The following is a 50,937-nucleotide window of genomic DNA, read 5'->3' on the forward strand; positions in this document are numbered from 1 at the left end:
GTGTTGACCATGCTCGCCCTGGCCGCCGGCGACCTGTCTGAAGACGCCTTTGCCCAATGGCTGCGCGAACGCCTGCAGCCGCGCCCCACCTGAACCCCGCATGACCGAAGACCACACGCCCGCCGCGCCCGACGCGGCCCCGGGCCACGCCCCGTCGCCCCACAGCGATACGCTGTTGGCCGACGTGGCGGCCCTGCCGGGCTTGCCCGGCGTCTACCGCTACTTTGACGCTCAGGGCCAGCTGCTGTATGTGGGCAAGGCGCGCAACCTGAAAAAGCGCGTCAGCAGCTATTTCCAGAAGAACCACGACGGCACGCGCATTGGCCACATGGTGGGCAAGATCGTTCGGATGGAAACCACGGTGGTGCGCTCCGAGGCCGAAGCGCTGCTGCTGGAAAACAACCTCATCAAGACGCTGGCGCCGAAGTTCAACATCTTGTTTCGCGACGACAAGAGCTACCCCTACCTGAAGATCACCGGCACGCGCGAAACCTTTCGCACCGCCGGGCGGTTGCCGGTGCCCTCGCTCGCCTTTCCCCGCATGGCGTACTACCGCGGCGTGGTGGACAAGCGCCACAGCTACTACGGGCCGTACCCCAGCGCCTGGGCGGTGAAGGAGTCCATCACGCTGCTGCAAAAGGTGTTTCGCCTGCGCACCTGCGAAGACACGGTGTTTGCCAACCGCACGCGGCCTTGTCTGCTGTACCAGATCAAGCGCTGCACCGGCCCGTGCGTCGACCTGATCGACATGGAGGCCTATGGCCGCGACGTGACCGACGCCGAGCGCTTTTTGCGCGGTGAAACCCAGGCCGTGCTGGACGCGCTGGAACAACGCATGATGGCGCACGCCGAGAAGCTGGAGTTTGAGCAGGCCGCCGAGATTCGCAACCAGATGGCGGCCTTGTCGCGCGTATTGCACCAGCAGGCGGTGGACAACGTGTCGGACAAGGACGTGGATGTGCTCGCCGTCAAGGTGTTGGGCGGGCGCGCCTGTGTGAACCTGGCCATGATCCGCGGCGGGCGCCACCTGGGCGACCGGCCGTATTTCCCTGCCCATGTGGAGGACGCGGCCCAGATTCAGCGCCTCATGTCCGACGACGCATCGGAGACTGACGGTGCCAGCGGCAGCGCCACCGACACGCCCGAGCGCGTGGCTGTGCAGGTGCTCGAAGCCTTCATTGCCCAGCACTATCTGGGCACGGCCATGCCGCATATTCTGGTCACCAGCCACCCGGTGGGCAAACCTTTGCTGGACGCGCTGACCGAACAAACCGGCGCCAAGATCAACGCCGTGCACCAGCCGCGAGAACACCGTCGCATCTGGCTCGACATGGCGCAAACCAACGCCGACATTGCGCTGGCGCGCCTGCTGGCCGAAGAGGGCTCGCAGCAGGCCCGCACCCGCGCGCTGGCCGAAGCACTGGGCCTGCCCGATGACGAACTGGGCGCGCTGCGCATCGAGTGTTTCGATATTTCGCACACGGCGGGCGAGTCCACCCAGGCGTCTTGCGTGGTGTTTGAAGACCACAAGATGCAAAACAGCCAGTACCGGCGCTACAAGATCGAAGGCATCACCGGCGGTGACGACTACGCCGCCATGCGCCAGGTGCTGCTGCGCCGCTACGGCAAGATCGCCGAGGCCCTGCGCGAAGAAACTGCCACAGCAGAGGAGCCCGTCAGCGCGCCCGTGCACACCGAAGCCCCTGCCGACGCGGGCGAAAGCGCAGTGCCACCCGACGCGCAAACCGGCCTGCCCACCGGCCCGCGCATGCCCGACCTGGTGCTGATCGACGGCGGCAAAGGTCAGGTGAGCATGGCGCGTGAGGTGTTTCAGCAACTGGGGCTGGACCTGTCGCTCATCGTGGGTGTGGAAAAAGGGGAGGGCCGCAAGGTGGGCCTGGAAGAGCTGGTGTTTGCCGATGGCCGCGAGAAGGTGTACCTGGGTTTTGACTCCGCCGCGCTCATGCTGGTGGCGCAAATACGCGACGAGGCCCACCGCTTTGCCATCACCGGCATGCGCGCCCAGCGCGCCAAGGTGCGCACCGGTGGCAGCAAGCTCGAAGACATTCCTGGCGTCGGCCCCAAAAAACGCGCCCGCCTGCTGCAGCGCTTTGGTGGCGTGCGCGGTGTCGCCTCGGCCAGCGTGGAAGACCTGTGCACCGTGGACGGCATTTCGGCCGAACTGGCCGACTCTATTTACCGGGCGCTGCATTGAGGTGCCTGGTGCTGCAGCGACAGGCCCGTCCCAATATGGTGCAAAGCTCCCCCATAATCACGCCATGTTTTTCAACCTTCCCACCTTGCTGACTTGGGCGCGTATTGTCGCCATACCGCTCATCGTCGGGGTGTTCTACCTGGAAGGTGTGAGCACGGCGCAGCAAAACCTGATCGCCACGGTTTTGTTTGTGGTGTTTGCCGCCACCGACTGGGCCGACGGATACCTGGCCCGCAAGCTCAACCAGACCTCGGCCTTTGGTGCCTTTCTGGACCCTGTGGCCGACAAGTTTCTTGTGTGCGCCAGCCTGCTGGTGCTGGTGCACCTGGAGCGCGCCGATGTGTTCGTGGCACTCATCATCATCGGACGTGAGATCGCCATTTCGTCGCTGCGCGAATGGATGGCCATCATCGGTGCCACCAAGAGCGTGGCCGTGCACATGGTGGGCAAGCTCAAAACGGCGGTTCAGATGACCGCCATCCCGTTTCTGCTGTACGACGGCCACCTGCTTGGCCTGATCAACACCCATGTGTGGGGCACCTGGCTGATCTGGATTTCGGCCGTGCTGACCGTCTGGTCCATGGTGTATTACCTGCAAAAAGCCTTGCCCGAGATTCGCGCCCGGTCGCGCTGATGCGCCGCACCCGGCTCGACTGCGCTTCTTCGTTCCAAACATGACTGTTCCTGTCAAAGACAACGCGTGGCTGCGCGCCATGCCCTGGGTGTTCGTGCTGATCTGGAGCACCGGCTTCATCGTTGCCCGATATGGCATGCCGCACGCGCCTCCCATGAAGTTTCTGGCCGTGCGCTATGCGCTGTCGATTCTGTGTTTCTTGCCCTGGATCTGGTTTTCGGGTGTGAAGTGGCCTGCGAACCGCACGCAGTGGATGCACCTGGCCGTCACCGGTGTACTGATGCACGCGGGCTACCTGGGTGGCGTCTGGGCGGCGGTCAAGGCGGGCATGGGTTCGGGGCTTTCGGCGCTCATCGTCGGCATCCAGCCGGTGCTCACCGCCATCTGGCTGTCGGGCACTGGCTCCAAGGTGTCGCATCGGCAGTGGCTGGGACTGTTGCTGGGCTTTGCCGGTCTGGTGTTGGTGGTGTCGCGCAAGTTTGGTGCGGGAGGCCCAGGTGACCAGGCCAACTGGCTGAACCTCTCGTTCGCCGTCATGGCCCTGTTTGCCATCACCGTGGGCACGCTCTACCAAAAACGTTTCGTGACCGCTTGCGATGTGCGCAGCGCCAACGCGGTGCAGCTGTTGGCCGCGCTGCTGGTTACCTTGCCGCTGGCGCTGCTGGAGCTGGAAGCCATGCGCTGGATGGACGCCTCCGCTGGCCTGAACTGGGAGCTGACCGGCGCCATGACCTGGTCGGTGCTTGGGCTCACATTGGGCGGCAGCTCGTTGCTTTACATGCTGATCCAGCGCGGTGCGGCCGCGTCGGTCACCAGCCTCATGTATCTGGTGCCGCCGTGCACGGCGTTGATTGCCTGGGGCCTGTTTGACGAACCCATCACCGCTGTCACGGTGGCCGGTATTGCCCTCACTGCTTTTGGGGTGAGTTTGGTGGTGCGGCCGGCCAAACCGGCTTGAGCTTCCATGGCTCGTGGCGGAACCTTTCGGCCAGACAATCCACCAGCAGCCGAATCCGACGTGGTATCTGAGCGCGATAGGGCGCGAGCCAATGGATGTCGGCATCGTTCATGGTGTAGGCGGGCAGCACCTGAACCAGTGTGCCGTTGTCCAGTTGTGGTGCGATGTCCCACAAGCTGCGCAGCATGATGCCGTGGCCTGCCAGGCACCAGTCGCGCACCATTTCGCCCGAGTTGCTGGACAGAGAGCCCTTTACCGGTGTGTGTTGAACCCCGGTTTCTCCTGCGCATTGCAACCGCCAGTGGTCAAAGCGCAGACCGGATTCGCCTCCGTTCTCCCGCACCACCAGGCATGCGTGGGCGCTGAGGTCTTGCAGCGTACGCGGCACTCCACGGGCTTGCAGATAAGCGGGCGCTGCCACCAGAACGCGTTGGTTGCTGGCCAGGCGGCGCGACACCCACTCCGCAGCCCGGTGGTCAGGTGCGTTCCATAACCAGATGGCGCCATCGAATCCTTCCACAGCCAGGTCGGGCAGTTGCTCGGTCAACTGAAGTTGAATGCTCACAGCGGGGTATTGCACCTGAAAGTCGGCCAGCACCGGGCCGAGCCAGAGCCGGCCAAAACCCAGCGTGGCGGCGATCCGTATCGGGCCCGCAGGCTCTTTTTGCTGCTCTCGCAGATCCGCTTCCACCGCATCGAACGCACGCAACAACTCGCCTGCGCGTTCGCACAGCATCTCACCTTCGGCTGTGGGGCTGACACGGCGTGTGGTGCGCTGGAACAGGCGCAAACCGAGCTGCGCTTCGAGCGTGGCCAGGCGTTTGGTCACGGCCGATGGCGCCACTCTCAGCGCCCGAGCAGCCATCACCAAGCTGCCGTGCTGGCGCACGGCCAGCACCAATTCCAGATCAGGACGGTCCAATTGTTCTCTTTTTGGAATGAATGAATGCCAGATTATTGCTCTAAAGGGGATTAAGCTTGCGTAAGCCATTGACAAATTGCTTGTCCAGGCTTTCATCACCCCTTGATCTTCAGGACACCACCCATGAACACCACCCACCGCATTGCAGTCATCGCCGGCGACGGTATCGGCACCGAAGTCATGCCCGAAGGCCTTCGGGTGCTGGAGGCCGCAGCCTCCCGGTTCAACATCAACCTCCAGTTCGATCATTTCGACTTCTCCAGTTGCGACTACTACGCCCGCCACGGCAAGATGCTGCCCGACGACTGGAAGGACCAAATTGGGGGGCATGACGCCCTTTATTTTGGTGCTGTGGGCATGCCCGACCAAGTGCCTGACCACATCTCGCTCTGGGGCTCGCTGCTGCTGTTCCGTCGCGAGTTCGACCAATACGTCAACCTGCGGCCAGCACGGCTCATGCCTGGCGTTACGGCCCCGGTGGTCCGCCGGGACGGCACACCGCGCCAGCCTGGTGAGATCGACATGGTTATCGTGCGCGAAAACACCGAGGGCGAATACTCCAGCATTGGTGGGCGCATGTACCCAGGTACCGAGCGCGAGATCGTCATGCAAGAAACGGTCATGTCCCGCATTGGCGTGGACCGGGTGCTGCGCTACGCCTTTGAGGTGGCCCGTTCACGGCCCAAAAAGCACCTGACCAGCGCCACCAAGTCCAACGGTATCGCCATCACCATGCCCTACTGGGACGAGCGCGTGGCCGAAATGGCCAAACAGTACCCCGATGTTCGGGTGGACAAGTTCCATATCGACATCCTGACGGCTCACTTCGTGCAGCGCCCCGACTTCTTTGACGTGGTGGTGGGCAGCAACCTGTTTGGCGACATCCTGAGCGACCTGGGGCCTGCTTGCACCGGCACCATCGGTATTGCGCCCAGTGCCAACCTGAACCCCGACCGCAAATACCCCTCACTCTTTGAACCGGTGCATGGCTCCGCGCCCGATATCGCTGGCAAAGGCATCGCCAACCCGATTGGCCAGATCTGGTGTGGTGCATTGATGCTCGACTTTCTCGGTTACCGCGAAGCGCATGATGCGGTGATGCAAGCCATTGAGGCCGTGCTGCAGCCCGGTGCTGGAGCGCCCCGCACGCCAGACCTGGGTGGCATGGCCAGCACCATCGACGTGGGCCGCGCCATTGCACAAGCCTTGCGGGTCTGATCCGAACGCGTTACGTGTAGCGCACGACTGCAATACCTGCTGCGAGCACAGCAGTTACATATTTCACGCCGTTGGGCCAAGACTGCTTTGAAATACGTCTAGAATCTCGCCTTCTTTGTCGGTGGCGCTCTGCGTTGCTCGTTGTTCGTTGCCAACGTCTCTTGGTCATTGGGTTTGGTGACAGACCTGCGGCACAGCTTCAGAGACCGTGTAGGGTCATTGTGAATGACCCATGTTGCACTGACTTGGTTCGGATGGGAGCGTCTACAAGGATTTTTCTACCTATGACAAGAGGAGCTTTTTGTGAACAAAACAGAACTCGTCGAGCACATTGCCGTGCATGCAGATATTTCTAAGGCTGCCGCGACGCGTGCACTGGATTCAACGATCGCAGCTATTCGAACAACGCTAAAAGAGGGCGGTACGGTGTCTCTGGTGGGCTTTGGTTCTTTTGCCGTCACGAAACGTCCCGCTCGAAAGGGTCGCAATCCGCGCACCGGCGAAGAGATTAAGATCAAAGCTGCTAAAGTGCTGAAGTTTCGTCCGGGCAAGGCATTGAAGGACGCGTTGAACTGAAACGCGTTCCCTGTTTTCGGTGGGGTGCTTAGCTCAGTTGGCAGAGCGGCGCCTTTACACGGCGTAGGTCGGCGGTTCGACCCCGTCAGCACCCACCAAACCATCGAAAAGGCGAACCCGGGTTCGCCTTTTTTTTTGCGGTCAGCGCACCACTGCTGCCGTTAGTTTCTTGTTTCAGGGTTTCAAGGCATGTTCGATACCATCCGCAACCACAAGAAGTACCTCATGGGCTTTTTGCTGATTCTGATCATTCCATCGTTCATCCTGTTCGGTGTTCAGGGGTTCAATGACGCTGATCAGCGAGGTGCGGTGGTCGCCACCGTCGATGGCCAGGAGATCACACAGCTGGAATGGGATCAGGCGCACCAGACGGAGTCGCAGCGGCTGCGTGAAGCCATGCCCACACTGGATGCCAAGTTGCTCGACAGCGAGGACGCACGGTACGCCACACTGGAACGCTTGGTGCGTCAGCGGGTGTTGGCGGTAGCCGCCCAAAAATTCAATCTTTTCACCAGTGACCAGCGCTTGGCCCGCGATCTGCAGAACAACGAAGTCATTGCAAGTTTGCGCCGCCCTGATGGCACGCTGGATGTCGATGCTTACCGTCAGCTGCTGGGGCGCCAGGGCATGACGCCTGAAATGTTTGAAGCCCAGGTGCGGGCCGACCTTTCTCAGCGCCAGGTCGCTCAAGGTATTCAGTCCTCAGGATTTGCCACCGAAGGTCTGGCCAAAGTGTCGCTGGATGCCTTTTTTGAGCAGCGTGAAGTGCGCTTGGCGCGCTTTACCGCCAGCGAATTGGCTGCACAGGTTTCCCTCACCGACGCAGACATGGAAACCTTCTACAACAACAACCCTGCGTTGTTCCAGTCGCAGGAGCAAGCCGATGTGGAGTACCTTGTTCTTGACGCCGCCGCGCTCCAAAAAAGCATTGCCTTGGCCGAGGCCGACGTGCGCGCCTATTACGACCAAAACGCGGTCCGCCTGTCGGGCAACGAAGAGCGGCGTGCGAGCCACATTTTGCTGACCTTGGCACCGGATGCCTCGGCTGCCGACAAAGCGGTGGTGCGCGAGAAAGCGGCAGCGTTGCTGGCGCAAGTCAAAGCCGCACCTCATACGTTTGCCGAAGTGGCCAAGGCCAACTCGCAGGATCCGGGTTCCGCAATTAACGGTGGTGACCTGGATTTCTTCGCTCGTGGAGCCATGGTTAAGGCCTTTGAAGATGCCACCTTTGCGCTGCAAAAAGGTGCCATTTCGGAACTGGTGGAGTCCGAGTTTGGCTTCCACATCATTCAATTGACTGACATCAAGACACCGCCGCAGCGCAGCTTTGGCGAGATGCGGGCTGAAATTGAGGCTGAGTTGAAAAAGCAGCAGGCGCAGAAACAATTTGCCGATTCCGCAGAAGCTTTCAGCAATCTGGTCTACGAGCAGGGGGACAACCTCACTGCTGCTGCCGAGCGTTTCAAACTTGAGATTCAGACAGCCAGAGGCCTCACGCGCAAGCCACAAGCCAGCGCTGGCGTGCTGGCCAACGAGCGCTTGCTCAACGCCATTTTTGCAGCCGACTCGATCGACAAAAAACGCAACACAGAAGCCATCGAAACGGCATCGGGGCAATTGGTGTCGGCGCGCATTGTCCAATACGCACCCGCGAGAACACAACCTTTGGCTGAGGTTCGCGAGCAGGTGCGCCAGCGTTTGGTGGCCCAACGCTCAGCCGATTTGGCCCGTACAACCGGTGCCAAACAACTGGACGCCTGGAAAAGCGGTGCAGACGCTGCAGGCTTGTCCGCCGCGCTGGTGGTGTCGCGCGACAACGCCCAAGGCCTTAGCGGTCCCATGCTGAACGCAGCACTTAGTGCAGACCCCAAGCAACTGCCTGCCTGGGTCGGTGTCGATTTGGGCGAGCAGGGCTACGCTGTTGTCAAGGTTGACAAAGTGCTGCCACGCCAACCCCGTGACGGACAGGCCAAGATGCAAGAAGTACAGCAATACAGCCAGTGGTGGTCGTCGGCCGAAAGTTCGGCTTACTACGACACGCTCAAAGAGCGTTTTAAAGTGCGCATCAAGGTTCCTGCTCCCAAGCCCGTGGTTGCACCAGCACGTTAAGCAATGAATCTGCAAAAGAAGTCAGAAATCTGATTTTCTTCGCGCTATAATTCAAGGCTTACGGTGGCTGTAGCTCAGTTGGTAGAGTCCAGGATTGTGATTCCTGTTGTCGTGGGTTCGAGCCCCATCAGCCACCCCAAAAGATAAAGTTCAAAGCCCGGCTCATGCCGGGCTTTGCCGTTTCAGCGGGCTCCGTTTGTTCATCAAGTCACCATGCGAAACCGAACACGCATGGTGTCCAGCCAGCAAATGCAAGTACCTGCCCTGGGTACTGAATGCGTCCGATACCCAAACCAAGGACGCGCCGACTTCTGCGACAGAGGACCGGACCGTCCAGCGGTGATCGCACGCGTGCAGCAACTCGTTGAACCTAAAAACGACAGTTGACCGCGCGTTAACCGCTGGAGATGCCTGTGCATACTGAGAATGTTGCCCACAATCAAGCGCACCTCGCTCAGCGGTTGGGTTCAGAGTGCGTTCGTCTGGAGCAGATCACGCAGGCCCAACAGTCTCCGTGGCGCTCCTACAACAGCACCATCTCGGCTTTTCCAGTCAGCAGGGGCTTGCAAAGAACCTTGTAGCCGTCGGCGTCAAAGGCGGTGGCCACGCGATCCAGTGCTGGTGCCTGCGTCACATCGGACACGCTGCCCAAGTAGCACCAGTTGCGGATGACATGAATCTGGACCAGCGTTTCATGGCGCTCCACCAGTCCAATGGCGCCCGGGTAGGGCCAGCAGGCCACGCGCAGGCCGTCCAGGCTGGTGAAGAGGCGGGTGCGGTGTGCTTCTGGGCTTTCGTCGCCGCAGCACACACCAGCACACTGTTTGAGCATGGCGCGAAAGCAAGCGCGGCCAGGTGGTAGTTTCTCCAAACCCAGCGCACCGTAGCAGAGTTTGTGCTGATCGGCCAGGCTGCGCAGGCTCTCCTGTGCGGCGTGGCGGCTGGCGAACAAGCCGTACAGCTGCGGTTCGGTCGCAAAGTTCAGGTCTTTTGAATAGACCACTTCGGGTTTTCCGTCCACCATGCGCAGGGAACACAGTTGGCGGTTTCGGCGCAGCTTCTGGTTCAACAGCGGTTGCTGCTGTTTGATTAGGCTCGCTTCGAGGAGCAGGGCGCCCATTTCACCCGCTGTGCGGATGTGGCTGATGCGCAGGGTCTGGCGCAGCAGCCGTGCTTCGTCGACGTTGCGCAGGTGGGACAGCACACGCTGGCGCAGGTTGATGCTCTTGCCGATGTACAGCGGCAAATCCCCTTCTTGGCCGTGGAACACGTACACCCCAGGCGCTGCGGGCAAGTCGTCGATGGCGGCTCGCAGGTGGGTGGGGTATTCGTAGGTTCGGGCTTGCTCGAATTCAGGGCGGCGGCGAGCGGGTAGGTGCATAAAGCGATCAGCCTCAGTCTGCGCTGGCTTCGAACTGGGCTGCGTTTTTCCCCTTGAAGGGGGCATAAAAGGCTTTGATGGCGGCCATGTCGGCTTCCACGTCGCCGGTTGGTTTGAAGAGTGGACCCAAGCCGCTGCGCTTGGTGTTGTAGTCCATGTAGGCCATCACGATGGGCACCTGGGCGCCCAGGGCGATGTAATAAAAACCCGTCTTCCAGTAGCGGGTTTTGCTGCGCGTGCCCTCGGGCGGAACGATGAGTTGCAGTGGTCCGTCTGCCGTGCGGATGGCGTCTGCCGAGGCGGCCACCAGGTTGTTGGACTGCTCCCGGTTGACCGGGATACCGCCCAACCACTGCATGATGCCGCCGAAGGGCGCCTTGAAGAGGCTGTGCTTGCCCATCCAATACGGGTTGAGCCGCAGCGCAAAGGCCACCATGAGTGTGTAGGGCAGATCCCAGTTGCTGGTGTGCGGCGCCGCAATGAACACGCTTTTGGTGGCTTCGGGGGGCAGGGCACCTTCCACTTTCCAGCCGGTTAGTTTGAGAAACGCCAACGAGAAGCCGCGCAGCAGGGTGTTGATAACCGGGGTGGTGAAGATGGTGCGGTGCATGGCTTGTGAGTATCGCTGAAGCGCCCGAGGTGACTGCCAATTCATGACCCGCATGGGTATGCGCGCTACCATCGCCGGCACCCCCGCACACCAGGAGCCACCACCATGCAAGACCGCCTCACGATACAAGGCCTGAATGTGACCATGGAGGGCACAGGGCCCGCCGTGGTGATGCTGCACGGCTGGCCCGACACGCCAGCGCTGTGGGACGACACGGTGGCCAGTCTGCGTGACGGCTACCGCTGTGTGCGCTTTGCCTTGCCTGGGTTCGATCTGAGCCAGCCACCGCGCCCGGTGTCGGTGGACGAGATGTGCGCGCTGGTGGGTGCCGTGGTGGATGCCGTAAGCCCCAACGAGCCGGTGACGCTGCTGCTGCACGACTGGGGCTGTTTCTTTGGCTACGAATACGCGGCGCGCCACACCAGTCGGGTGGCACGGGTGGTGGGGGTTGACATTGGTGACACCAATTCGGGCGCCTATTTGAAATCGCTCAAGTTCAAAGAGAAGCTCATGATTGCGGGCTACCAGCTGTGGCTGGCGCTGGCCTGGAAGCTGGGCGGCCTGTTGCCGGGAGTGGCCAACCGCATGACGCGCTTCATGGCGCGCACCATCGGTTGCCGCACGGCACCTGAGCACATGGGCTGGCAGATGAACTACCCCTATGCGATGCAGTGGTTTGGCTCTTATGGCGGGCTGCGCGGCGTGGCGCGGGTGGGCCAGGTGCTGGGGCCGCAGTTGCCCACGCTGTTTTTCTTTGGCAAGCGCAAACCGTTCATGTTTCACTCCCCGCGCTGGCTGGCGGCCCTGGGCACCACGCCCGGGTGTGGCGTGCAGGGCTTTGACGCCGGCCACTGGCTGATGCGCCAGAAGCCGGCGCTGTTTAACGCCAGTGTGCGCCGTTGGCTGGACCAGGCCACGGCGCCCAAGGCTCCAGAAGCGCCATGAAGCCCGAAGACCTGGAACGGCTGCTGACCGTGGAAATGCCGTTTGGCAAACACAAGGGCACGCCCATTGCTGACCTGCCCGGCAACTACCTGAACTGGTTTGCGCGCGAGGGCTTTCCGAAAAGCGAAGTGGGCCACCTGCTTCGGCTCATGCATGAAATCGATCACAACGGCTTGAGCGACTTGCTCACCCCGCTGAGGCGCCGTTGAGGGTGCCTGCTTTCGCCGGTCAAGCCGGTAAATTCAATGCCTCAACTACCCGCGCTGCGGCATACGCGTCGTTGGCTGCGTAGATCAACTGGCCTGGGCTCAATTGCGGGTTGGCCCAGTTTGACGTGGCGGCTTTTTTTGACTTGATGAAGCGCTGCCTGAACAGCACGGCTACCGCGCCTTTGACGCCCATGTCCTTGCGGTAGCCGCGTTGGCGGAACACTTGGTTGAGTTCCAGCACGGCTGCGGGCGCCACGGCCAGTTTGGCCACGATGCGCCGGGTGTCATCACCCAGCCCAAAACCAGCCTTGGTGTGGCCCGCGTGAGCCAGCAGTTCGGCCACCTGCTCGCGGCAGCCGGGGTCCGTCAGCTGAAACACCCAGGCATGTTGTAGCGTGGACAGTTGCACGATGTGCGGCCCATCAGACACCTGATCTTTCACAAAGGTGGGTTTGGACTCGGTGTCAAAACCCCACACCGGGTGATCGCGCAACGCTGCCACCGCTTCGGCAGCCTGGCGGGCGGTCTCGACCAGCGTGATGCGATCCAGACCCAGGCGGTCAAACTCGGGCAATAGGGCAATCTCGTCTTTGCTGGGGGTTGGGCGGGTTGCGTTCATGGGCTGGGGCGGCGGCAAGCCGCCGCGCGGGATCGATAATGGGACATTGTGCAACGCCACTGCCAGGCAGCCTTGGGCTCCATGACCTACACCCTCAAACTCTTCGTGTCTGACGATACCTCACCCGCGCAGCGCCAGGGAGCCGAGCGGCTGTTTCGCGAAGCGCTGGAAACCACGCTGGGTGATCCAGCCTTGGTCGCTCCGGTGTATGCGGCCTACCAGCGCATTGCAGCCCTGCATGGCGAAGCACCCGATGTGGATGCGCTCACGGTGGACGAGCGCATGCTGTTTGAGCACTGGCAACTGGCCGAGGCCGCTGCGTTGTCGGCGGTCTGGGGCCCTTACCGCAGCCTGGACGAAGGTACTTACGAGATTGTGCTTCCCGGCTGAACCGCAGACCAGCAGGCAGGGTCTTGATTCACCGATAATTGAGGGTTGTGATTTCGTCCTCCCAGGGCGCTCATTCCCTTTGAAGGACCCTCCATGAAAAAAACATTCCCCTTGCGCGCTGAAGGCAAGCACCCCGACCGCGTGCTAGAAGCCGTCAAGCACGAAATCCGCAAATACATCAAGCGCGAACGCCGCCGCGATGTGCCCGAAGGCGCTGACTTCTGGGACTTTGACTGCAAGTTCGGCGCTGACAAAGACACCGCCGCCGCCATCGCCCCAGCAACACTCACCGCCGCATTGGACGCCCTGGCGCAGGCTGGCGGCGGACAATGCTACGTGGAACTGCTGGCCAAGCCCGCCGTGTGGGAACGGCGCCCCGCAGGCCAGGCCGCTGCCGACGAAGCGGCACCATCTGCGGATGGCACCTGATACCCATGCCCCTGCCACCGACCACGCCGCTTCTTGAGCTGGTGACCCAAGCCCCGCTGGAGGGCGAGTTCCAGCGATTCCCCGGCTCGCCCTTCGAGCTGTTTCTTCCCTATCCGCCCGCAGGCGACCAGCCCGAGGCGATTCGCCAGCTGGTCGAAGGCGTGAACGACGGCGAGGTGTTCCAGACCCTGCTGGGCGTGACCGGCTCTGGCAAGACCTTCACCATGGCCAACGTGATCGCCCGCCTGGGGCGCCCGGCCATTGTGTTTGCGCCCAACAAGACGCTGGCCGCGCAGCTGTACAGCGAGTTCCGCGAGTTCTTCCCCAAGAACGCGGTCGAGTACTTCGTCAGCTACTACGACTATTACCAGCCCGAGGCCTACGTGCCGCAGCGCGACCTGTTCATTGAGAAGGACAGCGCGATCAACGAGCACATCGAGCAGATGCGCCTGAGCTGCACCAAGAGCATCCTGGAGCGGCGCGACGTGTTGATAGTGGCCACGGTGTCGGCCATTTACGGCTTTGGCAAGCACGAGAGCTACCACAAGATGGTGATGACGCTGCGCGTGGGCGACAAGGTGGGCCAGCGCGACCTGATCGCGCAGCTGGTGCGCATGCACTACGCCCGCAACGAGGCCGATTTTTCGCGCGGCAAATTCCGTGTGCGCGGCGACACGATTGATGTGTTCCCGGCCGAACACTCCGAGATGGCGATCCGCATCGAGCTGTTTGACGACGAAGTGGAAACACTGCAGCTGTTCGACCCGCTCACCGGCAAAGTGCGGCAGAAGATTCCGCGTTTCACCGTCTACCCCAGCAGCCACTACGTGACACCGCGCGAGCAGGTGCTGAGCGCGGTCGAGGCCATCAAGGAAGAGCTGCGTGAACGGCTGAAAGAGCTGGTGGGCATGGGCAAGCTGGTGGAAGCGCAGCGGCTGGAGCAGCGCACCCGTTTTGACCTGGAAATGCTGGCCGAGGTGGGCCACTGCAAAGGCATTGAAAACTATTCGCGCCATCTATCTGGCAGCGCCCCGGGCGAGCCACCGTCCACGCTCACCGACTACCTGCCCAAAGACGCCCTGATGTTTCTGGACGAGAGCCATGTGCTGATTGGCCAGTTTGGTGGCATGTACAACGGCGACCGCGCCCGCAAGACCACGCTGGTGGAGTACGGCTTTCGCCTGCCCAGCGCGCTGGACAACCGGCCCTTGAAGTTTGACGAGTTCGAGCAGCGCATGCGCCAGGTGGTGTTCGTTTCGGCCACGCCGGCCGAGTACGAGCGGACACACGCCGGCCAGGTGGTAGAGCAGCTGGTTCGGCCCACCGGTCTGGTCGATCCCGAGCTGGAGGTGCGCCCCGCCACCCACCAGGTGGACGATGTGTTGCAGGAGATCCGCATCCGGGTGGAGAAAAACGAGCGTGTGCTCATCACCACGCTGACCAAGCGCATGGCCGAGCAGCTGACCGACTACCTGACCGAAAACGGCGTGAAGGTTCGCTACCTGCACAGCGACGTGGACACGGTGGAGCGTGTGGAAATCTTGCGCGACCTGCGCCTGGGCGCGTTTGACGTGCTGGTGGGCATCAACCTGCTGCGCGAAGGCATTGACATACCCGAGGTGTCGCTGGTGGCCATTCTGGACGCCGACAAGGAGGGTTTCTTGCGCTCCGAGCGCAGCCTGATCCAGACCATTGGCCGTGCAGCGCGCAACCTCAACGGCCGCGCCATTCTGTACGCCGACCGCGTCACCGAGTCGATGCGCAAGGCGATGGACGAAACCAACCGCCGCCGCGCCAAACAGATCGCACACAACCTGGCCATGGGCATCACGCCCAAGGCACTCAACAAGCGCATCAAAGACCTGATTGACGGTGTCTACAGCGAAAAAGCCGGCAAAGAAGCCGATCGCCTGGCGGCAGAGAGTGCCCACCGTGCCAGCATAGAAGAGATGAGCGAGAAAGATGTCGCGCGAGAAATCAAGCGGCTGGAAAAGCTCATGCTGGAGCATGCGCGCAACCTGGAGTTCGAGAAGGCTGCCACCGTGCGCGACCAGCTCAGTCGCTTGAAAACGCAGTTGTTTGGCGCAGCTGGTATGGACAACGTGGCTTAAAACGTCCAAACGTATCTGCTGCGCCGTTTCCAGAAGTTGCTTGCCGAGTGGGTGTGTGCTTGTCCATCCCGTGACTGGGTGTGGCCTTCGGCGGAACGACACATCCCTTTCGGATTCGGCACTTCACAGTCAACCGATGGTAGACAGGCTGTGAGCGGGCTGGACGAAATCGGTTCTTTAAACCCGGTTTGTCTTGGACAAATGAGATCTGTGGCGTTACAATGTCGATCAAATCACTAGGCTTTACTGTATACTCGACGAAAACAGTCGGGAAAGCCTTCGATGTATCGGCCCATAGCAGGGGCAGGGTGGGCGGAGCAGAGATTCACGGGGCGTTCTTCACGTGAATCAACCAACGACGGTCAAGCCAACATTTAAGGAGCTTGAAAATGCGCCTCACGACAAAAGGCCGCTTTGCGGTCACCGCCATGATTGACCTGGCCCTGCGCCAGAACAACGGTCCTGTCACGCTGGCGGCCATCAGCCAGCGCCAGCAGATCTCGCTGTCCTATCTGGAGCAGCTGTTTGGCAAACTGCGCCGGCATGAACTGGTTGAATCGACCCGCGGCCCCGGCGGCGGCTACACATTGGGCCGCAAAGCCACAGAAATCACCGTTGCCGACATTATCGTTTCGGTGGACGAGCCGATTGACGCCACGCAGTGCGGCGGCAAGGAAAACTGCCTCGGCGAAGGCAACCGCTGCATGACGCACGAGCTGTGGGCCGCCTTGAACTCCAAGATGGTCGACTTTCTCGACTCGGTGTCGTTGCAATCTCTGGTGGACGACCAACTGGCCAAGGGGTTGGTGGTGGAAAACGTTCCCATGATCAAGCGAGCCATTTCCAGCCCCTCTGTCGTCAAGCCGATCCGCGTCAATGCACCCAATTCGGTGTTTGCTCTTGGCGCAGCCTTTTCCAAATAAATCCCGGGTTTGAAGAGCCAAACAGAGGCCCTGCTGCCTGCCAATGGCCCGACAACGTCGCAGCCAAGCGCCGCACCTATTCACCATGCCAGCCATTTCACAGAGCCAGCCATGACCACGCCACATTTCCCGATCTACATGGACTACAGCGCGACCAACCCCTGCGACCCACGGGTGGTGGACGCCATGATTCCCTGGTTGCGCGAACACTTCGGCAATCCGGCTTCGCGCAGCCATGCCTGGGGCTGGGAAGCTGAAAAAGCGGTGGAAACCGCACGCAACCAAGTGGCAGACCTGATCGGTGCCGATCCGCGCGAAATCGTCTGGACCAGTGGCGCCACCGAGTCCAACAACCTGGCCCTGAAGGGCGCAGCGCACTTCTACAAGACCAAAGGCAAGCACATCATCACGGTCAAGACAGAGCACAAGGCTGTGCTCGACACCTGTCGCGAACTGGAGCGCCAGGGTTTTGAGGTCACCTACCTTGACGTGCAAGCCGATGGCCTGGTGAATCTGGACGCCTTCAAGGCTGCGATCCGTCCCGACACCATCCTGGCTTCGGTCATGTTTGTGAACAACGAGATTGGCGTCATTCAAGACATTGCCGCGCTGGGCACTGTCTGCCGCGACAAGGGCGTGATCTTTCACACCGATGCAGCACAAGCCACCGGTCGCGTAGACATTGACATCAAAAATCTGCCGGTGGATTTGATGAGCCTGACCAGCCACAAAACATACGGGCCCAAGGGCATCGGTGCTTTGTTTGTGCGCCGCAAGCCGCGCGTGCGCATCGAAGCCCAAATGCACGGTGGTGGCCACGAGCGCGGCATGCGATCGGGCACGCTGCCCACCCACCAATGTGTGGGTATGGGCGAGGCCTACCGCATTGCCAAGGAAGAAATGCACGCTGAAAACCAGCGTATTCGCGCCCTGCACGACCGCATGGTGGCGGGCCTCAAGGACATTGAAGAGGTGTTCATCAACGGCCACGAGACCCAGCGCGTGCCGCACAACCTGAACATGAGCTTCAACTACGTCGAAGGTGAGTCGCTGATCATGGGCATCAAGGGCCTGGCGGTTTCCAGCGGTTCGGCCTGTACCTCGGCCAGCCTGGAGCCCAGCTATGTGCTGCGTGCCCTGGGCCGCAGCGATGAGCTGGCCCACAGCAGCCTGCGCATGACGATTGGTCGCTGGACGACCGAAGAAGAAATTGACTACGCGATCGCCACCATCAAGGAAAACGTGGCAAAGCTTCGCGAGTTGTCCCCCTTGTGGGAAATGTTCAAAGATGGAATTGACCTGTCCACCATCCAGTGGGCGGCACATTGAAGGAGAAATACCATGGCTTATTCTGAAAAAGTGGTTGATCACTACGAAAACCCGCGAAACGTCGGCTCGTTTGACAAGGGCGACGAATCGGTGGGCACCGGCATGGTCGGCGCGCCGGCCTGTGGCGACGTGATGAAGCTGCAGATCAAGGTAAATCCCACGAGCGGTGTCATTGAAGACGCCCGGTTCAAAACCTACGGTTGTGGTTCAGCCATTGCATCTTCGTCGCTGGTGACCGAGTGGGTCAAAGGCAAAACGCTGGACCAGGCTGCTGCGCTGAAAAACAGCGAAATTGCCGAAGAGCTGGCGCTGCCGCCGGTGAAAATCCACTGTTCGATCCTGGCTGAAGACGCCATCAAGGCAGCGGTGGACGACTACCGCAAGAAGCATCTCGCTTGAGGATCGACGCTTGGATGGGGCTGTGCAGCGTGTTCACACACGCAGCCACCGGCCAAATGCCACCGTTCCAGTCACACACAACGCTGAACGCCTACCCAAGGCGCAATTCACATGTCCATTTCGATTTCTGAAGCTGCTGCCCGGCACGTTACCCGCTACATCACCAAGCGCGGTAAAGGCGTGGGTGTGCGCCTGGGCGTTAAAACCACCGGCTGTTCGGGCCTTGCTTACAAGCTGGAATACGCCGACGAAATCGCGCCAGAAGATGTGGTGTTTGAAGACAACGGCGTGAAAGTGTTGGTCGACCCCAAAAGCCTGGCTTACATTGACGGCACCGAGCTTGACTTTGTGCGTGAAGGTCTGAACGAAGGTTTTCGCTTCAACAACCCCAACGAGCGAGACCGTTGCGGTTGCGGTGAGAGTTTCCGGATTTGATCCGTTCTGCGTTGTTCCTCAAGCCGCCCGTGCTGCCTGTGCCGGCGGCTTTTCGCTTTTCTGCCCGCGCAGCGTGCGCGGGCAGGGATCGCCGTAGTGCCACCACTTTCTTGCTTTGCCATGAACCTGTTGTCCAACGATTTTGAGATTTTTGACGTGCCTGCGCAGTTCGCGCTGGACCGTGCCGCCCTGGACGAGCGCTGGAAAAATTTGCAGCGCGAAGCCCATCCAGACCGTTTCACCACCGCCGATGCGCAGGCCCAACGCCAGGCCATGCAGTGGTCGGTGCGTATCAACGAGGCCTACCAGCGCCTCAAAGATCCGCTCAAGCGCGCGGCCTATTTGTGCGAATTGAACGGCGCTCCTATCCAGGCAGAAAACAACACGTCCATGCCTGCTGCATTTCTGATGCAGCAAATGCAGTGGCGTGAAGACCTTGACGAGGCGAGCAGCGCCGAAGATCTGGAGCGCATGGCAGACGACGTGGCGCAGACGCGCCGCGGCATGCTGCTGGGTTTGCAGCGCACGGCCGACGAAGAGCGCAATTTCCTCGAATTGGCACGGCAGGTCAGAGCCCTTATGTTTGTTGAGCGCTTTGCGCGCGACGTCGAGAACCGGCTCGATCAACTGGGACAATAAGTCCTGTTCAAGCGGGTGCTTTGCTTGGCAAGCCGCTTCCGATTTTCAGTACCTACAAGAACACGACCCCATGGCGCTTTTGCAGATTTCCGAACCTGGCCAGTCCCTCGATCCGCACCAGCGCCGCGTGGCGGTGGGTATTGACTTGGGCACCACGCATTCGCTGGTGGCTGCGGTGCGCCACGGCGTGTCCGAGTGCTTGCCAGACACCCAGGGCCAGGTCATTTTGCCCAGCGTGGTGCGCTACCTCGATCCCTCTCAAGGTGGCTCGGGCCGCCAAATTGGTTTTGACGCCCTGGCCAAGCAGGTGGCCGACCCGGCCAACACCATCAGTTCGATCAAGAGGCTCATGGGCCGCACCCGCGCGCAGGTGGTGGACGCAGACAAACTGCCTTACACCGTGGTAGACGATCAGGGCATGGCGGTGGTGCAAACCATCGCCGGACGCAAAACGCCCATGGAAGTCAGTGCTGAAATTTTGGCCACGCTGCGCTTTCGGGCTGAAGACAGCTTTGACGACGAGCTGTACGGCGCCGTGATCACGGTGCCCGCCTACTTTGACGACGCTCAGCGGCAGGCCACAAAAGACGCTGCGCAGTTGGCCGGTATCAACGTGCTGCGCCTGATCAACGAACCCACGGCTGCCGCCATTGCGTACGGGCTCGACAACGCGTCCGAGGGCATTTATGCCATTTACGATCTCGGCGGTGGCACCTTCGACATTTCTATTTTGCGGCTCACCCAGGGTGTGTTCGAAGTCATGGCCACCGGTGGCGACTCGGCCCTGGGCGGCGACGATTACGACCAGGCACTGGCCGCCTGGGTGTTGGCGCAGCACGGCGTGGTGGTTGCGCTGACTCCCTCCGAGCGCGCTGCCCTGTACGCGGAAGCCCGCCGCTGCAAAGAGGCACTCTCATCGGTGCAAGCCGATGGCCGTGTTGTCTTCACCGCAAACATCGCTGGTCAAACGCTGAACCAGTCCGTGACCCCGGCGCAGTTTGAGGCGTGCACGGTACCCCTCACGGCCCGCACCATGACGGCGGTGCGCAAGGTGTTGCGCGACGCAGCCATCACCAAGGACGACGTCAAGGGCGTCGTGATGGTGGGTGGTTCCACACGCATGCCGGTTGTTCGCAGCGCCGTGGGTGCGTTCTTTGGCCAGGCGCCGCTGACCAACCTCAACCCCGACGAGGTGGTGGCGCTGGGCGCCGCCATTCAGGCCAATGCACTGGCAGGCAACAGCCGCGACGGTGACTTGCTGTTGCTGGACGTCATTCCGCTTTCGTTGGGCATCGAGACCATGGGCGGGCTGGTGGAGCGCATTGTGCCGCGCAACAGCCCCATACCGACTGCGCTGGCGCAAGACTTCACCACCTACCAGGACGGCCAGACCGCACTGGCGCTGCACGTGGTGCAGGGCGAGCGCGATCTGGTGGCCGACTGCCGCAGCCTGGCACGCTTTGTGTTGCGCGGCATTCCGCCCATGGCCGCCGGCGCGGCGCGCATCCGCGTCAGTTTCACGGTCGATGCCGACGGCTTGCTGTCGGTGGCCGCGAAAGAACAGGGCAGCGGCGTGGAAGCGCGGGTTGACGTGAAGCCCGCCTATGGCCTGTCCGACGAACAGATCGCCGCCATGCTGCAAGACAGCTTCGCCACCGCCCAGCAAGACATTGCCGTCCGCGCCCTGGTGGAAGCCCGTGTGGACGCTGACCGCATGATCGTGGCCACCCGCAGCGCATTGGCTGTTGATGCCGACCTGCTGGAACCCGCCGAGCGCGAGGCCATTGATGCCCTGATAGACCAGCTGGCCAAGAGCCTGGCCAGCACCGAGGCCACGGTCATTGAGGCCGCCACCGATGCGCTGGCCAAGGGCACCGAAGCCTTTGCTGCCATGCGCATGAACCGGGGTATTCAGCAGGCGCTGGCGGGCAAGAAACTCGAAGAAGTCTGAACCGCGCCCCTAAAGGAAGCCCAGGAAACCCCATGCCGATCATCAAAATTCTGCCCCATCCCGAATACTGCCCCCAAGGCACCCAGGTCAGTGCACCGGCCGGCACCTCCATCTGCGAGGCACTGCTGGACAACCACATCAACATCGAACACGCCTGCGACATGGTGTGCGCCTGCACCACCTGCCACGTGATCGTGCGCGAAGGTTTCACCAGCCTCAACGAGCTCGATGAAAACGAAGAAGACCTGCTCGACCGCGCCTGGGGACTGGAGCCTCAGTCCCGCCTGTCTTGCCAGGCCATTCTGGCGCAGCAAGACGTGACGATCGAGATCCCCAAGTACTCCATCAACCACGCCAAAGAAGGCCATTGAGCCGCTCTACGGGGATTCAAACGAGAAAAGCCCATGCGTCAAATCGTTCTTGACACCGAAACCACCGGCTTGTCCGCTGAAAACGGCGACCGCATCATTGAAATTGGCTGCGTGGAGTTGTTCAACCGCAAGCTCACCGGCAACAACCTGCACTTCTACGTCAACCCCGAACGCGACAGCCACGAAGACGCGCTCAAGGTGCACGGGATCAGCAACGAGTTTTTGCGAGACAAGCCCAAGTTTGGGCAAATCGCCGACGAGCTGCTGGACTACCTGCGCGATGCAGAACTGATCATCCACAACGCCCCGTTCGATATCAGCTTCCTGAACAAGGAACTGGAGCGTCTGGGCCGCCCGCCGCTGAAAACCATCATTGGACAGGTCACTGACAGCCTGGTGATGGCCAAAGAACTGTTCCCCGGCAAACGCAACGGTTTGGATGCACTGTGTGATCGTCTCGGGGTAGATAACTCTGGTCGCACCTTGCACGGCGCTTTGCTTGACGCCGAGTTGCTGGCCGATGTCTACATCAACATGACCCGAGGGCAGGACGCCCTGTTGATGGACCTAGAGACATCGGATGGTGAGTGCGGTGAGATCGTGCTGATTGACCTCAGTCGTATTGAGCTGCCCGTGGTAGGGGCCAGCGAACAAGAAGCGCAGGCCCATGAAGCCGTGTTGCTTGACTTGGACAAGGCATGCAAAGGAAAAACGGTATGGCGACAGATGCAAGCCGCCTGACGGTTTGCGACAAGAGCGCACTTTTTGAAAAAGTTTTCAGTTCTACAAAATTCGCCAAAAATCACGCTATAATTTGAGACTTCTGAGAAATCAAATAACAAATTTGGGCGGTTAGCTCAGTGGTAGAGCACTGCCTTCACACGGCAGGGGTCGCAGGTTCGAACCCTGCACCGCCCACCAACTTGACACATAGAAAAACCCCGTAAATCAAAGACTTACGGGGTTTTTTGTTTTTTGCTCAGATCCACGGCGCCAAGGCCTGTGTAAACCCCGGTGTAATCCGCGCCAAGTGATCCCGGCAGGGGTCAGCCAAACGCCTTGGTCAGTGCTGCGCGCTGCGCGTCAATCTGCAGGTGGCTGTAGCGCTCGGTGGTCTTGATGCTGCTGTGGCCCAGCACCTTGGCCACCGTGTACAGATCCGCACCGCTGGCCAGCATGATCGTGGCGCAGCTGTGCCGCAGGTCGTGAAAGTGCACCTCGGTCATTCCTGCGGCTTCTCTGGCCCTGCGAAACCCGCTTTTCAAGCCCTCAAAGTTGATCGACAGCGGCAGATGCTGCAGCCACGGCCGCAGAGGCGCAATGATGGGCACCACGCGGGTTTTCAGCGTTTTTGTGTTGCCGGCACGGATGGTGATGCTGTCCGGGCCGATATCGGCCGGCAGGATCTTCAGCACTTCGCCACGGCGGCACCCCGTGTACAGCGCAATCCAGATGGCAGCGCGCACAGCCTCGCTGGCGTGTGTGCAGATCTGCTGCACCTGTTCAATGCTCAAGTGAGTGTCGCGGGCGTTGTTCTCGGGCAGGCGCTTCACGTGGGCGCTGTAGTCCTCGGGCGTGTGGCCTTGCTCCCATGCCATGTGCAGAGCCTTTTTCAGCGCGCCCAGGCTGCGGTTGATGGTGGCCGGGGCGTACTTCCCGGTCATGTCTTTGATCACGTGCGCGCCGCACTGGCGGGCCTGGCTGGCCCGGTACCGCTCCACCCAAGGGCCCAGGCGCAGTGCGTGGTATCGGGCCGTCTCTGGGCTGCGCAGTGTGGCGCAGTGGTCCAGATACATGCCCATCACCAACGTCAAAGCCGGGTCGCCCGGTATCGTGGGCGCCCGGCGGTGCGCCACGGCTGCGCGCAGCTCAGCCTCTAATTGCTTGGCATCACCCGCAGTTGCACCTTCCGGGAGGATTCGATGTACGCGCTTGCCGGCGACCATGATGCCGACGTGGCGCCGGCCTTGCTTGTCTGTCCAAGTTGACATGGGTAAACCTCCCGGAGCCATTGACGCGTTTCGGCCAGGTTGAAACGCTTGCCCTTGACGCCCACCGGAGTGTATGGCAGGCCTGCGGCCAGCCAGCGCCCCACCGTGGAGTCGCTCACCTTGAGCGCAACGGCCAGTTCCTGGCGCGTCAGGTCTGATTGATCGAGGCGATCTGTCATGCTTGAACGACCCCTTCAGCCACATTGAAAAAACCCAGACGGCCCTTGTAGGGCGTGAATGGCAAGGGCGCGCTGTTGGCCAGGACGAACCCCCAGCTCCCTGCGTGCTTCCATGGGCTGGGATGGTCTTGCACGCAGTCCACCAAGGTTGAATGGCCCACGATGCCACCGAGCTGCAGGTCTTCAAAGGCCGCCCAGCTGTGGTCTTTTGTGAAGGGCAACAGGTCGTTCACCTGCGCACATGCTTCGACATATTGGCGCCGCGTGATGGTCTTGCTGGCGTGCACCAGAAACCGGCCGCGGAATGGCGTTCGCCAGTCGCGGTTCTCAATGTCTTTGAAGCCGTTGACGATCAACCAAGCCCAGGGCTGGCGGATTGAGAGGGCGGGGATCATGCGGGCACCCCGTTGTGTTCGACGCCGTCCAGCAGGCGGCCGGCGGCTTTCTTGCCGACCTTGATAAATTCGTACCCCTTGCACAATTCGCCATCTGTGGCTTGACGCCACTCACCCCATTGCTTAAAAAGCAGCGGCACACCAACTGCTTGGCACTGATCGCGCAGGCTGCGTGCCCAGTCTGGGTGCATCGGGCGGGCGTTGGGGCCACTCTCTCCGCCCACGATCACCCAGTCCAACTCCGTTGGCTCAAGGTCCCCGCAGCAAGCCGGTGGGTCAGGTGGCTGCATCCACCCATCACCTGGGCGACCTGGGACAAAGCAGCCGCAGCACTGCAGAAAATGCCGCGTCAGGTCCACCGGCCCCAGCAGCGGCTCCATACTGAGAAAGCGCTTGGCTGCAGGAACGGCCAGCAGCTTTGGGATGTCGCGGTCAGCCTCGGTCTGGCTGGTGATCGTGGCGCCAAGCCAGACGTTTGCTGGTGGCTTCCCGTCCCACCAGCCGCCAATCCAATATGCAAGACCTGGCCAACGTGATTGACCATGCTCAGATGCGGCCTCAACCATGGCGTCTTTCATCATTGGCAAGGCATTCCCGACCCGCTTGGTAAGCAGCAGCCAGTCCAGATTCGGCGTCTTCAAGATCAGCGACATCAACTCAATGCGCCACTGCACCGGCACCTCGTTGTCAAACACGTCGGCCAGAGAAGCGCAAAACACACGGTAGCGCACACCAAGGCGCTCGGCCTCGGCATTCCAGCGCAGCGGCTGCGCCCAGGTGCTGGGGGCGGTGTGCTTGCGCGGGTGTCCGGCACCCCACTGCACCACCTTGCGGCGCGTCGAAAAGTCGGCCTCGGCATAGCAGTTGTCGCAGCCTGGCCCCACCTTTGTGCAGCCGATCCAGGGGTTGAACGTGTGGTGAGCCCACTCAATCTTGGTGTTCTTGGTCATCAAATACCTTTCGAAACGCTGAAGCCGTTGGCTCTCAGCAGGGTTGCGGCCGCTTGCAGGCGCTGCTGCAAATCGGCGTCGAACTGGGGGTTCCAGTGGTAGCTGTGGCCCCGGCGGAAGATGCTGCCTCGGGCCACGTCGGCTTTCAGCAGAGCGGACACGCTGCCCGTGTTGGGCAAACAGACCAGCTTGGCCAAGTCAACAGCCGTTGCTGGGCCGTGCTGTCGCAAGAAAGCGCGGATCTGTTCCGTTTTGCCTGTCAGTTGTTCCGGCGTCTCGGTGATCGCGTCCAGCGACCAGCGGGCGCCACGGCACAGCGTGTTGGTGATGTGTTCAAAAGGGTTGGTCATGGCCGCCACCTCAAAAACTCAAAACCAAAACCACCAGCACCCAAAAACCAGCCACACCCCAGGCCACACGGGCCCATACCGACCGGGTGTAGTCGGCCTCTTGCTGCGTGGCGGCCGGCGTGCTGGCCAGCGCCTGGGTGGGTTGCTTGGGCGCTGGGTGAACGAGGCGCAGGTGTGTGGACTGTCGGGGGTGTTGTGCGGTGTTCATGCTGCGGCCCTCAAAGCGTTGATCACGTCAGCCGCAACCACCGGTACCACGGCATTTCCTAGCATGTGCATGGCGTCTTTGTGGCGCTCGGGCAGCTGGTAGCTGGACGGGAAACCCATGGCGCGCTTGGCCTCTGTGGCGCTAAGCATGCGCATGTTTTCGCCGTCGATCACGGACCATCTGTCTCGGGTGGTTATCGTTCCGATCGGTCGGCTGATGCAGCGGCCTGTCAGCCCTGAGCCGCTGCCAAAGTAGGGCGCCACAAAGCGCTGCCCGTAACGCGCCCGACCGTTCTTGATGCGCTCCAGCGTGGCGGCGCTGCGGCCGGGTTTGTGGATGGGTGACCACTTGCCGGCCGACCAATCGATAGCGCTGCCTATGCCGGTGTGCTCGCGCTGCTGCAGGCGCAGCTCCAACGGGTGGCGGCTGCGCGTGGCCACGATAAACAGGCGCTGGCGGTGCTGCGGCACGCCATGGTCTGCCGCGTCGAGGACGTTCAATGAAAGCGCGTAGCCCAGCGCGTTCATAGCCGCGCACCAGGCCGGGAACAGCGTCCACGCAGCGAACTCGCGCACGTTCTCGATGATGCCTGCCTCGGGGCGGTGGCATTCCAGCGCGGACACCACGGCCCAGGCGGTAGAGCGCTGCGCGTCGTGGTGGGAACGCTCTTTGCCACGGGCGCGGCTGTGGCCCTGGCATGCAGGCGATGCCAGCAGCAGATCGTGAGCGGGCACCTGGGTCCAGTCGGCTTGCTGCAGGTCTTGGCAGGCGTGCGTCGTGGTCGGGTGGTTGCTGGTGTGAACCTGAACCGCCTCGGGCCAGTGGTTGGCCGCCCACACCACTTGCACACCAGCCATGGCAGCGCCGGTGCTGAAGCCGCCGGCGCCGGCGAATAGGTCGATGGCTTTCATGCTGCACCGCCTTTCATGAACACAAGCCAATGCGTCAGGCCGTTACGCCCAGACACCTGCCCAAACAACGGCTTCTCCGGCGTCGTTGCCAACACCTCGCTCAGTCGAACCTGTGTCTCGTTCCACTTGAAAACCAACACACCATGGGGTTCCAGCACCCGAAAGCACTCGGCAAAACCCTGGCGCAAGTCGTCGCGCCAGTCGGCTCCCAACTTGCCGTATTTGGCAGCCAGCCATGAGCGCGGCCCGACATGCACCAAATGCGGCGGGTCAAAAGCAACCAGGCGAAACGTGCCGCTTGGGAACGGCAAAGCCCGGAAATCAAACAAAACATCAGGCTCCACCTTCAGCGTTCGCGTGCCGCTCGCGTTGCGATGGCTGCGGTCTGTCACCGTCAAGGTTTCGGCCCGCGCATCGCCAAAAATCACATGTGGGTCTGCTTTGTCAAACCACATCATCTTGGTGCCACAGCACACATCGATCACTTTCGGGGTCATGCTGCACCGCCTTCCTGCCCCAACCCACCCACCAATTTTTCAGCCATCTTCAAAGCCTTCTCTTTTGCCAGCTGCCTGCGCAGCCGCTGGCGCGCGTTCACCTCCTCGCGGTTGTTGGCACGTTCATCGCGGCGCTGTTGCAGCAGCTGCTCGCGCTTGCGTCTGTAGCGATCACGCTCAGCCTCGGCGTGTGCCTTGCGTTCGGCGTCGGTTTGCGTGGCTCGCCGGCGGGCGGCGTGGGCGCGTTTTTGTTCGTTGATGCGGGCGCGGTTGGCCTCGTAATATTGCCGCCGGTATTCGTTCCGGTCTGAGCTGCTCGCCGCCTGCATGGCCTTGCGCCGGGCCCACAAAACCGGGTCGGCCTTGATGCGCTGGTACCGGTTTTTGTAGTACGCCAGCTCACGCTCTCGGTCGAGCTTCTTGCGCTCCTTTTCCAGATCCCGAGCCTCTTCTTCGTCTATGGCGCATGCGGTGATCAAGTCCGCCGTCTTCGTGGCCTTGGTCACCCGCTTTCCGCCCACCACCAGCTCCACCGTGCCCAGCGCGGGCAGGCGCCGGGTAGCCTGGCCGGTCATCAATGCGGCGAAGGGGTTGATCGCGCGGCTTGGGGTTGCTTGTGCTTCATGCTGCATGGCTCACCCCCGCTGCTTCAGATTCCGCGTAAGCCACCCACAGCGCAGCACCCTCCGCGCAGCGCTGGCCATGGCCTTTGCCTGCAGCAATGCACACCGGGCACGCCATGTGGTGGCGCTGGTAGGCCTGGTCTTCTGCCAGCCAAGGCGACACGGCGGCCGCCTTCAGTGCGTGTTTGCTCAGCATTCCTCACCGCCTTCCATCATTTCCACAACCCGCTTGAGGTCGAGCAATGTGCAGTTGTCGCCGTCGGCCAGGTGGGCGTTTTCTTCCAGCGTCTTCTTCGCGGCTTGCAGCAGCCGGTGGGGCTTGATCGTGATCACCGTGCCGGTGGCGGGCATCAGGCGGCCCAGCCAGCGGAACAGGCGCAGCTGCAGGCGCCCGGGTGGCTCGTGGTAAATGATGCTCATGCCCATGAGGCTGGCCACCAGCCACTCGGTGGTAGCGCCCTTGCTTTGCGTCCAGCCGGGGAGCAGGCAAATGGCCTCGCACGTGAGCAGCTGGCGCAGCGCGCGGCGCATGTATTCGCTCCACGAACTCAGGTCCGGGCCTTCGGCGGGGTTTTCCACGTGGAAACCCCGGCAGCGCCACACGCGGGCCTCAGCGTTGAACGCGGGGTAGTTGAAGTCGGGCAGGCCGGTCATGGGCCCGGCGATGTAGAGGCGGATGGGGGTGAGGATGGTCATGCTGCACCTCCTTTCAGCACACCGATGATGGCGCGGGCGATATCTTGGAGGTATGACTCCTCAAGCTTTCTCGCCTTGTTCGACATTTTTCGTCCAAAACCTTGCAGCTTGCCGGCGAGGTAATACTCATCGCAGCCACCGACGAACCCGCGCAGCGTCTCTCCGCCGATGCTGCCGAAGTAGCAGGACCATGCAGATCCGTAACACTCGACAATGACCTGCCCCCGACCTTTTTGGTCGCGCAAGATCACGGTGATAGGGTCAATCCTGCCTCGCCCCGGTGCGCGCATGGCGTCATGGATCACAAACGCATCCAGCTTGCCGGTGATTTCGGCTGCTACGGCGGTCATGCTGCACCGCCTTTCACGATCGCGGCATTGATCTGCAGAAGTGCAGCGTCGTAGTCGGCCAGAACATCGCGGTCGTACGGGTCAATTCGGCGCCCACCCTTCGGTGTGTTGGCCTCTGCGTAGGCGTTGCGGTCGAAACAGATGGTTTCGCGGGCCACGATCAAGGCGGCGAGCATTTCAGAAGATGTGCTTTTGTCGGCGCATGCTGCACCGCCTTCCATATCCGAAGGCTTCTCAGCATTCACCGACTTTCCGCAAAACGGGCAGTAGCTGAAGAACATGTTCAGCTTCGGTTTTGTGTTCTTCCACCCACCGGCTTTGCGCGGCAGGTCAACCGACTGGATGACCTCCATGCATGGGCGGTAAGTAAATTTATTGCCGACGATGACCATTCCGTAGCCGCTCAGATGGACGCTGTGGTTTGCGCCATCTGGCGTTTCCTGCTTCAGTTTTTCGAGCAGCTTTGCTTCCAGGGCTTCTTTGCAATCGCAGTTCATGGTTCTTCCTTCAGTGGTGGGTCAAGTGGGTCAAGGGGTGGTTACTCATCGCGCTCACCGCTGGCGGCGCGTTTGCAATCGGTTTGGTGGTGCTTCGCTGTCAGCTGCAGGCGTTGCTCTGCGGTGGCGTTCAGCCGGGCCTTGGTGCGGGCGGCCAACACCTGGCGCTCGCGCACACCAGTGGCCCAGGCGTTCACGGCAATGAGCCGCTCGCGCCAGGGGTCGGCGCGGGCTTCGTCCAGGCTGGCGGGCCAGGTGGCAAAGGCCTTCTTCTTGCGCATGGCGGCCAGGGCGTGGGCCATTTGCTCGGCGGTGGGCTGCGGCTTGAGGTGTGCGGTGCTCATGCGGTGCTCTCCTGTGGTGGTGGTTGGGTGTGGTTGTGTGGCGGCGCTTCAGCTGCGGGCCTTGCCGGTGCCGGTACCGTGGCGCTCAAAAATCCAGCAGTGCACGGTCTTGGCCACTTCTTCGGCGCCTTGCATGCGCGTTTTGATGGCGCTGTTGACGGTCTTCACGTCCACAAACCGGCGCGTTTTGCTGGTGCGCAGCACCTTCTTCAACTCAGCCAGCAGGGGCACTTGCTGGCGGTGGGCGCTGGCCTTTTCCACGAATTCGTTCAGGTTCACGGCGATCAGCTTGGTGTCGCGGCTGTGGTTGAGCACCGGGCGCAGCTCGTGGCCGGGGGCTACATACGTGCCAGCGGGTGGCGCTGGAGACAAGCTGTCCAGGTAGTCGAAGCTCTCCCAGAATTCCTGCACGAGCGGGTGGTCTGCGTTGATGGCTTGTTGGCGCTCGCGGCACATCTGCACCAGCTGCGCCTGCACCTGGGCAAACTGTTCGTCGGTCATGCGCACCAGGTGGCGCAGCGCCGTGGCAAAGGCCAGCAGCTGCCCGTGGTTCTTGGCCAGGCGGGGTTTGTGAATGCCGTCCTGGTCCAGCAAGTGCTTGATCATTCCGTCCGTCTGGGTGGACACGATCTCCATCACCGCCGTTTCGTGCTTGAGCGCGGCCAGCATGAAGCCGCTGACATTTCGTGTTTCGAACTTCTCAATGGCTCTGGCCGACTCGAACGACGCGGGCGTGAAGCCCTTGGTGTCAAACGTCATGTGGCAGATGCGTTCCATGATCGGCTGCGAGGCCGCCACGGTGTTGTTCTGGCTGATGACGATGGAAGACCTGAACGGCGGTGTGTAAGTCTCGTTGCCGGCGGTCTTTACGCCCGTGGTGCGGATGCTGTTGCCGTTGTAGGCGTCTTTCAGCTCATCCCAGTCGAAGCTGCGCACATGGGCGCTGCCGCCTGTTTTGGTCTCACGATCCGCCTCAATCAACACAGTCGGCAGATTTGAAACCTGCGAAAACGTGCGCATGCGCCCAGCAGCCGTCGATTTGCAGGGGTCAGTCCCCTCCCAGTCATTCCGACCGAAGAGCTTCCATAGAAACTGAATAAGCGTGCTTTTGCCGCTGCCCGGCTCACCCACAATCTCCAGAAAGGGGAAACTCTTCTGCTCGGCGCGCACCTGCTCAGCGAACAAGCTGCCGAGCCAGTACGCCAGCGCTACCACGCCCTTGGGGCCGAAGGCGTTCCACAGGTGTGTGAACCAGTCGAGGGTATAGGCGTCGCGGTCGGTGTTGATCTCCAGGTCAATGCTGCTCTGCAGGCTCTTGATGGACAGGCGCTGGACCTCGAAGTAATCCTCGGCGTTGGCCTCGATGATCTGACCGTTTGCTACCGCCACCTTGCCCAGCAGATACACCTTGTGCGCGGCGCTGTAGCCGATGAAATCCACCGTCTGCACCACCTTGGGGTTCTCCAGCTGGCGCAGCATCATGCGTTCGAGCTGGCTGCTGCTGCCGGTGAACATGGCGCCTGGGGCGATGTGGAGCAATTGCTTTTTGAACTCGCTGGCCGCCGTGAGCTGCCCGGCGGTGAACGTGCCTTTGACCACCGGCGCATCGTGTGGCCAGGAAACGCGGAAGTAGTACCAAGCCTCTTGGGTGACTTCGTTGCGCTGGTAATACAGCGCTTGCGGGTTGCAGTTGGCAATGGGCTGCAGCGTGCCGCTTTCCAGCAGCGCGGCGTTGCGCATTTCCTCTTCGCTCATGTAGGGCTTGTGGCCCGCGTCAATGTCGTCTTTCAGCTGTTCGGCGGCTTTGCGGTACCGCTCTATGTCCAGCTTCCACCAGTACAGGCGGTTGCCGTGCTCAACCTCGAACTGGTCTTTTTGCCCGTTGTGGTTGTAGATCAGCAGCGCCTTGTCTTGCGCGCTGGCCGCAATCAGCAGCGCGCCGTGGTACCGGTATTCCTTGACCTGGTCTTCACCCAGCAGGCCCTTTTGGTGCAGGTCGTTCCAGTCTTGCTTGCTCTTGCCTTTCTGCGGTATCTGCGCGGCCTTGCACACCCAGCCGTCTTCGCGCGCTTTCTTCACCCATTTCCTGGTGTAGTCGCGCCCGGCCTTGTCGCCGTCCAGCGCCCACACCAGGGCGGGTTCTTTCACCTGGCCGCCCTGGGCCTGCAGGTGCTTGCGCAGCGCGGCCAGCTCGTTGGCGGGGTAGTTGTTGCAGCTCAGCAGCGCCACGGCGGCCAGGCCATGGTGGGCCATGGCAATGGCGTCGAAGATGCCTTCTACCAGCCATAGCTCGGCGGGCGGCTTGGGGGTTTCGGGTGTGTCGTCGGGCCGGGGTGCGTCAAAGTGCAGGCCGGGCAGCGCCCACCAGTGGCCAGCGTAGGTGCCGCCGTATTTGAAGTTGGCCTTCTTCTTGCCAAACCGGGCGGGCTTGTCAATGAGGCGCTCCCACCAGGTGTTGGCCACCACAAAGCGCACCGTGCTGGTTGCTGCGCCCCGTCCGTTGTCGGCCCGGGGGTCGTGGTAGTGCTCCTGGGTGTAGGTGCCTTTGATCAGCGCCAGGTCAAAACCCCGGCCCAGCTTGAGGTAAGCGTCGGCGGCGGCGTTGGGGTTGCGCTCGGCTTCGGGCTTGTCGGCCTCGGGCTGTTGGTAGCGGTCGGTCCAGCTTTCAAAAAGGTCGCTGAACAGTTCTTTGGCGTGGTATTCAGCGCCGCAGTTGTTGGAGCGCTCGCACTTGGTCACCCATGGGCTTTCAAGCCACGTCCACAGGCTTTCTTTCCCGCAAGACGGGCACACGCCCGCCCGCAGGTATTTGCCCTTGGGCTTCATGCCAAAGGGCGGCGCCTGAAGGCGCTCGGCAATGTCTCTCAGCAGGTCTGACATGGGGTTGGGTTGTTGTTGTTTTGGCAGGTGGTCGGGTCAGCAGGCAGGCGGATGCACGAGAGCGCACGCGCGGCACCCAGGGCCAGCTCGGCCTGTGCGGCTGCTGATGTGTGGGTGGCTGCGCTCACCAGCAGGCGGTGGCGCCGGCCGCTGGGGGCCACGTGGGTGACGCGCCAGCGGTTCACTGGGGCACCTCCACCAGCGCGCCGAAGTCGTCGACCACGAGGCGGTCGATGAAGCGAGTCCACTGGCGGCCTTGGTCATCCAGACGAAACTCTTGGCCGATCCAACGCCGACCCAAACCAAACGCCTTGCTCGGCGGGCTTATGTAGAAAATGAAGCGGTTCGCGGGCGAAATTTCGACAGACAAAAAGTCGTCGAAGGAATTCACCTTGGGGAATGTGTTGGTGGTCATGGCTTAAACCCCACCCATGTAAGAGCCCACGAGGTAGCCCGCGGCCATGGCCAGCGACACCAGCACCACAGCCACCAGCAGGCTGATGCGCGCCCAGCGGTAGGCCATGCGCAGCCAGCGGCGCAGGGCAGCGCGGCGGGCGCTGGGGTGGACGGTGACCACGCCCGGGGCAAAGGCATGACCGGCCAGGCGGGTGGCGCTGGTGGCCACCCAGGTGCAGCCGCTGCAGGCGGGCAAGCGGCATTGGCAGGCGCCCAGGCTGTCGCAGCTGCGGCGCTGGGCGGTTGGGTTTTGTTGGCTGGCGGCAGGTGTTTTCATGGTGTTTCCTGGTTTTTGGGCAAAAGAAGGCCTCGCGCCTGTTTTTGCAGGCGCTGGGCGGGTGGTTGTTCGGTGGGTTGGGTGGCCGGGTGGCCGGTGCGTCAGCTGGGGTGCTGGGTGATGGGGCCGTCTTCGTCCATCAGGTCAAGCTGCAGGGGGCCAGAGCCCTTGTGTTCGCCGGCGGGGGCCAGTTGCATGTGCATGCCCAGCGCTGCGCGGCGCACATAAGGACTCAGGGGGATGAGCACATCGGTGCGGGGCCGGGCGCTGGGGCTCAGCGTCAGGGCTGCGGCGGCGTCCACGCGCCAGTTGTGGCCGCATTCCAGGTTGGTGCACTGCACATACAGATAGGTGACCGTCGGGCTTTGCTGTTCGCTGTTGCGCACATTGCTCAGCGTGTTGCAGTGGGGGCAGCGGAAGCGCATGGGTTGTTGTCCTTATTTGCAGCTGATGCCGCACTCACCTTGGCCAGCCCTGGCGCATTCGCAGTTCACGCCAACGCGGCTCAGGGTGACGATGGCGTCGAGGTATTCGCGGGTCACCAGCACAAAGCCCACGGCGCCCACCAGCTTGTCCAGCTTGTCAATGGGCACGCCTTGTTGACCATCCAAAAAACGGCTTACCGCGCTCTTGTCCCAGCCCACGGTTTCCATGACTTCATGTCGCCCCTGGCTGGTGAAGGCGGAGCGCAAAGCCTGCTCGATGCGCGGCGGGCCGGAAGGGTGGTGGTGTGTGCTCATGTCAGTCCCCTTTTGAAATTTGCAGCTTGAGCTTGGGAAGCCCGGCCAGCACCGCCATGCGGCAGATCGCAGCCATCGACCGGTTGTCCGCATCCGCCAGCGAGGCGATGGTCTGCCGCTCTTCAGGCTTGAGCCGAAGTGCAATCGGTCTGTCGTTGTCAACACCGGCATCTGATCGACGGCGGCGAACGCTGACATTTTTCGGTTGTTTTTCGGGGCGGTTCATTTAATATTGAGGAATTAACCGTTACACAATGGGTGCATTCTACCTACGCATTTGAGTATGTGAGAATGTCCCACTTACGCATATGGGTATTCACGAACGACTTAAAGACGAACGCTCTCGCCTGGGCCTGAAGCAAGCCGAAATGGCTGAGGCTGGCGGTGTACAGGTGCAGGCTGTGAGCCTGTACGAGTCTGGGAAACGGTACCCCGACGCCCAATACCTGGAATCCATTGCCTTGGTGGGTGTGGATGTGGCTTACGTCATCACAGGCCACCGCACGCCCATAGCCACGCTGGCCAAAGAAGAGCAGGCGCTGATTGACAACTACCGCGCAGCCGACACACAAGGCCGCGCAGCAGCGAGAGCGGTGCTTTCTGCGGTCCAGAAACAGAAGGCGGCTTGAACCCGCTGCAAACGATCCGGTCCACGGCGCCGATTGAGCGCTGACCAACAAAAGGGAGGGGAATCCATGGCAGCAAAACCGCTGGCGTTTGGCTTATTTGCTTTTGTGATGACGCGCTGGAGCATTTGCGGCGCCGCAGCTCTTGCGCTGCTGGCGGCATGCGGTGAGCCACCCAGCACCACACCGGCGCCCGTTGCGCCAGCCGCTGCGCCCGCGCCCACGCCGCTGGTAGACGTGCCTGCGCTGGCCGAACAGGCGCCCAGTGTGGTTGCTCAGCAGTTGGGCGACCCAACCGGCTGCGAATCCATCAAGTACGGTGAAAAGTGCACTTACCGAAACAAAACCGAGGTGGTGTTTATCAACGGGCTGGCCGACTGGATCACGGTGCATGCAGACCTGCCTTACAGCGAAGAGGCCTTGCCTTTGATGGGCTTCAAGCCCGCGCCGTCATCGTTTGACAATGAGTACGTCATTCGCTGGTCGGGTGAGCAGGGCACCCTGCTGATACAGCTGGCGCCTGGATCCGGGGGGCGGGCTTTCTTTGCTTATGTCAAGGTGCGGACACCTTGACGGATCAGACACCCATCCACACCGCCTGCGTGTACAAGCTGAGAGAAGGCGAATCACCTTCCGATTAAGCCGACAGCACGGCACGGGCGATCAAGCGGGCGTTTTTGAGCAATTGAAGCAACATTAAGGAAGGTGCAACTTATGGCGATAAAGCTTTGCAGAGAGTGCAAAAAAGAGGTTTCAACAGAGGCAAAAACATGCCCAAACTGTGGGGCAGGGAGCCCCACCAAAACCAAGGCAAACACCAAAGACGCGCTGATTGGAGGTGTCGTGTTGATCGCCATAGTCGCTGGCTCGGTCACCATGTGCGGCGACAGCGACGAAGAGAAAGCCGCGAATGCAGAGGCCGCGAAGGCTGCGCATGCGGAGTGTCAAAAGAGTCTGCCGTGCATCGGTGAAAAGTTGGTCATATCAGCCGGGTACAAGTGCCCAGCCCAGATTGAAAAGCTGGCAAGTCATTCTGTGAAGTGGGTCGACGGAACGCTGGAACCCAAGTTCAGCAGGTATCGATGGAGTGGATCTCAGCTTGATGTGGTGACCTTGTTGGGTGACAAGGCGCAGTTTCAAAACGGGTTTGGTGCGTACACCAACGTCATTTACGAATGCGACATGAGCATCGGCGAAGAGCCGACGGTTCTGGGTGTTCGGGTACAAGAAGGGAGGCTTTGATGAGCAAGCGTGTTTTTTTTCTGGCATTTGCAATGGTTCTGGGCATGGTGCAAGCCCAGAAATCGGTCGCAGCAAACACACCGTGCTCGGGCAAGAAAGGTGGCATCTCGCACTGCACTGGCGACAAGTTCGTCTGTAAGGATGGAACGATCAGTGCGTCTAAAAAGACCTGCAGAAGCTGATGAGAGTCTGATGGAAGCGGCCGGGCCGCGTTTGCTTACGTAAATGTTCGGAAACTCAAACCCCACCCAGCTCCATCTCCACGCCCTGCGTGTACCCGCTCTCATCCAGATGGCTGCTCACGCGCACCACACACCAGTCGGTGCCGTCAATCTCTCGCTTGAAGCCGCTCACCCGCGCCGGGGTTTCGGGCACCAGGGCCGGGTTGGCTTGGGCCAGCATGAGGGTCATGGTGGCTAAGCCGCGCTGTATGCGCTGCCATGCTGCCTGGGCGGCTTGCTGGGCGTCGGCGGCGTTGGCGTAGGTGTCTTTCAGCGTTTTGGCGTTCACCCGGGTGCCCACGGCCTCGCTCTTGCGGTTGGCTTGCGCGCCGTCGTGCCAGTAGGCCACCACGCCGGTGTAGCTGTCGCGGTCGGCGGTTTTGTAGCTGTGGCGGTCGCCGCTGGCGCGGGTGAGGGTGATGGTGGGCAGGGTTTTGCCGCTGGCGGTGGTGTTGCTGCCTTTTGGCAAACACAGCAGGCACCCGGCCTTCACGGTGGCCACCGCGTCAAAGCGCTGCGCCAGGCGGGTGAGAAAGGCAATGTCGCTCTCGTTGGTCTGGTCAATGTGCGCAATGGCGCGGCTGGCCAGCGCTGGCGCCACGCGCGGCGTCAGGCTGTTGCGCTGGGCGATGGTGTTCACAATGTCGCCCAGCGTTTTGGCGTGCCAGCTCTGGTCTCGCCGGTTGCGCAGCTGCGCGCTCAGGTCTGCGGCGCGGGCGCGAATGGTGAGCACATCGGGCGCGCCTCCGTGCTCCACTTCGTCCACCTTGAAGGTGCCTTTGTCCACCAGCGCCTGCCCCAGCCAGCCCAGCGCCAGGGTGATGATGGCGCCCTTGGGTGGCAGGGCCAGCGCGCCGTCGTGGTCGCTCAGGCTCAGGTCCAGCGTGTCGGCATCGTCGCCGCGCGCTTCGGTCAGGCTCAAGCCCACCAGCAGGGCGCGCACGGTGGGGGTGATGTCTTTGCCGTCCACCACCAGGCGGTAGGCCGGGGTGGTGTGGTTGCTGGTGGGGGTCATGGCGTGGGGGCGGTGCGGCTGTCCACAATGTTGTCGTCAACCCGGCGCAGGCTCAGGCTGAATTCGATGCGCTTGGGCTGGCCCAGTGTGGTGAAGTGGCTTCCAGTTTCGGTCTTGTCGGTGATGACCCACTGGCCATACACCCGGCCCGTTCCGTCCACCAGCGCCAGGGGCTGGCCAGCGTCGGCCATGGTGTGCAGTTCGTCCAGGCTGATGCGGTTACCGAACTCAGGCAGCACAACGCCGGGTAGGGTGATGGTGTCGTCACCCGGGCCCAGGAACTGGCTGGCGGCGCGGGCGCCTACCCGGCTGTTTTGCGCGTGGCGCCAGGCGGTTTGGCGCTGCAGGCTCTGGAATGCCAGGGTCTTCAGGCTGAACACGAATTGACCAAGTGCCATGAGCATGGTGCGGGGGACTCTCAGTTGATGTCGGTGAGTGAGCCGCGGGCGCGGGCTTGCTTGGCGCTGGCGCGGCGGTCGAGCTCGGCGGCAATGGCGCGGGCCAGGCTTTGGGGGTCTTGGCCCGGGGCGGCGCTCACGTGGATGGTGATGGTGTCGCCCTGCACCATGGTGGGCGCGCTGCTGGCGCCTGCGCCCAGCGGTGGGCGGGCGTCAATGCGGGCGCCGGCCATGGCCATGCCGGGCACCAGGGCGGCGGCGGTGAGGCCTGCGGATGCGCGTTGCACCAGGGCTGCGCTGCGGCTGATGCCGATGGCGGCGCCTTCGCCCACGTGGTGCCCGGCGGCCATGAACACGCGGCTGGGGCTTTTGATGCCCAGCTTCTCTCGGAAGTAGCCGATGGCCGAATCGGCGGCCTTGCCAATGGCGTCGCGCACCCACGAAGCACCAGTACCGATTCCGTAGACTAAGCCTCGCATCATTTGCCCACCTAGATCGGTGAACGCTGTCAACAAGAAGCTGGCGCCCAAATGGATTTCAGAAAACATGTTTTTGAAGAAGCTGCTGATTCCTGCCCAGTTCTTGTAGATCAGCAGCGCAATTCCGGCAATAAAGGCGATTTTTAAATACAAAGGGTTGAGCAAAAGAAGCCGCCCCACGCTGGCCAGCGCGGTGCCCACCACGCCCAGGGCGGCGCCTGCGGTGGCGGTGCCGGTGGCAAACAGCAGCGCCAGCTTGGCGCCCACGGCCAGCGCCATGCCCAGCTGGCCCAGCAGCAACACCAGCGGCAACAGTTTCAAGGCCACCAAGATGATGCCCAGGTTCTTCCAGCCGCCCACAAAGTCGGCCAGGCGCGTCAGCACGGCGCGGATGCCTTCAAAAAATGCCCAGGTGTTTTCAGCCACCAGCATGAAAGCTGCGCCGGTTTTTTCTGCCCATGCCTGCAGCTGGCCATTGGCGGCCATGCGGTCCAGTGTGGCCAGCAGGCCGCTCAGCTTGTTCTTCATGAAATCGAACAACCCCGCCGACATCACCGTGTTGGTGAACCGAGTCCACTGGTCGGCCATGTTCGACATCATTCCAGCCCAGGTTTTGGACTGCTGGACCATGGCCCCACCGAATTGCCCACGGAGAATGGTGGTCAGCGTCTTTTCGATTTCTGTGCGGTTCCTTTTGTTGGCTGTCGCGCTCATATCCGCGCCGGTTTTCAAATCCTTGTAGAAGTAGGTGATTTCGTCACCCTTCACGGACTGGGTGATGTTGAAGGCTTCTTTAAGTCGCTCACCCTCGCCGTTCACCGCGTCTGCCAAGGCCTCAACAGCCTGAAGCACACCGCCACTAAGCTGGAGTGCAGAAGCGGTGTCACCAAGCGTGGCAAGGGCGCCGTTTTTTGGGTCGAACCCTCGGGCCTTCAGCTTGATAAAAGCCTCAGTGACTTCTGCCAGTTGATAGGGGGTGGTGGCCGCGAAGTTCTGAACCCACGCCATCGACTCTTTGGCTTTGGTCGAAGAACCCTCAATGGTTGTCAGCGCGCCCTCAAATCGCTCAAAGTCTGCGGCCACATCCAAAAAGAACCGTTTGAACGCATAACCACCAGCGGCCAGGCCCACGGCGGCTTGGTTGCGCAGCTGGCTCACCTTGTCGCCAATGCGTTGCAGGTTGTCGCCCAAGCCCAGGCGCTGCATGCCGCCTGCAGCCTTGAGCCGGTTGGTCTGCCGCTCAATCTGCGCGGTGGCTGCGGCGGTTTCGCGGGTGATGCGGGCTTGCGCTTCGGCCAAATTGCCAATACCTGCTTTGTTCAGCTCGCTGCGCAGCCGCAGGGCGGCGTCTCGCTGTTTTTTGAACTCGGTGGTGGCCTTGGCCAGCGCCTTCTCTGCCGCCTTCACCTGCGGGGTGTTGGCGCCGTGGGCGCGGGTGAGGGCGTCCACGTTTTGTTGCAGCACCTTGGTCTGAGTGCTGGCGGCTTTCAGGGCGGCTTGCTGTTTCTGGAAGCCGTCCACCTTGCGCTGCTGGTCGTTGAGCGCTTTCACGGTGTCGCGCGCGGCCTTGAGGGCCTGGGCGGCTTCTTTGCTGCCGCGTGTGATGTTGCGCAATGGGCCGGCCGCTTTGTCGGCCAGATCCATGATGACTTTGAGTTTCAGGTCGGCCATGGTGGTGCGGTGTCCTTATTCTTCGGGCTGGTGGCGCACCCGGGCCTGTTCGCGCCACTGCATCAGTTCACCCAGGCTCATGGGGTCCATGTCTGCGGGGCGCCAGTGAAAAACGATGGCCACGTCGGCCATGGCGTCTTCTACTGCGGCGGGTAGGCCGTGGTCTCGGCTTTCTGCTGCAAAAAACCCGCTACCTCAACCCCCACAGCCAGCAGATCGGCGGGGTCCATTTGCAGGGCCTCGGGCTTGCTCACGGTGGGGGTGCTGATGCGGGGCAGCAGCGTGGCGATGGCGTCCACGTCCATCTGCAGCAGGGCAAGCATGGACAAGCCGCGCAGCTCGCCGGCGGCGGGTTTGCGCAGTTCGATGACGGCGATGGTCTGGCCATCGCGCCGAATGGGGGTGTCGAGGTGGATGGTGGGCATGGTGCGGTGTTTTTTGGCTTCTCGCACCCGCCGGGAACTCATGGCCCGGCGGGGGTCGACGCTTCGCGGGGGGTTATTCGTTGCGTGGGCTGGGTTGTGATGGCGTTACAGGCCCAGCGCCAGGCGCTCGGCTGCCGCCAAGTCTTTGCCGTTGACCACGTACACGCTGTTGACCATGTCGATCTCGATCACCGTCACGCCGTTCATTGAGACCTTGTAGTAGCTGAGCGCGCTGGTGATCTTGATCTCGGTCTTGTCGCCAGCCTTGGCGGTGCCGGGGTCCATTTCGGTGTGGTAGCCGCGCACCACCACTTCCAGCGCGGTGATGGCTCCGGTGTCGTCTTGCTGCAAGGCGCCGGCAAAGCGCAGCAGCAGCCCGGCCACGGTGGTCACACCCCACTGGGCCAGGGTTTCGCGGTCGAAGCCGCCCATGGTCCACTGCATTTCCAGGCCTTCCATGCCCAGCGCCTGTTTCACCGGGCCTTGCATGCCGCCGGCCTGGTAGTCCTCGGTTTTGCGGGTCAGCTTGGGCAGGGTCACCTCGGGCACCAGCCCGGCGTAGCTGAGGCCGTTCACAAACAGGTTGAAGTTCTTGAGCTTTTTGGGCAGTGCCATGGGGGGCCTCTATGCGGTGGGGTGCGGTGTGGGGTGGGCGCGGGTGGTGTGGCCGCTCAGGCGGCGTTCACGCGGGCGGCGAACTCGGCGTAATACCGGTCGGTGATGCGCTGGCGGAAGGCCAGATCTTCAAGCGGGGGAATGGGCGTGTAGTCGTAGTCAATGACCAGCTTGCCTTCTTTCAGGCGGTCGGCGGTGTTGATGGTTTCGTCGTACCAGGCTGCGCCGTCGAGGATGTAGCCCAGCGTTTTCAGCTCGCGCATTTTGGCGTTCACGCCTTCCAAAATGTCTTTCACGATGGACGGGTGCAGCGGCTTGTCGTTGGCCCACATGTGGGCTTCGGCGATGCTGTCGGCCAGGACCTGCGCGGTGCGCACCGAGCTCTCAAACGAGAAGAGCGGTTCGTCAGAGCAGGTGCGCGAACCCCAGAACTTGAAGCCCTGGGCGTTGATCAGCGTGGTGATGCCGTCTTCGTTGAGCAGGCCCGCGTCGGTCGCGCTGCTTTGCAGGTCCCAGAAGATGCTTTTGCTGATCCCCGTCACGCCATTCACGGCGACGTTGCTGATGGTCTTGTGCCAGCCGGTTTCGAAGTCGATCTTGGCGCGCAGGCCCAGGGCATAGGCCACGGCGGGCGCTTCTGCGGGGGCGCTGTCCACGGTGTCCCAGCTTTGGAAGTTGGGGTGAATGAGCATGAGCTCACGGGCACCAAAGTCGGCCCGGTAGGCCAGGGCTTCGGCCACCGTGTCGCATTCCCAGCAGCTGGCGTAAGCCACGGCGCGCAGCTGCAGCGCCACGCTGGCCAGCTCGGCGGCCACAGCGGGCGAGTCCAGGCCCGGGGCGCCCAAGATGCGGGGTTTTACACCCAGCATGGCCTGCGCACTGAGCAGGGCCTTGAGGCCGGTGCGCTGGCCGGTGCCGAGCACCGTGCCGATCACGTTGGTGGTGGTGGCTGCGTCGTCTACCCCGGACTCCACGCGCACCACCACGATCACCGGGCGGGTTTGCTGGCTGATGGCGGTGAGCGTTTTACCCAGCGTGCCGGTGGCGCCGGCTTTGCCGATGGCGGCGTACACGTCGGTGACCAACACCGGGGTGTTGAGCGGGAACGCGTCCGCGTCAGCCGCCGGGCCTGTGGCCACCAGGCCGATGATGGCGGTGGCAATGGTGCGAATGGGGCGGGTGCCCTCGGTGATTTCGACAACGCGAACGCCGTGGTGGTACTGGTCGAGCGACATAGAGGTGGGGTCCTTGGCTGGTGGGCGGTGGCTGCTGTGTGAGCCTGCTGTGCAAGTGTCGGGGCATCTCTCGCGCGAGGCGAGCGCGGCGCCGTGTGTGCCGCGCTCTTACATTGCGGGGTTTGTCAATGGGTGGCGTTGATCAGCAGCGCGGCCACGTCGGGTGCCAGCGTAGATGCCTGCTGGGGTGTATTGGTAGGCTTGCATGTGTGTGTGTCTCAAAATTTGATGCAGGCGAGCAGAGTGATGTTGCGGGGGCGTGCCTCACTTCCGCCGTCCACCGGAATGCCGTGCTGGTGTTCTCCAGCCGAGTTAACGCCTGGCGTCGAGCTATTGACGATGTTGTCGAATGCGCCATCGTCTCCCAGCAGCCGGTAAGGCTGGTTGATAGATGGGGTGGATCCGAAGTTTGTTGTGGCGGTGTGCGTATGTTCCCCGGCTGCTGGGGTCGCGCCGCCGTGGTTGTGGGATAAGTTTTGGCTGCCCTGCACTGTGCCGAACGAGCGCCCCACGTCCAGACCTCGACCATCATCCCAACCGCGAAGGAACTCGCCGCGTAGGTCGGGTAGGTTGAAGGTGGTTGAGCCATCTCCAATGCCGAAGGTGGTGCCAATTGCCGAAAACAAGGCTGCAAAAAATGTGCGGCTGACGGCGCTGCCGTCTGCCTTTAGCCACCCAGCCGGAGGCGTTGCGCGGGCAAAGTGCGCCACCATGGCCGAAGGCGCGGCCATGGTGGCCGCCGCTTGCACAAACGACGTGGTGGCCAGTTGGGTGTTGCTGGATCCTGGCGCTGCCGTGGGCGCAGTGGGTGCGCCGCTGAAAGCAGGGCTGGCCAGCGGAGCTGCGCCCGCCACGTCGGCCACCGTCAAGACCACGGCACCCGTGCGGCCAGCCACGCTGGTGACCAGCGTGGCCACCGCTGCAGCCACCGCCGTGAGCACAAAGGCGGTGGTGGACAGCTGGGTGGTGTTGGTGCCTGGCGCGGCGGTGGGCGCTGTGGGTGCGCCAGTGAAAACCGGGGAGGCGAGGGGCGCTTTTTGGGTGCCCAGCGTGTCCACGGCTTCTTTCAGATACGCCGTGCGGTTGGCCAAGTTCTTCAGCGGCGCGTTGGTCACCCCCGTGGGGCCTCCGAGCACGGGGTCTGTGGTCTCGATCTGGTAGACGCCAGCGTCCCAGGTGGCGGTTTCGGGCAGGTTGGCCATTTTTATGCGGTTCCGTGGTTGTAGGTGCCGTCGTAGCGGGCACTGGCGTTGTGAATGTTGGCAATTTCGGTGAAAACTAGGCCCACCAGGTGGCAGCGCACAGGGGCCACAAAGCCCATGATCTGCCGCACCTGGGCGGCTTGTGCGTTGGTGATGGGCTGGGCCAGCATCACGCGGTAATTCGCCCAGTCCAGATCTCCGATGTATTCGGCTTCGCCGTCGTGGTCCAGCGTTCCATCGTGCAGCTGGGTGGCGTCACCCTCTTGCAAAACAGCATCGCCATAGCCCGCGTTTTCAAGCGCCCGGCGAATGGCCCAGGGCGTGCCCTTGCGCCGGTGCACGTCAATGGCGCCGCGCACGGCCTGGCGCTGTGTGGCTTCTGACCAGTTGGCGTCCCACACGTCGATTTGAAACGCCCAGGCCAGCCAGGGCAGCAGGGTTTGGGGGCAGGTGTTGGGGTTCCAGAGTTCCCGCAGCGGGGTGGGCAGGTTGCCCATCCGTTTCGTGCTTTGCTCCAGGCGCAGTTCGGTGGCGGTGGCGTTGCGCGGCAGCAGGGTTTCGCCCGCATCTGCAGAGCGCAGAAGGCGCCCGGCCTCCAGCATCATGCGCTGCCACAGGCTGCGCAGGGGTTCGGGCAAGCTCGGCAGCAGGGCGGCACCCAGCGCCAGGGCGGCTTCGGCGGACACCGTTGTCATGCGATTTCCTGCAGCGTGAGGGCGCGCCCGGTGCACCACGCGGCTTGCGCCCAGGTGCAATCCACGTCAGCAGCCGGGGTGGTGAGCGTGACGCGGTGCACGCCAGAGCGGTGCAGCGCGGCGATGATACCGGAGCGGCTCGCGCCCAGGCCCATGCGGTGCTGCGCGGCGGTGTAGGCGTCCAGCGCGGCCAGGGCAGCGGCTTCAATGGCCGCCTGCCCGGCGCCGGGATACACGTCGAGCGTGGCGTCAACGCTGTAGCTCACCACCTCGGCGGACTGCACCACCACGGTGTCGCACAGCGGGCGCACGGTGTCGGCGCTCAGGGCCAGCGTTACGGCGGCGAGGATGGGCGCGGACGCTGCCCCGCTGCCGGTGTGCGTGAGCACCGCCACATTCACCGTGCCCGGCGCCAGGCTGCTGACGCCCACGTCTTTGATGGCGCCGGACACGCTCAGCGCGTGGTATTTGTAGGCGCCCCGGCTCCCGGCGGTGGTGTAGCTCTCCAGCGAGAGCAGCACGCGGGCGCGAAAGTCGTCGTCGGCCTCGTACACCGCATCGGTGGGCGGGGTTGCGGCGGGGTTTGCGGGGGTCACTACCAGGCGCGCCACGCCGTAGTTTGCGGCGATCTGGTCCAGGTCGGTGTCCGTGGCGTAGGCCAGCATCACGGCGCGCGCTGCGCTGTTGACGCGCTCGCGCAGCAGCAGCTCGCGGTAGGCGCACACCTGCAAAATTTTGAATGCCGGGTCGGACTCCAGCAGCGCGGAAAAGGTGGGGTCGCGGGCTTGCAGATCCGCCAGCATGCTGCCGAAAATGATTTCAAAGTCCAGCGGTTCAATGACCTGGGGCGCCGGTAAAAGCGTCAAGTCAATGGGGGTGTTCGGGTGGTTCATGCGGCGGCGGTGTTGCTCAGGTCTACCTGCAGGCCCACGGGCTGGTCGCCAGCGGGTGTGGCGTAAAAGCCGTCAATGTCGAGCACCACCTGGCCATGCCGAACGCCCGTTTGCAGCGCCACACGAATCAGGCGCAAGCGGGGTTCCCAGCGCATCAGGGCGCTGGCTGTGGCGGCGTACACGCGCAGCCGGGTGGCGCCGTTGTCGGGCTGGTCGATCAGCTCGGGCAGCAAGCTGCCGTAGTCGCGGCGCATCACGCGGCTTCCCAGCGGGGTGGTGAGTATGTCCACGATGGACTGGTTCAGGTGGTCAAGCCCGTCCACGGCTTGCCCGGTGGTGCGGTGCATGCCGATCATGCGGGGCCTCCGGTGTTGGCGGGGCCGGGGGTGGTGCCGCTGTGGGCGTGGGTGCTGCCCACGTTGATGCCGTTGTGCGTCAGGCTGGGGCCGATGACCGCGACCGCGCCATGCAGCGTGATGCTGTCGGCCGTGATGCCGGCGGCACTGCCTGCGGTCAGCACGATGTCGAGGCTGTGGGCGGCGTGGTCGTAGTCGATCACGGTGCCGTCGGGGTACAGGGTGCGGTGCACGTTGGGCGAGCTGCTGGGGGTGGGGTTGGCGGTGCTGGGGGCGCCCACCAGCACCCAGCCAGCGGCCATGTCGCCACCGGGGGAGAGCACCAAGCACTGTTCGCCCACGCTGGGCGGGCACCAGGTGCGCACGTTGCCGGCGCGGGTTTCGAACCAAGGGCGCCAGTCCGTGAGCAGCTCGCCAGACTGCACGCGCACCCGGGCGGCCGTGTGGTCCACTTCGGCAATGGTGCCCGGACGGATGGCGTTTTCCAGCCGCCGCAGCAGTTCGTTCAGGGTGAGTTCGGGGTTGTTGGACACAGTGCGCTTACTGTGCCGCTTGCGCTCGCGCGAGGCGAGTTTGTGGGCGTGTGGCGTGGGGGCTTACACGGGGGTGATGGTGGTGGGTTGAATGGCGCGCATCAATGGTTTTTCTATCCCGCCGACTCCAACAGCGCCTCGGCCTGCGCCGTCGTCAGGCCAAAGCCGTAGCTGTTGCCCAGGATGTGCAGCACCCTCCAGCGGTCACCGGGCGACACATCCAGCCACACGCGGTACGCCTCCACCTCGTAGGCCAGCCGCGCCTGTCGGCGGGTCAGGTAACGCCACCAGAACCGCAACAGCCCGTCGCGGCGCTGCTGCGCCTGGTGGCAGCGCTCGTGCGCCAGCAGCGCGGGCTTGTTGCGGGCGTCCCGGTTGATCACGATCACCCCAGGGCTCCACGCCGCGCCATCCCAGCCAAACATCAACCAGCTCGGCACCTCGGCCACACCGCCATGGCGCCGCGCCCGGGCAAAAATCCACAGCAGCGTGCACAGCGCAGCCACAGCCAGCACAGACAGCACCATCAGGCCGTCGGGGGTCAGGGTCTTGGTCATTCGTCGGCTCCGAGTTGCTCCACCGGCGTGCCATCGCTCAAAACCGCATCGGCACAAAACGCCTCGCAGTCGGCCAGCGTCGGCGGGGTCAGGTCAGGCCATCTCTCTGCGTAATCAGCAGACACGACGGCGTTCAACATCGCCGGGTTGCCAACCATCGCCAGCGCCTGCTGAGCAAATTCGGCAGTACACGGCGTTGTGGTGCTGTACGTCTCTGGCACAGCGGGCGGATCGCCCTGCAGTTGCCCGCCAAAGCTTTCGGATCCACCGGTGTCGGGGTCCAAGCTGCGGGCGATGGCGCACGCCACGGAGTACAGCGCGGCGGGGATTGTGATCGTCAAGCGGTGGGTGTATCTCATGGCTTTATCCGAGGTACTGCGCGCCGATTTGCTGGGCGAGATAGCGCTCAATCGTGCTGCGGTCGGTGTCGGAGAGGGTGGATTGACCCGATGCGGCGATTAATTTGCCGTTAAACGGGTTAGTCGTTGCGGATCGCACGATCATGCCGATGTTTGCTGTGTTTGTTGTTCCACCGCCTAAAGACCGGGTGATTTCACCTCTAACAACACCATTAAGTCTTAGCCCATGTGTCGTACCAGATTTGTACGCGTAAGCGACATATGGCAATCCGGGTGTGATATTTCCCGAGCCTGCTGTTACTGTCGCCTCAACAAGAGCCTGATCTCGCCACGTTGCTACAAGCAACCGATCGTCTCTTAAATATAAGTACGGCGCCAAAACAGCATCGTTACCAGTATTACTTGACGAGTAAATGCTCAAGAGCTGCCCGGTGCCTGGAAGCGTGTCCAAAATAAAAGCCGCGCACACCCAGTGATTGCTTGCATTTGACAGCACGGCGCCCGGCCCGAGATTCAGCAGGTCATTGGACCCGTCGAATTTCATTGCCCGCTTGCCGTTCGGCAGGGCCGCAATCACAGGCTTGCTTGCTGTTGTTGGTTGAGTTGCTTGGTTGCCAAGAACTTCGCGGACGGAGAAGTTGTCGAACTCCACCCATTCCCCATTGTTGCCGCCGTCCACTTGCGCAAAAACAAAATGCTGAGTTTGTGTCGCCGTGAATATTGCTGTGTATACGCCGACCGGTCGAAGTTGAACCGACACCCGAAAATCATTGACGCCTGCCGTGGACAAGTTTTTGTCTGCCACCCGAAAAAAACCGACCCTCCCTGTAGAGACGTTTGCAATTTGCATCGCTACTCGATACGTTTTGCCAACCTCGCAGGTAATCGGGGCATCAGCACCGCCTGAAGTAATGCCACCTCCGTTCGTAACGCGGAGTCGCCCGCTGGAATGAGCCAACAGAGCCGAGCGCCCGGCTGTCCAGCCCACAACACCCAGGTCGAAATGCCCATTACTAACCAACTCAGGCCCTAGCCCGCCGCTCCCGTATGCCCGGTCCGTCACAAGCCCGAGTACATCACCCACAGCCGTCGCAGGCGTCGTGCCTGCTGAGTCGGTAAAAAGCCCCGCATTGCTCGCAGGTAAGCCCCACAGTGACCCGTTGTTGCGCCGGATCGCTGCCAAGGCAAGAGACTCAAGCGATGGCCCGCTGGCCGATGCGCGGCCCGCGCTCACTCGTGTCGAACTGAGCTGCATCAGATCAGCTCCGACACATGCACGATGCCATCCACCGTCTGATCGGTGCCCCGGATGACGCTGATCTGACTGCCGGCAAGGCAGGCCACGTCCATGCTGGTGTCAGCTTGCAAAAAGTGGCTTGTGCTGGCGCCCGACGTGTTGGTAGCGGTCTGGCTTCCCGTGCCAATGGCGATGCGGCAATTGGCATTTCGCACTGAAATACGCAGCCGAGTCACACCGGCCGACAATGCCAGAGACGTGCTGGCGGCTGCGCCTGCCGTGATCTGGTGTGCCAGACCCAGGCGTCCAAGCGGCTCGGTTGGGATTGCAATTTCCTCCGCCTCTGCATACAAAACCACGCCACAGCTGTCTGGCTCTGCGGCCGTGCCAATCGGCGCAAATGCGGCCAGGCGGCGCACGCGGTAGGTCAGCGGGCCGCCGGCAATGTGCATGAGCGGCTTGTTGACCGACAGCTCCCCGGTGGCGACGTAGGCGCCTTCGGCTACGCGGGTTTCCACGATCACGCGGCCGCGCCCGGTCATGACCAGGGTGTGTTGTGCTCGCTGCGGCACAGATTGTTCGGCGGAGCTGGCGGCCGCAGTGCCGGAGGCGAGCAGGGTTTGTAGCGTCATGGCAATGGGGGTAGGGGCTTATTGATGTGTGCCCCACTGTGCCCCGGGGCCTCGCGCGAAGCCAGCGCGGCGCCGTGTATGCGCGCCTATGACATGAGAGGCTAAGCTGCCAGCGCGTTGAGCAGGGTGGTGCGCACGCGGTCAATGTCGGCTTCTGAAAAGCCCAACAGCTTGCGCTCGGGGTATTGCGCCTCGGGGCCGGTGCGGCTCACGCGGTCGCGCAGGCCATCTTGGTGCACCTGCGCAATGCGGGCAGCGCGGCCGGTGAAGCCCACGGCGGCGCCCTCGGGCTCGGGTAGGGTGCGCAGGTGCTTCACCAGGCGGATTTTGCCGAACATGGCGCGGGCCTTGGTGCTGCCTTTGCGCGTGTCGCGCTGGGGCTTGCGGGGTTCGAAGGCGGTGCCGTCGGGGTTTTGCTGGCGGGCAATGCGCTGGGCCTGGCTGGCGCGCAGCTCTCGGGCCACTTGGCGCAACAGGGCGCGCTGTGCCGCGGGCTGCAGCTTGGCCAGCAGGGGCGCGGCCCAGTCTTCCAGCTGTTCAAAGGGGTCCATCTGTGTTTTGTCAGCTGGCCAGGCGCGGGGCGTGGTCGGTGTCGAGCGGGCTGGTGGTCCAGGTGGCCACCAGCGTTTCGCGGTCGTAAAGCTCCCACACGCCCGGCAGGTCGATGTGGTCCACGGCGGGCGGCTCGCCCAGGTGTTGCAAGGTAAACCGGCCCGGGGCGTCGTGGTCGTCGGGGTCTTGCACCGCCACTGCCACGCGCTCGGTCAGGTCCAGCTCGATGGTGAGGTCTAGCGTGCTGGCATTGAGGTATTCAGCTTCGAAACGCAGGGCTTGCGCTCTGGTTTCTGGGTTGTCGAAGTACTCACGCTGGTGGGTGCGCAGCCACACAAGCAGTGGCAGCATGATGTGGTCGGGTTCACCGGCAAAGTCGAGCACGACGACCTGGACGGTGTAGGCGTATTCGAAGCTGAGGCTGGCCCCACCGGCGCAGAGGGTGCGGCCCTGGCGCACGAAGATGCTGAGCTTGTCGGGGTTGGTCTGCAGGTCTGGCACGGTGGCGGCCAGGTGGCGGCGCAGGCTGGCGGGTTTGTACATCAGGGGTCCGTGCTGAGTTTTTTCAGGGCTTGGTGGGCTCGGTCGTAAGCGGCCTCGCAGGCGCTGCCGGCGGCGCCTCGCTGGTCAGCAATGTCTGCCAGTTGCTCCGCTCTTGCGTCAGCGCGTCCAAGCACGTCGGCGAGCAAGCCGATGGGGTCGCTGGCTGGCGCGCCCAGGTTGGGAGTTGTGGGATTTGCACATTGTTCACGGGCCCGCTGGGCAGCGGCCTGGGTGGCGCTGCGCAGCCCGACATCAGCAGCACGAGCAGCAGCGCGAGCGCGGTCCAGATCGAGATGAAGGGCTCGGCTTTTTTCGGCGTGGGCGGCTTGCGCATCGTTGAGTTCCTGTTCGGTTTTTCGGCGGGTGGCTTCTTCTATGGCGCGTTGCGCTTCGGCTTCGGCCAGGGCTTGCGCGTGGCGCTGCTTGGTGGTCTGGTGGGCCTTTTGTTCGGCTTGCAGCAAGAGCGCAGCAACCAGGGCCACACCGACCAGCACGAAAAACAGCGCCGTAATGAACGTGTCAAGAATTTTTGTCGGGTTCATGGTTGTTGCGCCCCCATGCACTTGGCGTGTGCGGCTTTGCGGCGCTCCCACAAACCCCAACATATTCGGTTGCCGGGCTCAGAGCAGTCTTGAGCGCCCACGCGGCGCCACATCAGGATGGCTTCACACGCTCCGGCATAGTCTTGGGCGTTGAGCCTGCGCACCAGGGTGCTGCTGCAGAATGCGCCCGCCCCGATGTTGTAGGCGTGATCGACATACACGTCGTATTCGGCTTGGTGCAGCGGCACACGCACGCAGGCCTTCAGAGCGCCTTCGAACTTCTCAAGGTCGCGCGCCTTGCGCTGCAGGGCTTGCACCGGGTCGGTCTTGTCGCCCATGCGCACGGCGGTGCCGTCTGGCCGTGTGGTGGTGCCAAAGCCCAAGGTGGGCACGTCGCCTTTGGTGGGGATGATGGCCTGATCGGTGTAGCCCTCGGACACGGCCAGGCCAATGAGCGCGGCGGCGCTGAAAGCAAGGGCAGCAATAGCGTTTCGTGGGCTGCGCATCACAGATACCCCGACATCTTGGCCGCGTGCACTTCACGCTCGCGTGCGGCTTGCTCTTCTTTGAGCTTGATTTCGGCCATGGTCAGTTTGTGCTTGTAGTACCAGTTGACCGCCAGGCCCAGCACGCCAATGAGCATGCCGAACAACACAGCGAATTCGTTGGACAGCGCCCAGCCGCCGATGGTCATGCCGGCGCCGGTGTAGGTGGCCTTGCTGCCGGTGGCGGCCAGGGTGGCTTCGATGGCCTGGGTTGTGTGTTCGGTGCTCATTTATCAAGCCTGGAAAGTCACCGTGAAATTGGTCAGCGTGTTGGAAACACCCGAGACCATCTCGGCTTTGGCGAATTGCACGCCGTTGAGGGCAGATACGGGCGCCTGCATAGAGGTAGCGGGGATCACGTCGTAAGCGGCTTTCGTGGCTCGCACGAAAGTAGGGGTTCCGCTTGCAATGGCGTTGGCGGTCTGGTTTGTAATCAGCGCGGCGGACATGCCGGACGTTGCAAACAGCTCATTGCCCGAAATCGATTTGCTCCACAGCTTCGTGCCTGCAGGGGTGACCGTGCTGTTGGCTGGGATTGGGCCGTCCCAGGCTTCCACTGTGACTGTTCGGTCATTTGAGGCCGTGGCAAGGTTGTATTTTGAAAAGCCCGCGAGATGGCCGAATCCGTTCGCCACGGTGGCTGAGAT

Annotated in this window: 70 protein-coding genes and 3 tRNA genes (2 of these 73 only partly in view); 27 read left to right on the forward strand and 46 right to left on the reverse strand. The window is 62.4% G+C overall.

What is annotated here, in order from left to right; all coding sequences use genetic code 11:
• From Q7J58_RS17335 to Q7J58_RS17350, 4 genes are all read left to right on the forward strand, one after another.
• On the forward strand, nucleotides 1–93 hold the final stretch of the coding sequence (locus tag Q7J58_RS17335) for a type II toxin-antitoxin system death-on-curing family toxin (RefSeq protein ID WP_304830700.1). 303 nt of this gene lie to the left of the window's left edge; 93 of the gene's 396 nt are visible here — the last part of the coding sequence; its start codon lies off the left edge, out of view; it ends in the stop codon at nucleotides 91–93.
• Nucleotides 94–100: 7 nt separating this feature from the next.
• Nucleotides 101–2,215: an excinuclease ABC subunit UvrC gene (gene uvrC / locus Q7J58_RS17340; protein WP_304830702.1), complete on the forward strand. Its 2,115-nt coding sequence runs from the start codon at nucleotides 101–103 to the stop codon at nucleotides 2,213–2,215.
• Between the two features lie 64 nt (nucleotides 2,216–2,279).
• The gene (gene pgsA, locus Q7J58_RS17345) at nucleotides 2,280–2,849 is read left to right on the forward strand and encodes a CDP-diacylglycerol--glycerol-3-phosphate 3-phosphatidyltransferase (protein ID WP_304830704.1); all 570 of its coding nucleotides are present in this window, start codon (nucleotides 2,280–2,282) and stop codon (nucleotides 2,847–2,849) included.
• 40 nt (nucleotides 2,850–2,889) lie between these two features.
• Entirely contained in the window at nucleotides 2,890–3,807 is a 918-nt protein-coding gene (locus tag Q7J58_RS17350) for a DMT family transporter (protein ID WP_304830706.1), read from the forward strand.
• Here Q7J58_RS17350 and Q7J58_RS17355 read toward each other — a convergent pair.
• Nucleotides 3,758–4,729, reverse strand: coding sequence for a LysR family transcriptional regulator (locus tag Q7J58_RS17355; protein ID WP_304830708.1), 972 nt, complete (start codon nucleotides 4,727–4,729; stop codon nucleotides 3,758–3,760). The genes Q7J58_RS17350 and Q7J58_RS17355 overlap by 50 nt on opposite strands.
• Before the next feature lie 123 nt (nucleotides 4,730–4,852).
• On the opposite strand from Q7J58_RS17355, the gene Q7J58_RS17360 reads away from it, so the two are divergent.
• The 5 genes from Q7J58_RS17360 (at nucleotide 4,853) to Q7J58_RS17380 (ending at nucleotide 8,771) form a co-directional block, all read left to right on the forward strand.
• Nucleotides 4,853–5,947, forward strand: coding sequence for a tartrate dehydrogenase (locus Q7J58_RS17360; protein ID WP_304830710.1), 1,095 nt, complete (start codon nucleotides 4,853–4,855; stop codon nucleotides 5,945–5,947).
• A 303-nt stretch (nucleotides 5,948–6,250) separates the two neighbouring features.
• Complete coding sequence (locus Q7J58_RS17365; protein WP_304830712.1) at nucleotides 6,251–6,523, forward strand: HU family DNA-binding protein; 273 nt, start codon at nucleotides 6,251–6,253, stop codon at nucleotides 6,521–6,523.
• 22 nt (nucleotides 6,524–6,545) lie between these two features.
• Nucleotides 6,546–6,621: transfer RNA gene (locus Q7J58_RS17370), tRNA-Val, on the forward strand.
• Between the two features lie 91 nt (nucleotides 6,622–6,712).
• Nucleotides 6,713–8,632 (forward strand): SurA N-terminal domain-containing protein, encoded by a 1,920-nt coding sequence (locus tag Q7J58_RS17375; RefSeq protein WP_304830714.1) that lies wholly within the window; start codon nucleotides 6,713–6,715, stop codon nucleotides 8,630–8,632.
• 63 nt (nucleotides 8,633–8,695) lie between these two features.
• Nucleotides 8,696–8,771 (forward strand) — tRNA-His (locus tag Q7J58_RS17380).
• A 384-nt stretch (nucleotides 8,772–9,155) separates the two neighbouring features.
• On the opposite strand, the gene cho is transcribed toward Q7J58_RS17380, so the two are convergent.
• A complete protein-coding gene (gene cho / locus Q7J58_RS17385) occupies nucleotides 9,156–10,013 on the reverse strand; it encodes an excinuclease Cho (protein ID WP_304830716.1) in 858 nt (285 codons plus the stop codon).
• A 13-nt stretch (nucleotides 10,014–10,026) separates the two neighbouring features.
• A complete protein-coding gene (locus tag Q7J58_RS17390) occupies nucleotides 10,027–10,623 on the reverse strand; it encodes a lysophospholipid acyltransferase family protein (protein WP_304830718.1) in 597 nt (198 codons plus the stop codon).
• A gap of 105 nt (nucleotides 10,624–10,728) precedes the next feature.
• Between Q7J58_RS17390 and Q7J58_RS17395 the strand changes: the two genes are divergently transcribed.
• Nucleotides 10,729–11,568 carry an alpha/beta hydrolase gene (locus Q7J58_RS17395; RefSeq protein ID WP_304830720.1) on the forward strand — a complete coding sequence of 280 codons (840 nt, stop codon included), beginning with the start codon at nucleotides 10,729–10,731 and terminating at the stop codon, nucleotides 11,566–11,568.
• Complete coding sequence (locus Q7J58_RS17400; protein WP_304830722.1) at nucleotides 11,565–11,777, forward strand: DUF3820 family protein; 213 nt, start codon at nucleotides 11,565–11,567, stop codon at nucleotides 11,775–11,777. Before Q7J58_RS17395 ends, Q7J58_RS17400 begins: the two co-directional genes overlap by 4 nt.
• A 19-nt stretch (nucleotides 11,778–11,796) precedes the next feature.
• Here Q7J58_RS17400 and Q7J58_RS17405 read toward each other — a convergent pair whose 3' ends face one another.
• Nucleotides 11,797–12,396: a 3'-5' exonuclease domain-containing protein 2 gene (locus tag Q7J58_RS17405; protein WP_304830724.1), complete on the reverse strand. Its 600-nt coding sequence runs from the start codon at nucleotides 12,394–12,396 to the stop codon at nucleotides 11,797–11,799.
• Nucleotides 12,397–12,477: 81 nt separating this feature from the next.
• Between Q7J58_RS17405 and Q7J58_RS17410 the strand changes: the two genes are divergently transcribed.
• From Q7J58_RS17410 to Q7J58_RS17465, 12 genes are all read left to right on the forward strand, one after another.
• On the forward strand, nucleotides 12,478–12,786 hold the full coding sequence (locus Q7J58_RS17410) for a hypothetical protein (protein ID WP_304830725.1): 309 nt from the start codon (nucleotides 12,478–12,480) through the stop codon (nucleotides 12,784–12,786).
• 93 nt (nucleotides 12,787–12,879) lie between these two features.
• The gene (locus Q7J58_RS17415) at nucleotides 12,880–13,215 is read left to right on the forward strand and encodes a DUF6172 family protein (RefSeq protein WP_304830727.1); all 336 of its coding nucleotides are present in this window, start codon (nucleotides 12,880–12,882) and stop codon (nucleotides 13,213–13,215) included.
• 5 nt (nucleotides 13,216–13,220) lie between these two features.
• Nucleotides 13,221–15,326 carry an excinuclease ABC subunit UvrB gene (gene uvrB, locus Q7J58_RS17420; RefSeq protein WP_304830729.1) on the forward strand — a complete coding sequence of 702 codons (2,106 nt, stop codon included), beginning with the start codon at nucleotides 13,221–13,223 and terminating at the stop codon, nucleotides 15,324–15,326.
• 389 nt (nucleotides 15,327–15,715) lie between these two features.
• Nucleotides 15,716–16,249: a Fe-S cluster assembly transcriptional regulator IscR gene (gene iscR, locus Q7J58_RS17425; protein WP_304830731.1), complete on the forward strand. Its 534-nt coding sequence runs from the start codon at nucleotides 15,716–15,718 to the stop codon at nucleotides 16,247–16,249.
• Nucleotides 16,250–16,360: 111 nt separating this feature from the next.
• Nucleotides 16,361–17,578: an IscS subfamily cysteine desulfurase gene (locus Q7J58_RS17430; RefSeq protein ID WP_304830733.1), complete on the forward strand. Its 1,218-nt coding sequence runs from the start codon at nucleotides 16,361–16,363 to the stop codon at nucleotides 17,576–17,578.
• Between the two features lie 12 nt (nucleotides 17,579–17,590).
• Nucleotides 17,591–17,977, forward strand: a complete 387-nt coding sequence (gene iscU / locus Q7J58_RS17435) for a Fe-S cluster assembly scaffold IscU (RefSeq protein ID WP_304830735.1) — start codon at nucleotides 17,591–17,593, stop codon at nucleotides 17,975–17,977.
• A gap of 111 nt (nucleotides 17,978–18,088) precedes the next feature.
• Entirely contained in the window at nucleotides 18,089–18,412 is a 324-nt protein-coding gene (gene iscA / locus Q7J58_RS17440; protein WP_304830737.1) for an iron-sulfur cluster assembly protein IscA, read from the forward strand.
• Nucleotides 18,413–18,532: 120 nt separating this feature from the next.
• On the forward strand, nucleotides 18,533–19,051 hold the full coding sequence (gene hscB, locus Q7J58_RS17445; RefSeq protein WP_304830739.1) for a Fe-S protein assembly co-chaperone HscB: 519 nt from the start codon (nucleotides 18,533–18,535) through the stop codon (nucleotides 19,049–19,051).
• Between the two features lie 70 nt (nucleotides 19,052–19,121).
• Complete coding sequence (gene hscA / locus Q7J58_RS17450) at nucleotides 19,122–21,002, forward strand: Fe-S protein assembly chaperone HscA (RefSeq protein WP_304830741.1); 1,881 nt, start codon at nucleotides 19,122–19,124, stop codon at nucleotides 21,000–21,002.
• A gap of 32 nt (nucleotides 21,003–21,034) precedes the next feature.
• A complete protein-coding gene (gene fdx / locus Q7J58_RS17455; RefSeq protein WP_304830743.1) occupies nucleotides 21,035–21,373 on the forward strand; it encodes an ISC system 2Fe-2S type ferredoxin in 339 nt (112 codons plus the stop codon).
• A 33-nt stretch (nucleotides 21,374–21,406) separates the two neighbouring features.
• On the forward strand, nucleotides 21,407–22,114 hold the full coding sequence (dnaQ, locus tag Q7J58_RS17460; protein WP_304830745.1) for a DNA polymerase III subunit epsilon: 708 nt from the start codon (nucleotides 21,407–21,409) through the stop codon (nucleotides 22,112–22,114).
• 105 nt (nucleotides 22,115–22,219) lie between these two features.
• Nucleotides 22,220–22,294, forward strand: a tRNA-Val gene (locus Q7J58_RS17465).
• Nucleotides 22,295–22,419: 125 nt separating this feature from the next.
• On the opposite strand, the gene Q7J58_RS17470 is transcribed toward Q7J58_RS17465, so the two are convergent.
• The 20 genes from Q7J58_RS17470 to Q7J58_RS17565 form a co-directional block, all read right to left on the reverse strand.
• Complete coding sequence (locus Q7J58_RS17470; RefSeq protein WP_304830747.1) at nucleotides 22,420–23,364, reverse strand: site-specific integrase; 945 nt, start codon at nucleotides 23,362–23,364, stop codon at nucleotides 22,420–22,422.
• Between the two features lie 175 nt (nucleotides 23,365–23,539).
• Complete coding sequence (locus tag Q7J58_RS17475) at nucleotides 23,540–23,938, reverse strand: ASCH domain-containing protein (RefSeq protein ID WP_304830749.1); 399 nt, start codon at nucleotides 23,936–23,938, stop codon at nucleotides 23,540–23,542.
• Entirely contained in the window at nucleotides 23,935–24,888 is a 954-nt protein-coding gene (locus tag Q7J58_RS17480) for a phage Gp37/Gp68 family protein (RefSeq protein ID WP_304830751.1), read from the reverse strand. The genes Q7J58_RS17475 and Q7J58_RS17480 overlap by 4 nt, the downstream gene beginning before the upstream one ends.
• The gene (locus Q7J58_RS17485; RefSeq protein WP_304830753.1) at nucleotides 24,888–25,238 is read right to left on the reverse strand and encodes a hypothetical protein; all 351 of its coding nucleotides are present in this window, start codon (nucleotides 25,236–25,238) and stop codon (nucleotides 24,888–24,890) included. The genes Q7J58_RS17480 and Q7J58_RS17485 overlap by 1 nt, the downstream gene beginning before the upstream one ends.
• A gap of 10 nt (nucleotides 25,239–25,248) precedes the next feature.
• Complete coding sequence (locus Q7J58_RS17490; protein ID WP_304830755.1) at nucleotides 25,249–25,446, reverse strand: hypothetical protein; 198 nt, start codon at nucleotides 25,444–25,446, stop codon at nucleotides 25,249–25,251.
• Nucleotides 25,443–26,357, reverse strand: a complete 915-nt coding sequence (locus Q7J58_RS17495; protein ID WP_304830757.1) for a DNA cytosine methyltransferase — start codon at nucleotides 26,355–26,357, stop codon at nucleotides 25,443–25,445. The genes Q7J58_RS17490 and Q7J58_RS17495 overlap by 4 nt, the downstream gene beginning before the upstream one ends.
• Nucleotides 26,354–26,854: an SAM-dependent methyltransferase gene (locus Q7J58_RS17500; protein WP_304830759.1), complete on the reverse strand. Its 501-nt coding sequence runs from the start codon at nucleotides 26,852–26,854 to the stop codon at nucleotides 26,354–26,356. The genes Q7J58_RS17495 and Q7J58_RS17500 overlap by 4 nt, the downstream gene beginning before the upstream one ends.
• Nucleotides 26,851–27,429, reverse strand: coding sequence for a hypothetical protein (locus Q7J58_RS17505; protein ID WP_304830761.1), 579 nt, complete (start codon nucleotides 27,427–27,429; stop codon nucleotides 26,851–26,853). The genes Q7J58_RS17500 and Q7J58_RS17505 overlap by 4 nt, the downstream gene beginning before the upstream one ends.
• A 46-nt stretch (nucleotides 27,430–27,475) precedes the next feature.
• Nucleotides 27,476–27,673, reverse strand: a complete 198-nt coding sequence (locus Q7J58_RS17510) for a hypothetical protein (protein ID WP_304830762.1) — start codon at nucleotides 27,671–27,673, stop codon at nucleotides 27,476–27,478.
• The gene (locus tag Q7J58_RS17515) at nucleotides 27,667–28,173 is read right to left on the reverse strand and encodes a DUF4406 domain-containing protein (RefSeq protein ID WP_304830764.1); all 507 of its coding nucleotides are present in this window, start codon (nucleotides 28,171–28,173) and stop codon (nucleotides 27,667–27,669) included. The genes Q7J58_RS17510 and Q7J58_RS17515 overlap by 7 nt, the downstream gene beginning before the upstream one ends.
• Nucleotides 28,170–28,523, reverse strand: coding sequence for a hypothetical protein (locus Q7J58_RS17520; RefSeq protein ID WP_304830766.1), 354 nt, complete (start codon nucleotides 28,521–28,523; stop codon nucleotides 28,170–28,172). The genes Q7J58_RS17515 and Q7J58_RS17520 overlap by 4 nt, the downstream gene beginning before the upstream one ends.
• A complete protein-coding gene (locus Q7J58_RS17525; RefSeq protein WP_304830768.1) occupies nucleotides 28,520–29,020 on the reverse strand; it encodes a hypothetical protein in 501 nt (166 codons plus the stop codon). Before Q7J58_RS17525 ends, Q7J58_RS17520 begins: the two co-directional genes overlap by 4 nt.
• A 41-nt stretch (nucleotides 29,021–29,061) precedes the next feature.
• Nucleotides 29,062–29,364 carry a hypothetical protein gene (locus tag Q7J58_RS17530; protein WP_304830770.1) on the reverse strand — a complete coding sequence of 101 codons (303 nt, stop codon included), beginning with the start codon at nucleotides 29,362–29,364 and terminating at the stop codon, nucleotides 29,062–29,064.
• 48 nt (nucleotides 29,365–29,412) lie between these two features.
• Complete coding sequence (locus tag Q7J58_RS17535) at nucleotides 29,413–32,244, reverse strand: toprim domain-containing protein (RefSeq protein WP_304830772.1); 2,832 nt, start codon at nucleotides 32,242–32,244, stop codon at nucleotides 29,413–29,415.
• On the reverse strand, nucleotides 32,229–32,429 hold the full coding sequence (locus Q7J58_RS17540) for a hypothetical protein (RefSeq protein WP_304830773.1): 201 nt from the start codon (nucleotides 32,427–32,429) through the stop codon (nucleotides 32,229–32,231). The genes Q7J58_RS17535 and Q7J58_RS17540 overlap by 16 nt, the downstream gene beginning before the upstream one ends.
• Nucleotides 32,426–32,659, reverse strand: a complete 234-nt coding sequence (locus Q7J58_RS17545) for a hypothetical protein (RefSeq protein WP_304830775.1) — start codon at nucleotides 32,657–32,659, stop codon at nucleotides 32,426–32,428. Before Q7J58_RS17545 ends, Q7J58_RS17540 begins: the two co-directional genes overlap by 4 nt.
• Before the next feature lie 3 nt (nucleotides 32,660–32,662).
• A complete protein-coding gene (locus tag Q7J58_RS17550) occupies nucleotides 32,663–32,977 on the reverse strand; it encodes a hypothetical protein (RefSeq protein ID WP_304830777.1) in 315 nt (104 codons plus the stop codon).
• Between the two features lie 101 nt (nucleotides 32,978–33,078).
• The gene (locus tag Q7J58_RS17555) at nucleotides 33,079–33,402 is read right to left on the reverse strand and encodes an ogr/Delta-like zinc finger family protein (RefSeq protein WP_304830779.1); all 324 of its coding nucleotides are present in this window, start codon (nucleotides 33,400–33,402) and stop codon (nucleotides 33,079–33,081) included.
• 12 nt (nucleotides 33,403–33,414) lie between these two features.
• Nucleotides 33,415–33,717, reverse strand: coding sequence for a DNA-binding protein (locus Q7J58_RS17560; protein ID WP_304830781.1), 303 nt, complete (start codon nucleotides 33,715–33,717; stop codon nucleotides 33,415–33,417).
• 1 nt (nucleotide 33,718) lies between these two features.
• The gene (locus tag Q7J58_RS17565) at nucleotides 33,719–33,943 is read right to left on the reverse strand and encodes a hypothetical protein (RefSeq protein ID WP_304830783.1); all 225 of its coding nucleotides are present in this window, start codon (nucleotides 33,941–33,943) and stop codon (nucleotides 33,719–33,721) included.
• Between the two features lie 82 nt (nucleotides 33,944–34,025).
• Between Q7J58_RS17565 and Q7J58_RS17570 the strand changes: the two genes are divergently transcribed.
• The 4 genes from Q7J58_RS17570 to Q7J58_RS17585 all read left to right on the forward strand — a co-directional run bounded on the left by Q7J58_RS17570 (nucleotide 34,026) and on the right by Q7J58_RS17585 (nucleotide 35,767).
• Nucleotides 34,026–34,346 (forward strand): helix-turn-helix transcriptional regulator, encoded by a 321-nt coding sequence (locus Q7J58_RS17570; protein WP_304830785.1) that lies wholly within the window; start codon nucleotides 34,026–34,028, stop codon nucleotides 34,344–34,346.
• A 66-nt stretch (nucleotides 34,347–34,412) separates the two neighbouring features.
• The gene (locus Q7J58_RS17575; protein WP_304830787.1) at nucleotides 34,413–34,916 is read left to right on the forward strand and encodes a hypothetical protein; all 504 of its coding nucleotides are present in this window, start codon (nucleotides 34,413–34,415) and stop codon (nucleotides 34,914–34,916) included.
• A 273-nt stretch (nucleotides 34,917–35,189) separates the two neighbouring features.
• Nucleotides 35,190–35,585, forward strand: coding sequence for a zinc ribbon domain-containing protein (locus tag Q7J58_RS17580; RefSeq protein ID WP_304830789.1), 396 nt, complete (start codon nucleotides 35,190–35,192; stop codon nucleotides 35,583–35,585).
• Nucleotides 35,585–35,767: a hypothetical protein gene (locus tag Q7J58_RS17585; RefSeq protein ID WP_304830791.1), complete on the forward strand. Its 183-nt coding sequence runs from the start codon at nucleotides 35,585–35,587 to the stop codon at nucleotides 35,765–35,767. The genes Q7J58_RS17580 and Q7J58_RS17585 overlap by 1 nt, the downstream gene beginning before the upstream one ends.
• 55 nt (nucleotides 35,768–35,822) lie before the next feature.
• Here the strand turns inward: Q7J58_RS17585 and Q7J58_RS17590 are convergent, their stop codons facing one another.
• The 22 genes from Q7J58_RS17590 to Q7J58_RS17695 form a co-directional block, all read right to left on the reverse strand.
• Entirely contained in the window at nucleotides 35,823–36,821 is a 999-nt protein-coding gene (locus Q7J58_RS17590) for a contractile injection system protein, VgrG/Pvc8 family (protein WP_304830793.1), read from the reverse strand.
• On the reverse strand, nucleotides 36,818–37,225 hold the full coding sequence (locus tag Q7J58_RS17595; protein WP_304830795.1) for a phage tail protein: 408 nt from the start codon (nucleotides 37,223–37,225) through the stop codon (nucleotides 36,818–36,820). Before Q7J58_RS17595 ends, Q7J58_RS17590 begins: the two co-directional genes overlap by 4 nt.
• A 14-nt stretch (nucleotides 37,226–37,239) precedes the next feature.
• Nucleotides 37,240–39,369 (reverse strand): tape measure protein, encoded by a 2,130-nt coding sequence (locus tag Q7J58_RS17600; protein WP_304830797.1) that lies wholly within the window; start codon nucleotides 39,367–39,369, stop codon nucleotides 37,240–37,242.
• A 15-nt stretch (nucleotides 39,370–39,384) separates the two neighbouring features.
• Nucleotides 39,385–39,501: a GpE family phage tail protein gene (locus Q7J58_RS17605; RefSeq protein ID WP_304830799.1), complete on the reverse strand. Its 117-nt coding sequence runs from the start codon at nucleotides 39,499–39,501 to the stop codon at nucleotides 39,385–39,387.
• 8 nt (nucleotides 39,502–39,509) lie between these two features.
• A complete protein-coding gene (locus tag Q7J58_RS17610; protein ID WP_304830801.1) occupies nucleotides 39,510–39,794 on the reverse strand; it encodes a phage tail assembly protein in 285 nt (94 codons plus the stop codon).
• Nucleotides 39,795–39,899: 105 nt separating this feature from the next.
• A complete protein-coding gene (locus Q7J58_RS17615) occupies nucleotides 39,900–40,409 on the reverse strand; it encodes a phage major tail tube protein (protein WP_304830803.1) in 510 nt (169 codons plus the stop codon).
• 56 nt (nucleotides 40,410–40,465) lie between these two features.
• Nucleotides 40,466–41,644: a phage tail sheath protein gene (locus Q7J58_RS17620; protein ID WP_304830805.1), complete on the reverse strand. Its 1,179-nt coding sequence runs from the start codon at nucleotides 41,642–41,644 to the stop codon at nucleotides 40,466–40,468.
• 218 nt (nucleotides 41,645–41,862) lie between these two features.
• On the reverse strand, nucleotides 41,863–42,846 hold the full coding sequence (locus Q7J58_RS17625; protein ID WP_304830807.1) for a phage tail protein: 984 nt from the start codon (nucleotides 42,844–42,846) through the stop codon (nucleotides 41,863–41,865).
• Nucleotides 42,847–42,848: 2 nt separating this feature from the next.
• Nucleotides 42,849–43,541: a phage tail protein I gene (locus Q7J58_RS17630; RefSeq protein WP_304830809.1), complete on the reverse strand. Its 693-nt coding sequence runs from the start codon at nucleotides 43,539–43,541 to the stop codon at nucleotides 42,849–42,851.
• Nucleotides 43,538–44,434: a baseplate J/gp47 family protein gene (locus Q7J58_RS17635; protein WP_304830811.1), complete on the reverse strand. Its 897-nt coding sequence runs from the start codon at nucleotides 44,432–44,434 to the stop codon at nucleotides 43,538–43,540. The genes Q7J58_RS17630 and Q7J58_RS17635 overlap by 4 nt, the downstream gene beginning before the upstream one ends.
• On the reverse strand, nucleotides 44,431–44,781 hold the full coding sequence (locus tag Q7J58_RS17640; protein WP_304830933.1) for a GPW/gp25 family protein: 351 nt from the start codon (nucleotides 44,779–44,781) through the stop codon (nucleotides 44,431–44,433). The genes Q7J58_RS17635 and Q7J58_RS17640 overlap by 4 nt, the downstream gene beginning before the upstream one ends.
• 5 nt (nucleotides 44,782–44,786) lie before the next feature.
• The gene (locus tag Q7J58_RS17645; RefSeq protein ID WP_304830813.1) at nucleotides 44,787–45,323 is read right to left on the reverse strand and encodes a phage baseplate assembly protein V; all 537 of its coding nucleotides are present in this window, start codon (nucleotides 45,321–45,323) and stop codon (nucleotides 44,787–44,789) included.
• A gap of 113 nt (nucleotides 45,324–45,436) precedes the next feature.
• Complete coding sequence (locus Q7J58_RS17650; protein ID WP_304830815.1) at nucleotides 45,437–45,880, reverse strand: hypothetical protein; 444 nt, start codon at nucleotides 45,878–45,880, stop codon at nucleotides 45,437–45,439.
• Entirely contained in the window at nucleotides 45,877–46,221 is a 345-nt protein-coding gene (locus tag Q7J58_RS17655; RefSeq protein WP_304830816.1) for a hypothetical protein, read from the reverse strand. Before Q7J58_RS17655 ends, Q7J58_RS17650 begins: the two co-directional genes overlap by 4 nt.
• A 22-nt stretch (nucleotides 46,222–46,243) precedes the next feature.
• Nucleotides 46,244–47,089 carry a hypothetical protein gene (locus Q7J58_RS17660; protein WP_304830818.1) on the reverse strand — a complete coding sequence of 282 codons (846 nt, stop codon included), beginning with the start codon at nucleotides 47,087–47,089 and terminating at the stop codon, nucleotides 46,244–46,246.
• Nucleotides 47,090–47,493: 404 nt separating this feature from the next.
• Nucleotides 47,494–48,108: a hypothetical protein gene (locus tag Q7J58_RS17665; protein ID WP_304830820.1), complete on the reverse strand. Its 615-nt coding sequence runs from the start codon at nucleotides 48,106–48,108 to the stop codon at nucleotides 47,494–47,496.
• Nucleotides 48,109–48,209: 101 nt separating this feature from the next.
• Nucleotides 48,210–48,659 carry a phage virion morphogenesis protein gene (locus Q7J58_RS17670; protein WP_304830821.1) on the reverse strand — a complete coding sequence of 150 codons (450 nt, stop codon included), beginning with the start codon at nucleotides 48,657–48,659 and terminating at the stop codon, nucleotides 48,210–48,212.
• 10 nt (nucleotides 48,660–48,669) lie between these two features.
• Nucleotides 48,670–49,203: a phage tail protein gene (locus Q7J58_RS17675; protein WP_304830823.1), complete on the reverse strand. Its 534-nt coding sequence runs from the start codon at nucleotides 49,201–49,203 to the stop codon at nucleotides 48,670–48,672.
• Entirely contained in the window at nucleotides 49,203–49,745 is a 543-nt protein-coding gene (locus tag Q7J58_RS17680) for a DUF2514 family protein (RefSeq protein WP_304830825.1), read from the reverse strand. Before Q7J58_RS17680 ends, Q7J58_RS17675 begins: the two co-directional genes overlap by 1 nt.
• Nucleotides 49,742–50,251 (reverse strand): glycoside hydrolase family protein, encoded by a 510-nt coding sequence (locus tag Q7J58_RS17685; protein ID WP_304830827.1) that lies wholly within the window; start codon nucleotides 50,249–50,251, stop codon nucleotides 49,742–49,744. The genes Q7J58_RS17680 and Q7J58_RS17685 overlap by 4 nt, the downstream gene beginning before the upstream one ends.
• Nucleotides 50,251–50,520, reverse strand: coding sequence for a holin (locus tag Q7J58_RS17690; RefSeq protein ID WP_304830829.1), 270 nt, complete (start codon nucleotides 50,518–50,520; stop codon nucleotides 50,251–50,253). Before Q7J58_RS17690 ends, Q7J58_RS17685 begins: the two co-directional genes overlap by 1 nt.
• A 3-nt stretch (nucleotides 50,521–50,523) precedes the next feature.
• On the reverse strand, nucleotides 50,524–50,937 hold the end of the coding sequence (locus Q7J58_RS17695) for a hypothetical protein (RefSeq protein WP_304830831.1). The gene runs 477 nt beyond the window's last position; the window shows 414 of its 891 coding nt (coding positions 478–891); its start codon lies beyond the right edge, outside the window; it ends in the stop codon at nucleotides 50,524–50,526.

This window comes from Hydrogenophaga sp. (assembly GCF_030656115.1).
Lineage (GTDB): Bacteria > Pseudomonadota > Gammaproteobacteria > Burkholderiales > Burkholderiaceae_C > Hydrogenophaga.

Excerpts from the sequence above, each read along its gene's own strand:
- uvrC (WP_304830702.1), top strand. The coding sequence starts at position 101 with ATGACCGAAGACCACACGCCCGCCGCGCCCGACGCGGCCCCGGGCCAC.
- pgsA (WP_304830704.1), top strand. The coding sequence starts at position 2,280 with ATGTTTTTCAACCTTCCCACCTTGCTGACTTGGGCGCGTATTGTCGCC.
- Q7J58_RS17350 (WP_304830706.1), top strand. The coding sequence starts at position 2,890 with ATGACTGTTCCTGTCAAAGACAACGCGTGGCTGCGCGCCATGCCCTGG.
- Q7J58_RS17360 (WP_304830710.1), top strand. The coding sequence starts at position 4,853 with ATGAACACCACCCACCGCATTGCAGTCATCGCCGGCGACGGTATCGGC.
- Q7J58_RS17375 (WP_304830714.1), top strand. The coding sequence starts at position 6,713 with ATGTTCGATACCATCCGCAACCACAAGAAGTACCTCATGGGCTTTTTG.
- cho (WP_304830716.1), bottom strand. The coding sequence starts at position 10,013 with ATGCACCTACCCGCTCGCCGCCGCCCTGAATTCGAGCAAGCCCGAACC.
- Q7J58_RS17390 (WP_304830718.1), bottom strand. The coding sequence starts at position 10,623 with ATGCACCGCACCATCTTCACCACCCCGGTTATCAACACCCTGCTGCGC.
- Q7J58_RS17395 (WP_304830720.1), top strand. The coding sequence starts at position 10,729 with ATGCAAGACCGCCTCACGATACAAGGCCTGAATGTGACCATGGAGGGC.
- Q7J58_RS17400 (WP_304830722.1), top strand. The coding sequence starts at position 11,565 with ATGAAGCCCGAAGACCTGGAACGGCTGCTGACCGTGGAAATGCCGTTT.
- Q7J58_RS17405 (WP_304830724.1), bottom strand. The coding sequence starts at position 12,396 with ATGAACGCAACCCGCCCAACCCCCAGCAAAGACGAGATTGCCCTATTG.
- Q7J58_RS17410 (WP_304830725.1), top strand. The coding sequence starts at position 12,478 with ATGACCTACACCCTCAAACTCTTCGTGTCTGACGATACCTCACCCGCG.
- Q7J58_RS17415 (WP_304830727.1), top strand. The coding sequence starts at position 12,880 with ATGAAAAAAACATTCCCCTTGCGCGCTGAAGGCAAGCACCCCGACCGC.
- uvrB (WP_304830729.1), top strand. The coding sequence starts at position 13,221 with ATGCCCCTGCCACCGACCACGCCGCTTCTTGAGCTGGTGACCCAAGCC.
- iscR (WP_304830731.1), top strand. The coding sequence starts at position 15,716 with ATGCGCCTCACGACAAAAGGCCGCTTTGCGGTCACCGCCATGATTGAC.
- Q7J58_RS17430 (WP_304830733.1), top strand. The coding sequence starts at position 16,361 with ATGACCACGCCACATTTCCCGATCTACATGGACTACAGCGCGACCAAC.
- iscU (WP_304830735.1), top strand. The coding sequence starts at position 17,591 with ATGGCTTATTCTGAAAAAGTGGTTGATCACTACGAAAACCCGCGAAAC.
- iscA (WP_304830737.1), top strand. The coding sequence starts at position 18,089 with ATGTCCATTTCGATTTCTGAAGCTGCTGCCCGGCACGTTACCCGCTAC.
- hscB (WP_304830739.1), top strand. The coding sequence starts at position 18,533 with ATGAACCTGTTGTCCAACGATTTTGAGATTTTTGACGTGCCTGCGCAG.
- hscA (WP_304830741.1), top strand. The coding sequence starts at position 19,122 with ATGGCGCTTTTGCAGATTTCCGAACCTGGCCAGTCCCTCGATCCGCAC.
- fdx (WP_304830743.1), top strand. The coding sequence starts at position 21,035 with ATGCCGATCATCAAAATTCTGCCCCATCCCGAATACTGCCCCCAAGGC.
- dnaQ (WP_304830745.1), top strand. The coding sequence starts at position 21,407 with ATGCGTCAAATCGTTCTTGACACCGAAACCACCGGCTTGTCCGCTGAA.
- Q7J58_RS17470 (WP_304830747.1), bottom strand. The coding sequence starts at position 23,364 with ATGTCAACTTGGACAGACAAGCAAGGCCGGCGCCACGTCGGCATCATG.
- Q7J58_RS17475 (WP_304830749.1), bottom strand. The coding sequence starts at position 23,938 with ATGATCCCCGCCCTCTCAATCCGCCAGCCCTGGGCTTGGTTGATCGTC.
- Q7J58_RS17480 (WP_304830751.1), bottom strand. The coding sequence starts at position 24,888 with ATGACCAAGAACACCAAGATTGAGTGGGCTCACCACACGTTCAACCCC.
- Q7J58_RS17485 (WP_304830753.1), bottom strand. The coding sequence starts at position 25,238 with ATGACCAACCCTTTTGAACACATCACCAACACGCTGTGCCGTGGCGCC.
- Q7J58_RS17490 (WP_304830755.1), bottom strand. The coding sequence starts at position 25,446 with ATGAACACCGCACAACACCCCCGACAGTCCACACACCTGCGCCTCGTT.
- Q7J58_RS17495 (WP_304830757.1), bottom strand. The coding sequence starts at position 26,357 with ATGAAAGCCATCGACCTATTCGCCGGCGCCGGCGGCTTCAGCACCGGC.
- Q7J58_RS17500 (WP_304830759.1), bottom strand. The coding sequence starts at position 26,854 with ATGACCCCGAAAGTGATCGATGTGTGCTGTGGCACCAAGATGATGTGG.
- Q7J58_RS17505 (WP_304830761.1), bottom strand. The coding sequence starts at position 27,429 with ATGACCGGCCAGGCTACCCGGCGCCTGCCCGCGCTGGGCACGGTGGAG.
- Q7J58_RS17510 (WP_304830762.1), bottom strand. The coding sequence starts at position 27,673 with ATGCTGAGCAAACACGCACTGAAGGCGGCCGCCGTGTCGCCTTGGCTG.
- Q7J58_RS17515 (WP_304830764.1), bottom strand. The coding sequence starts at position 28,173 with ATGACCATCCTCACCCCCATCCGCCTCTACATCGCCGGGCCCATGACC.
- Q7J58_RS17520 (WP_304830766.1), bottom strand. The coding sequence starts at position 28,523 with ATGACCGCCGTAGCAGCCGAAATCACCGGCAAGCTGGATGCGTTTGTG.
- Q7J58_RS17525 (WP_304830768.1), bottom strand. The coding sequence starts at position 29,020 with ATGAACTGCGATTGCAAAGAAGCCCTGGAAGCAAAGCTGCTCGAAAAA.
- Q7J58_RS17530 (WP_304830770.1), bottom strand. The coding sequence starts at position 29,364 with ATGAGCACCGCACACCTCAAGCCGCAGCCCACCGCCGAGCAAATGGCC.
- Q7J58_RS17535 (WP_304830772.1), bottom strand. The coding sequence starts at position 32,244 with ATGTCAGACCTGCTGAGAGACATTGCCGAGCGCCTTCAGGCGCCGCCC.
- Q7J58_RS17545 (WP_304830775.1), bottom strand. The coding sequence starts at position 32,659 with ATGACCACCAACACATTCCCCAAGGTGAATTCCTTCGACGACTTTTTG.
- Q7J58_RS17550 (WP_304830777.1), bottom strand. The coding sequence starts at position 32,977 with ATGAAAACACCTGCCGCCAGCCAACAAAACCCAACCGCCCAGCGCCGC.
- Q7J58_RS17555 (WP_304830779.1), bottom strand. The coding sequence starts at position 33,402 with ATGCGCTTCCGCTGCCCCCACTGCAACACGCTGAGCAATGTGCGCAAC.
- Q7J58_RS17560 (WP_304830781.1), bottom strand. The coding sequence starts at position 33,717 with ATGAGCACACACCACCACCCTTCCGGCCCGCCGCGCATCGAGCAGGCT.
- Q7J58_RS17565 (WP_304830783.1), bottom strand. The coding sequence starts at position 33,943 with ATGAACCGCCCCGAAAAACAACCGAAAAATGTCAGCGTTCGCCGCCGT.
- Q7J58_RS17570 (WP_304830785.1), top strand. The coding sequence starts at position 34,026 with ATGGGTATTCACGAACGACTTAAAGACGAACGCTCTCGCCTGGGCCTG.
- Q7J58_RS17575 (WP_304830787.1), top strand. The coding sequence starts at position 34,413 with ATGGCAGCAAAACCGCTGGCGTTTGGCTTATTTGCTTTTGTGATGACG.
- Q7J58_RS17585 (WP_304830791.1), top strand. The coding sequence starts at position 35,585 with ATGAGCAAGCGTGTTTTTTTTCTGGCATTTGCAATGGTTCTGGGCATG.
- Q7J58_RS17590 (WP_304830793.1), bottom strand. The coding sequence starts at position 36,821 with ATGACCCCCACCAGCAACCACACCACCCCGGCCTACCGCCTGGTGGTG.
- Q7J58_RS17595 (WP_304830795.1), bottom strand. The coding sequence starts at position 37,225 with ATGCTCATGGCACTTGGTCAATTCGTGTTCAGCCTGAAGACCCTGGCA.
- Q7J58_RS17600 (WP_304830797.1), bottom strand. The coding sequence starts at position 39,369 with ATGGCCGACCTGAAACTCAAAGTCATCATGGATCTGGCCGACAAAGCG.
- Q7J58_RS17605 (WP_304830799.1), bottom strand. The coding sequence starts at position 39,501 with ATGGCCGACGTGGCCATCGTTTTTCACTGGCGCCCCGCAGACATGGAC.
- Q7J58_RS17610 (WP_304830801.1), bottom strand. The coding sequence starts at position 39,794 with ATGCCCACCATCCACCTCGACACCCCCATTCGGCGCGATGGCCAGACC.
- Q7J58_RS17615 (WP_304830803.1), bottom strand. The coding sequence starts at position 40,409 with ATGGCACTGCCCAAAAAGCTCAAGAACTTCAACCTGTTTGTGAACGGC.
- Q7J58_RS17620 (WP_304830805.1), bottom strand. The coding sequence starts at position 41,644 with ATGTCGCTCGACCAGTACCACCACGGCGTTCGCGTTGTCGAAATCACC.
- Q7J58_RS17625 (WP_304830807.1), bottom strand. The coding sequence starts at position 42,846 with ATGGCCAACCTGCCCGAAACCGCCACCTGGGACGCTGGCGTCTACCAG.
- Q7J58_RS17630 (WP_304830809.1), bottom strand. The coding sequence starts at position 43,541 with ATGACAACGGTGTCCGCCGAAGCCGCCCTGGCGCTGGGTGCCGCCCTG.
- Q7J58_RS17635 (WP_304830811.1), bottom strand. The coding sequence starts at position 44,434 with ATGAACCACCCGAACACCCCCATTGACTTGACGCTTTTACCGGCGCCC.
- Q7J58_RS17640 (WP_304830933.1), bottom strand. The coding sequence starts at position 44,781 with ATGCACCGCACCACCGGGCAAGCCGTGGACGGGCTTGACCACCTGAAC.
- Q7J58_RS17650 (WP_304830815.1), bottom strand. The coding sequence starts at position 45,880 with ATGACCAAGACCCTGACCCCCGACGGCCTGATGGTGCTGTCTGTGCTG.
- Q7J58_RS17660 (WP_304830818.1), bottom strand. The coding sequence starts at position 47,089 with ATGCAAATTGCAAACGTCTCTACAGGGAGGGTCGGTTTTTTTCGGGTG.
- Q7J58_RS17665 (WP_304830820.1), bottom strand. The coding sequence starts at position 48,108 with ATGACGCTACAAACCCTGCTCGCCTCCGGCACTGCGGCCGCCAGCTCC.
- Q7J58_RS17670 (WP_304830821.1), bottom strand. The coding sequence starts at position 48,659 with ATGGACCCCTTTGAACAGCTGGAAGACTGGGCCGCGCCCCTGCTGGCC.
- Q7J58_RS17675 (WP_304830823.1), bottom strand. The coding sequence starts at position 49,203 with ATGTACAAACCCGCCAGCCTGCGCCGCCACCTGGCCGCCACCGTGCCA.
- Q7J58_RS17680 (WP_304830825.1), bottom strand. The coding sequence starts at position 49,745 with ATGAACCCGACAAAAATTCTTGACACGTTCATTACGGCGCTGTTTTTC.
- Q7J58_RS17685 (WP_304830827.1), bottom strand. The coding sequence starts at position 50,251 with ATGCGCAGCCCACGAAACGCTATTGCTGCCCTTGCTTTCAGCGCCGCC.
- Q7J58_RS17690 (WP_304830829.1), bottom strand. The coding sequence starts at position 50,520 with ATGAGCACCGAACACACAACCCAGGCCATCGAAGCCACCCTGGCCGCC.